The organism is Cupriavidus lacunae (genome assembly GCF_003353055.1).
In the GTDB taxonomy this organism is placed as follows: domain Bacteria; phylum Pseudomonadota; class Gammaproteobacteria; order Burkholderiales; family Burkholderiaceae; genus Cupriavidus; species Cupriavidus lacunae.
Genome location: NZ_QKWJ01000012.1, coordinates 1 through 56,259, shown reverse-complemented (window position 1 = coordinate 56,259; position 56,259 = coordinate 1). Strand labels below are relative to the sequence as shown.

The 56,259-nt window shown below is 68.4% G+C and carries 53 protein-coding genes and 3 pseudogenes (1 of these 56 only partly in view); 28 read left to right on the top strand and 28 right to left on the bottom strand.

The genetic code is table 11. From position 1 onward, the window contains the following. The 6 genes and pseudogenes from aspT to DN412_RS12565 all read right to left on the bottom strand — a co-directional run. On the bottom strand, positions 1-355 hold the start of the coding sequence (gene aspT, locus DN412_RS12585) for an aspartate-alanine antiporter (protein WP_115015792.1). The gene continues 1,343 nt to the left of window position 1, outside the view; 355 of the gene's 1,698 nt are visible here — the first part of the coding sequence; its start codon is at positions 353-355; the stop codon falls past the left edge of the window. A 44-nt stretch (positions 356-399) separates the two neighbouring features. Continuing rightward, positions 400-1,023 carry a BatD family protein gene (locus DN412_RS44515; protein WP_244222644.1) on the bottom strand — a complete coding sequence of 208 codons (624 nt, stop codon included), beginning with the start codon at positions 1,021-1,023 and terminating at the stop codon, positions 400-402. Further along, on the bottom strand, positions 966-1,769 hold the full coding sequence (locus tag DN412_RS44510) for a BatD family protein (protein WP_244222643.1): 804 nt from the start codon (positions 1,767-1,769) through the stop codon (positions 966-968). The genes DN412_RS44515 and DN412_RS44510 overlap by 58 nt, the downstream gene beginning before the upstream one ends. Further along, positions 1,766-3,418 carry a VWA domain-containing protein gene (locus tag DN412_RS12575; protein WP_115015789.1) on the bottom strand — a complete coding sequence of 551 codons (1,653 nt, stop codon included), beginning with the start codon at positions 3,416-3,418 and terminating at the stop codon, positions 1,766-1,768. Before DN412_RS12575 ends, DN412_RS44510 begins: the two co-directional genes overlap by 4 nt. Continuing rightward, entirely contained in the window at positions 3,418-4,455 is a 1,038-nt protein-coding gene (locus DN412_RS12570; RefSeq protein ID WP_115015785.1) for a vWA domain-containing protein, read from the bottom strand. Before DN412_RS12570 ends, DN412_RS12575 begins: the two co-directional genes overlap by 1 nt. An 85-nt stretch (positions 4,456-4,540) precedes the next feature. After that, positions 4,541-4,753: pseudogene (locus DN412_RS12565) on the bottom strand (haloacid dehalogenase-like hydrolase); the annotation flags it as partial. A 127-nt stretch (positions 4,754-4,880) separates the two neighbouring features. On the opposite strand from DN412_RS12565, the pseudogene DN412_RS12560 reads away from it, so the two are divergent. Together DN412_RS12560 and DN412_RS12555 are read left to right on the top strand one after the other, a co-directional pair. Next, a pseudogene (locus tag DN412_RS12560) lies at positions 4,881-5,836 on the top strand (SphA family protein). 258 nt (positions 5,837-6,094) lie between these two features. Next, positions 6,095-6,997 carry an acyltransferase gene (locus DN412_RS12555; protein ID WP_115015782.1) on the top strand — a complete coding sequence of 301 codons (903 nt, stop codon included), beginning with the start codon at positions 6,095-6,097 and terminating at the stop codon, positions 6,995-6,997. Between the two features lie 861 nt (positions 6,998-7,858). Here the strand turns inward: DN412_RS12555 and DN412_RS12550 are convergent. The 3 genes from DN412_RS12550 to DN412_RS12540 are packed head-to-tail and all read right to left on the bottom strand — an operon-like array spanning position 7,859 to position 11,233. Then, positions 7,859-9,703, bottom strand: a complete 1,845-nt coding sequence (locus tag DN412_RS12550) for an NAD(P)-binding protein (RefSeq protein ID WP_115015779.1) — start codon at positions 9,701-9,703, stop codon at positions 7,859-7,861. Positions 9,704-9,710: 7 nt separating this feature from the next. Continuing rightward, the gene (locus DN412_RS12545) at positions 9,711-11,042 is read right to left on the bottom strand and encodes a cytochrome c (protein WP_115015775.1); all 1,332 of its coding nucleotides are present in this window, start codon (positions 11,040-11,042) and stop codon (positions 9,711-9,713) included. Positions 11,043-11,047: 5 nt separating this feature from the next. Beyond that, positions 11,048-11,233 carry a DUF2970 domain-containing protein gene (locus DN412_RS12540; RefSeq protein ID WP_010811552.1) on the bottom strand — a complete coding sequence of 62 codons (186 nt, stop codon included), beginning with the start codon at positions 11,231-11,233 and terminating at the stop codon, positions 11,048-11,050. 154 nt (positions 11,234-11,387) lie between these two features. Here DN412_RS12540 and DN412_RS12535 point away from each other — a divergent pair, with 154 nt between their 5' ends. Beyond that, positions 11,388-12,806 carry an aminotransferase-like domain-containing protein gene (locus DN412_RS12535; protein ID WP_115015771.1) on the top strand — a complete coding sequence of 473 codons (1,419 nt, stop codon included), beginning with the start codon at positions 11,388-11,390 and terminating at the stop codon, positions 12,804-12,806. Here DN412_RS12535 and DN412_RS12530 read toward each other — a convergent pair. Beyond that, complete coding sequence (locus tag DN412_RS12530) at positions 12,803-14,284, bottom strand: glycine betaine ABC transporter substrate-binding protein (protein WP_115015767.1); 1,482 nt, start codon at positions 14,282-14,284, stop codon at positions 12,803-12,805. The two genes, DN412_RS12535 and DN412_RS12530, sit on opposite strands and share 4 nt — an antisense overlap. Positions 14,285-14,498: 214 nt before the next feature. Between DN412_RS12530 and DN412_RS12525 the strand changes: the two genes are divergently transcribed. From DN412_RS12525 to DN412_RS12485, 9 genes are read left to right on the top strand one after another with little or no spacing between them, the layout of a single operon-like run. Beyond that, on the top strand, positions 14,499-15,509 hold the full coding sequence (locus DN412_RS12525) for a LysR family transcriptional regulator (protein WP_115015763.1): 1,011 nt from the start codon (positions 14,499-14,501) through the stop codon (positions 15,507-15,509). After that, positions 15,502-16,950, top strand: coding sequence for an NAD(P)-binding domain-containing protein (locus tag DN412_RS12520; RefSeq protein WP_115016001.1), 1,449 nt, complete (start codon positions 15,502-15,504; stop codon positions 16,948-16,950). Before DN412_RS12525 ends, DN412_RS12520 begins: the two co-directional genes overlap by 8 nt. Beyond that, positions 16,947-17,954, top strand: coding sequence for an ABC transporter permease (locus DN412_RS12515; protein WP_115016005.1), 1,008 nt, complete (start codon positions 16,947-16,949; stop codon positions 17,952-17,954). The genes DN412_RS12520 and DN412_RS12515 overlap by 4 nt, the downstream gene beginning before the upstream one ends. After that, complete coding sequence (locus DN412_RS12510; RefSeq protein ID WP_115015759.1) at positions 17,951-18,898, top strand: ABC transporter permease; 948 nt, start codon at positions 17,951-17,953, stop codon at positions 18,896-18,898. The genes DN412_RS12515 and DN412_RS12510 overlap by 4 nt, the downstream gene beginning before the upstream one ends. Then, positions 18,895-19,905, top strand: coding sequence for an ABC transporter ATP-binding protein (locus tag DN412_RS12505; RefSeq protein WP_115015756.1), 1,011 nt, complete (start codon positions 18,895-18,897; stop codon positions 19,903-19,905). The genes DN412_RS12510 and DN412_RS12505 overlap by 4 nt, the downstream gene beginning before the upstream one ends. Then, positions 19,902-20,966 (top strand): ABC transporter ATP-binding protein, encoded by a 1,065-nt coding sequence (locus DN412_RS12500; RefSeq protein WP_208647603.1) that lies wholly within the window; start codon positions 19,902-19,904, stop codon positions 20,964-20,966. The genes DN412_RS12505 and DN412_RS12500 overlap by 4 nt, the downstream gene beginning before the upstream one ends. A 52-nt stretch (positions 20,967-21,018) precedes the next feature. Continuing rightward, entirely contained in the window at positions 21,019-22,599 is a 1,581-nt protein-coding gene (locus tag DN412_RS12495; RefSeq protein ID WP_115015752.1) for an ABC transporter substrate-binding protein, read from the top strand. A gap of 11 nt (positions 22,600-22,610) precedes the next feature. Then, a complete protein-coding gene (locus DN412_RS12490) occupies positions 22,611-23,921 on the top strand; it encodes an acyl-CoA thioesterase/bile acid-CoA:amino acid N-acyltransferase family protein (protein WP_115015994.1) in 1,311 nt (436 codons plus the stop codon). Between the two features lie 57 nt (positions 23,922-23,978). Then, on the top strand, positions 23,979-25,133 hold the full coding sequence (locus tag DN412_RS12485) for a CMD domain-containing protein (protein WP_115015749.1): 1,155 nt from the start codon (positions 23,979-23,981) through the stop codon (positions 25,131-25,133). 4 nt (positions 25,134-25,137) lie between these two features. Here DN412_RS12485 and tssJ read toward each other — a convergent pair whose 3' ends face one another. Beyond that, positions 25,138-25,668: a type VI secretion system lipoprotein TssJ gene (gene tssJ / locus DN412_RS12480; protein ID WP_115015991.1), complete on the bottom strand. Its 531-nt coding sequence runs from the start codon at positions 25,666-25,668 to the stop codon at positions 25,138-25,140. 138 nt (positions 25,669-25,806) lie between these two features. Here tssJ and DN412_RS12475 point away from each other — a divergent pair, with 138 nt between their 5' ends. From DN412_RS12475 to tssE, 3 genes and pseudogenes are all read left to right on the top strand, one after another. Continuing rightward, positions 25,807-26,244, top strand: coding sequence for an Hcp family type VI secretion system effector (locus tag DN412_RS12475; protein ID WP_115015987.1), 438 nt, complete (start codon positions 25,807-25,809; stop codon positions 26,242-26,244). Positions 26,245-26,346: 102 nt separating this feature from the next. Then, positions 26,347-29,055 (top strand): annotated as a pseudogene (gene tssH, locus DN412_RS12470) (type VI secretion system ATPase TssH). Continuing rightward, positions 29,055-29,486 (top strand): type VI secretion system baseplate subunit TssE, encoded by a 432-nt coding sequence (gene tssE, locus DN412_RS12465; protein WP_208647602.1) that lies wholly within the window; start codon positions 29,055-29,057, stop codon positions 29,484-29,486. Before tssH ends, tssE begins: the two are co-directional and overlap by 1 nt. A 15-nt stretch (positions 29,487-29,501) precedes the next feature. On the opposite strand, the gene DN412_RS12460 is transcribed toward tssE, so the two are convergent. Genes DN412_RS12460 through DN412_RS44500 form a run of 3 tightly spaced genes read right to left on the bottom strand, consistent with a single transcriptional unit; the run spans position 29,502 to position 33,289 of the window. Continuing rightward, complete coding sequence (locus tag DN412_RS12460) at positions 29,502-29,837, bottom strand: cupin domain-containing protein (protein WP_115015741.1); 336 nt, start codon at positions 29,835-29,837, stop codon at positions 29,502-29,504. Positions 29,838-29,870: 33 nt separating this feature from the next. Next, a complete protein-coding gene (locus DN412_RS44505; protein WP_279635179.1) occupies positions 29,871-31,772 on the bottom strand; it encodes a DNA translocase FtsK in 1,902 nt (633 codons plus the stop codon). After that, complete coding sequence (locus DN412_RS44500; RefSeq protein ID WP_425267413.1) at positions 31,688-33,289, bottom strand: DNA translocase FtsK 4TM domain-containing protein; 1,602 nt, start codon at positions 33,287-33,289, stop codon at positions 31,688-31,690. Before DN412_RS44500 ends, DN412_RS44505 begins: the two co-directional genes overlap by 85 nt. A gap of 249 nt (positions 33,290-33,538) precedes the next feature. On the opposite strand from DN412_RS44500, the gene DN412_RS12450 reads away from it, so the two are divergent. Further along, positions 33,539-34,762, top strand: coding sequence for an EAL domain-containing response regulator (locus DN412_RS12450; RefSeq protein ID WP_115015738.1), 1,224 nt, complete (start codon positions 33,539-33,541; stop codon positions 34,760-34,762). Positions 34,763-34,780: 18 nt separating this feature from the next. On the opposite strand, the gene DN412_RS12445 is transcribed toward DN412_RS12450, so the two are convergent. Continuing rightward, a complete protein-coding gene (locus tag DN412_RS12445) occupies positions 34,781-35,200 on the bottom strand; it encodes a DoxX family protein (RefSeq protein WP_115015735.1) in 420 nt (139 codons plus the stop codon). Positions 35,201-35,401: 201 nt separating this feature from the next. Continuing rightward, positions 35,402-36,349: a LysR family transcriptional regulator gene (locus DN412_RS12440; RefSeq protein ID WP_078196133.1), complete on the bottom strand. Its 948-nt coding sequence runs from the start codon at positions 36,347-36,349 to the stop codon at positions 35,402-35,404. A gap of 163 nt (positions 36,350-36,512) precedes the next feature. Here DN412_RS12440 and DN412_RS12435 point away from each other — a divergent pair, with 163 nt between their 5' ends. Further along, entirely contained in the window at positions 36,513-37,133 is a 621-nt protein-coding gene (locus tag DN412_RS12435; protein WP_115015730.1) for an FMN-dependent NADH-azoreductase, read from the top strand. 179 nt (positions 37,134-37,312) lie between these two features. Beyond that, positions 37,313-38,602 carry an ergothioneine biosynthesis protein EgtB gene (gene egtB, locus DN412_RS12430; RefSeq protein WP_115015726.1) on the top strand — a complete coding sequence of 430 codons (1,290 nt, stop codon included), beginning with the start codon at positions 37,313-37,315 and terminating at the stop codon, positions 38,600-38,602. Here egtB and DN412_RS12425 read toward each other — a convergent pair. From DN412_RS12425 to mltG, 8 genes are all read right to left on the bottom strand, one after another. Then, positions 38,599-38,988 (bottom strand): YkvA family protein, encoded by a 390-nt coding sequence (locus DN412_RS12425; RefSeq protein WP_115015723.1) that lies wholly within the window; start codon positions 38,986-38,988, stop codon positions 38,599-38,601. The two genes, egtB and DN412_RS12425, sit on opposite strands and share 4 nt — an antisense overlap. Positions 38,989-39,003: 15 nt before the next feature. Continuing rightward, positions 39,004-39,741: an ankyrin repeat domain-containing protein gene (locus DN412_RS12420; RefSeq protein ID WP_425267410.1), complete on the bottom strand. Its 738-nt coding sequence runs from the start codon at positions 39,739-39,741 to the stop codon at positions 39,004-39,006. Position 39,742: 1 nt separating this feature from the next. Further along, positions 39,743-40,537, bottom strand: a complete 795-nt coding sequence (locus DN412_RS12415) for a TatD family hydrolase (protein ID WP_078196128.1) — start codon at positions 40,535-40,537, stop codon at positions 39,743-39,745. 18 nt (positions 40,538-40,555) lie between these two features. Next, the gene (locus DN412_RS12410; RefSeq protein ID WP_115015718.1) at positions 40,556-41,062 is read right to left on the bottom strand and encodes a GNAT family N-acetyltransferase; all 507 of its coding nucleotides are present in this window, start codon (positions 41,060-41,062) and stop codon (positions 40,556-40,558) included. A 37-nt stretch (positions 41,063-41,099) separates the two neighbouring features. Next, entirely contained in the window at positions 41,100-41,492 is a 393-nt protein-coding gene (locus DN412_RS12405) for a PilZ domain-containing protein (protein WP_010810001.1), read from the bottom strand. Positions 41,493-41,553: 61 nt separating this feature from the next. After that, complete coding sequence (locus DN412_RS12400) at positions 41,554-42,561, bottom strand: DNA polymerase III subunit delta' (protein ID WP_115015714.1); 1,008 nt, start codon at positions 42,559-42,561, stop codon at positions 41,554-41,556. Positions 42,562-42,580: 19 nt separating this feature from the next. Next, the gene (gene tmk, locus DN412_RS12395; protein ID WP_115015711.1) at positions 42,581-43,192 is read right to left on the bottom strand and encodes a dTMP kinase; all 612 of its coding nucleotides are present in this window, start codon (positions 43,190-43,192) and stop codon (positions 42,581-42,583) included. A gap of 7 nt (positions 43,193-43,199) precedes the next feature. After that, entirely contained in the window at positions 43,200-44,195 is a 996-nt protein-coding gene (gene mltG, locus DN412_RS12390) for an endolytic transglycosylase MltG (RefSeq protein ID WP_115015707.1), read from the bottom strand. Positions 44,196-44,407: 212 nt separating this feature from the next. On the opposite strand from mltG, the gene ygfZ reads away from it, so the two are divergent. The 3 genes from ygfZ (at position 44,408) to DN412_RS12375 (ending at position 46,634) form a co-directional block, all read left to right on the top strand. Then, on the top strand, positions 44,408-45,424 hold the full coding sequence (ygfZ, locus tag DN412_RS12385; RefSeq protein WP_115015705.1) for a CAF17-like 4Fe-4S cluster assembly/insertion protein YgfZ: 1,017 nt from the start codon (positions 44,408-44,410) through the stop codon (positions 45,422-45,424). An 18-nt stretch (positions 45,425-45,442) separates the two neighbouring features. After that, the gene (locus DN412_RS12380; RefSeq protein ID WP_013956564.1) at positions 45,443-45,733 is read left to right on the top strand and encodes a DUF4936 family protein; all 291 of its coding nucleotides are present in this window, start codon (positions 45,443-45,445) and stop codon (positions 45,731-45,733) included. A gap of 73 nt (positions 45,734-45,806) precedes the next feature. Beyond that, on the top strand, positions 45,807-46,634 hold the full coding sequence (locus tag DN412_RS12375) for an NRDE family protein (protein WP_078196121.1): 828 nt from the start codon (positions 45,807-45,809) through the stop codon (positions 46,632-46,634). Positions 46,635-46,644: 10 nt separating this feature from the next. On the opposite strand, the gene DN412_RS12370 is transcribed toward DN412_RS12375, so the two are convergent. Then, positions 46,645-47,073 (bottom strand): GNAT family N-acetyltransferase, encoded by a 429-nt coding sequence (locus DN412_RS12370; RefSeq protein WP_115015703.1) that lies wholly within the window; start codon positions 47,071-47,073, stop codon positions 46,645-46,647. 213 nt (positions 47,074-47,286) lie between these two features. Between DN412_RS12370 and DN412_RS12365 the strand changes: the two genes are divergently transcribed. The 7 genes from DN412_RS12365 to denD all read left to right on the top strand — a co-directional run bounded on the left by DN412_RS12365 (position 47,287) and on the right by denD (position 54,295). Beyond that, entirely contained in the window at positions 47,287-48,021 is a 735-nt protein-coding gene (locus tag DN412_RS12365) for a FadR/GntR family transcriptional regulator (RefSeq protein WP_115015700.1), read from the top strand. Positions 48,022-48,072: 51 nt separating this feature from the next. Continuing rightward, positions 48,073-48,966 carry an L-threonate dehydrogenase gene (gene ltnD / locus DN412_RS12360; RefSeq protein WP_115015698.1) on the top strand — a complete coding sequence of 298 codons (894 nt, stop codon included), beginning with the start codon at positions 48,073-48,075 and terminating at the stop codon, positions 48,964-48,966. A gap of 16 nt (positions 48,967-48,982) precedes the next feature. After that, positions 48,983-50,284, top strand: coding sequence for a 3-oxo-tetronate kinase (gene otnK / locus DN412_RS12355; RefSeq protein WP_115015696.1), 1,302 nt, complete (start codon positions 48,983-48,985; stop codon positions 50,282-50,284). After that, positions 50,281-50,934, top strand: coding sequence for a 3-oxo-tetronate 4-phosphate decarboxylase (gene otnC / locus DN412_RS12350; protein ID WP_115015694.1), 654 nt, complete (start codon positions 50,281-50,283; stop codon positions 50,932-50,934). The genes otnK and otnC overlap by 4 nt, the downstream gene beginning before the upstream one ends. Before the next feature lie 136 nt (positions 50,935-51,070). Then, complete coding sequence (locus DN412_RS12345) at positions 51,071-52,444, top strand: MFS transporter (protein ID WP_208647601.1); 1,374 nt, start codon at positions 51,071-51,073, stop codon at positions 52,442-52,444. A gap of 55 nt (positions 52,445-52,499) precedes the next feature. Beyond that, the gene (otnI, locus tag DN412_RS12340) at positions 52,500-53,282 is read left to right on the top strand and encodes a 2-oxo-tetronate isomerase (RefSeq protein ID WP_115015692.1); all 783 of its coding nucleotides are present in this window, start codon (positions 52,500-52,502) and stop codon (positions 53,280-53,282) included. A 38-nt stretch (positions 53,283-53,320) separates the two neighbouring features. After that, a complete protein-coding gene (denD, locus tag DN412_RS12335) occupies positions 53,321-54,295 on the top strand; it encodes a D-erythronate dehydrogenase (RefSeq protein ID WP_115015690.1) in 975 nt (324 codons plus the stop codon). Positions 54,296-54,506: 211 nt separating this feature from the next. Here the strand turns inward: denD and DN412_RS12330 are convergent, their stop codons facing one another. The 3 genes from DN412_RS12330 to DN412_RS44035 all read right to left on the bottom strand — a co-directional run. Continuing rightward, positions 54,507-54,944, bottom strand: a complete 438-nt coding sequence (locus tag DN412_RS12330; protein WP_115015688.1) for a YbgC/FadM family acyl-CoA thioesterase — start codon at positions 54,942-54,944, stop codon at positions 54,507-54,509. Between the two features lie 108 nt (positions 54,945-55,052). Further along, positions 55,053-56,036 (bottom strand): tripartite tricarboxylate transporter substrate binding protein, encoded by a 984-nt coding sequence (locus tag DN412_RS12325; RefSeq protein WP_078196112.1) that lies wholly within the window; start codon positions 56,034-56,036, stop codon positions 55,053-55,055. 26 nt (positions 56,037-56,062) lie between these two features. After that, positions 56,063-56,259: hypothetical protein (locus DN412_RS44035; RefSeq protein WP_208647600.1), on the bottom strand; the 197-nt coding region annotated here is incomplete at its 5' end.

Below are 56,259 nucleotides of genomic sequence, written 5' to 3'. Positions count from 1 at the left end.
TGCCGGGATCGAAGCCAAGATACGCGGCCGCGCCGATCGCGATGGCCAGCACGACGAAGGCCTCCACGACAGGCAAGGCCATAAAGCGCAGGCTTGAGCGATTCAGGTTGGCAAAGAACTGCGGCCCGCCGGAATAGCCCATGGCGAAGATAAACAAGGCAAAGGCCATGTCCTTGAGTTCGCCATGCATCTGGCAACCGGTCTGCCCCATGAACAGCGCGACGATCAGCGTGCCGCACACGCCCCCCAGCTGGATCGGACCGACGCGCGCCTTGCCGACGAAGTAGCCAAGGCCCACGGTGATGAACAGCACCATCAGCGGGTTGGCGGCAAACAGGTCAACGGAACATTTCATGGGGCGAATAATTTGTTTGCGGGGAGCGGATTGTCAGTGGCCGATCAGGGATTGAGCGCAGGCAGCGCCGGCACGGCCTGCCGGTGCGGGTGCGCTGGTGCCGTTCGGGCGTACCGCTGCAGGGCCTGCGCCAGCGCTTTGCCATCCCAGGCGGTCTGGGCGGGCATCGCACCATAGAGGTGGCGTTGCAGGCCAGTCACGGCATCGGCCAGCCCGGCATCGCCAACGGCCTGAGCCCACGCCGCAGGCGTGGTGCCGTGGGCGACGCGGGTCCAGGCGCCCAGCGCCTGGCAGGCCTGCAGCGTTGCCGCCAGCCGCGCGTCGGCACCCTCGGCCCGGGCGCGCCGGCGTTCGGCCCGCCGTTGCCGCAGCCGCGCCAGCAGCGGCCTCAGCCGCCAACACAACAGCCCGGCTGCCAGCACGGCCAGCAGCGCCCCCGCCCCCCACAGCAAAGACCGCCATGGCAGGCCGCCCTCGCCCGGCAGCGCGCCGGCCGATCGTCCGCCCGGCGCCAGCGCACCGGCCGTGCGCGCGGCAGCCACCACGACCTTGACCGCGGGTGCTTCGGACCTGGCCGGCTTGCGCGTGGCCGGGTCGACCCAGTCCACTGTCACCGCGGGCAGCGTGTAGGTGCCGGTCCGTTCGAAGACATAGGTGATGGTGTCCACGCGCGTGCCGCCCGGTCCCGGAGCGGCCTGGGCATGATCAGACAGACGCGGATCGGCGTTGAACACGCGCACGCCGCGCGGCCCCGCGGCCCCGCGGCGTGCGGAGGATGGATCATCATCGCCTGGGTCTGCGGCGCAAAGGTGGTGACGGTGCGCACCAGCGCATCGCCCACGTGCAGCCGTACCGCGCCATCGTCGGCGGCATGGTCCAGCGCCTGCGTCACGGTGAGCCGTGCCACCGGCAGCAATGGCCGCCCCACGGTGCCGCCCGGTGTCACCGTGCCGCCGGCGCCGGCCCGGATCGGTGTGGCGGGCAAGGTGACGCGGCCTTCGCGTGGCGCGCCGTCATCGCCTGCATAGGTAAAGCGGATGGTCGCTTGCGGCAGCCGGAAATCGCCATCCTGCTCGGCGGTGAAGGCGTAAGTCTTGCGAATACCCGCGTAGGCAACGCCGTCGATGGTTTCGGTTGAATTCAGCGCGCGCTCGTCGGGCATGGTGACGATGGCGCCCGGCACCTGCAGCACCGGGAACGCTGGCGCCGAAAGGAAGAAGTTGGGCGCCAGGATGGTGACTTCGATGCTGACCTGCTGGCCCACCAGCACCGGCTGCTTAGCGCCCACTTCCACGCGCACGATGGGCCCGGCGGCGGCACGCGCCAGCAAGGGCAGCAGTAACGCCGCCATCAGCACAACCAGCGGCGCAAGGTGCCGCCGCCACGCGCGACACCACACGGCGCGGCCGCTCATCGCTGCCCCTGCTGCGGCGAGGCCTGCCCGCGCTGCAGCGCGAACTTGCGCTGCAGCAGGTCGGTCGGCGTGGTCTGGATCGCGCGCATCCACATCTCGGCGTCCTGCGTCAGGCCGGTATGCATGGACTGGCCGCCCTGCTCCGGCGGCTTCGCGGCGTCGTACTTGATCTCGTCCGGGGGCACGTCGGGAGGCTCTTCCTGGTCGTCGGGATTCTGCTTGTCCTTTGGCTTCTGCTGCGCCAGCAGCTTTTCCATCAGCGCCAGGTTGGCCGTGGCGGCCGGCCATTGCGGCTGACGCCTGAGCGCCTGGTGGTAGCCCGCGGCAGCCTTCTGGTACTGGCCCTGGCGTGCCAGCGCATTGCCCTGGTTGTAGTCAGCCTGCGGCGAATCGACCAGGGCAAAGCTCTGCACCGCCTGCGCATACTGGCCAGCGCGATACTGGGCGATGCCGCGCCACATCGCATCGTCGAACAGCGTTGCGGCGCGCGCAAAGTCGCCCTGCCCAAAGGCGCGGCGGCCTTGCTGGTCATGGGTCAGCCAGAGGTCCGCAAAACGCCACGGCCGCGCTGCATCGGCCTGCTGCGCGCGCAAGCCCGGCTGCGGCGCGGCGAGCGCAAGCGCCAGCAGCAGGCCGGCGGTCCAGCGCACGGTCCAGCCCTTGCGGAACCACAGCATGGCCAGCAGCGTGATCGGCAGCACCAGCCACCAGCCTTCATCCTTCCAGCGCGTGCGGTCGCCGGCCTGCATCTGTTCCAGATGCGACTGCACATGGCGCTGTACCCACGCCACGTCGTCGCTGCCGGGCGTGAAGGTGGCGACCGGTACGCCGCTGTCGTCGCCGAAGCGCCTGAACGCCGCCACATCCAGCCGCGCGAATACGCGTGCCCCGTCCTGCTCGACAAAGCCGCCCTCGGCACCCTCGACATGACGCAGCGGCCCGCCCTGCTCCGTGCCGATGGCCAGCACCACCGGCTGGCTGCGGCCGCTGTCCGCCTGCGCGCGGAAAGCCCTGGCGGCGGCGGGGTCGACGCCGTCGGCCAGGAACAGGATAGTGCCGGGCACCGGCTCATGCGCCAGGTCGGCGTCGATGGTGCGCAATGCCTGCGCCATGTCGCGCCCGGGCACCGGCATGATGCGAGTCTGCAGCGCATCGACAAAGGTCTGCAGCAGGTTGGTGTCGTCCGTCAGCGGCAGCACCAGGTGGGTCGAGCCGGCATAGGCATAGATGGCCGTGCGGCCGCCGTCGCGGCGCGCCAGCAGCGCCTTGATCTTGAGCTTGGCGCGCTCCAGCCGCGTCGGCGTGACGTCCACCGCGTCCATGGTGCGCGACAGGTCCACGGCAATCGCCAGCGGCGCCTTGTCATCGAGGAACGGCGGGCGCTCCTGCCGCCAGCTTGGCCCCGCCAGCGCAATGGCGCCAAGCGCCAGCAGCAACGCGGTCAGGTGCACCGGGCGCAATGCGACGCGGCGGCGTTCGCCGATCATGAGCGCATCGAGCAGGTGCGGCGCAATGGTCTGCCGCCAGCGCCGCCGCACGTCGCCGCGGCGCTGCACCGCCCATACCAGCAGCGCGGCCGGCACCAGCACCAGCAGCCACCACGGGCGCAGGAAATGGAAGTGAATCAGCGCATCGAGCAGCGTCTGCATCAACGCCCCTCCCCGCTGGCATGCGCCATATCGTCGGCCCCTTCAGCCGAATGGCGCGGGCGCGACAACCACGCCGAGTAGCCGAACATCAGCAACTGGTACACCAGCACCAGCGCCAGCGCTGCGCCCAGCGGCCACATGAACAACTCGCGCCGCGGCCGCCATGACAGCGTCTTCTCGTTATGCGGCGTGATCTTGTCCAGCGTCGCGTAGATGGTCTTCAGCCCGGCCTGGTCGGCGCCGAAGAAGTAGCGCCCGCCGGTCTGCGTGGCCAGCCGCTGCAGCACGCCGAGATCGACCTTCTCCTCGCCCGACGCATTGGGATCGCCGATGCCGATGGTATGCACCACTACCTTGCGCTCCTTGGCGATACCCCCGGCGCGCTCAGGCGGCATCCGGCTCGCGGTGTCATTGCCGTCGGTCAGCACGATCAGCACCTTCTCCGACGCTTCGCTGTGTTCGAACATCTTGATGCCGAGCCCGATGGCGTCGCCCAGCGCCGTGCTCGGCCCGGCCATGCCCGGCAGCAGGCCGGTGATCAGCGTCTGCACCAGCTGGTGGTCCAGCGTGAACGGCGCCAGCGGATACGGCGCATCGCCGAATACGATCAGGCCGATGCGGTCGCCGGGACGCTTGGCCACGAAGCCGCTCACCACCTGCCGCACCGCCTGCACGCGCGCGATCAGCACGCCGGACGGATCACGGAAATCGCGCGTGTCCATTGACTGCGACAAATCCAGCACGATCAGCAGGTCGCGCGCCGGCTGCACCTTCTGGATCGGCGCTTCCAGGAACTGCGGCCGCGCCAGCGCCGTCACCACCAGCACCCACGCCAGCGGCGCCAGCACCCATTGCAGCCGGTTGCGTCGCGGCACCACGGCACCCGTGGCCGGGATCAGGCCGGCGGCACTGGCCACCTCGCCAAAGAACGGCAAGCGCACCGACGGGCTTTCCTCGCGGTACGGCGGCAGCCACCACCACAGCAGCAACGGCAGCGGCAGCAGGACGAAGAGCCAGGGGTATTCAAACTGGTACATGGTGCTCCGCAATCCAGCGCCGGCATGCGCCGGCCACGGCCTGTACCTGGCTCTCGGGCCATTGCGCCAGCACCGCGTCGTCGCGGCCGTCATCCATGAAGTCCAGCTTGGGATCGCGCACCAGCACCGGCTTGCCGCCGCGCACTTGGTAGCGCACGGCCTGCGAGGAGCCGATCACCTGCTCGGGCGGAACGCCGTAGATGGCCTGGCTCCATGGCCGCATGAACTCGATGGTGCTGCCGGAGACGATGTAGGTCTTGAAGCCGTTGGCGCGCAGGTAGGACAGCAATTCCAGCCGCGTAAATATGAGGGTGAGGTAGTACTTCACCGTTTGATTTCCCCGTAGCAGGCACGGGCAGGCATGCGCCTCCGGTCGGCATTCCGGCAAAGCGCCAGGCCGGCCTTGCATTTCACGTTCCATGACTATGTCAAAGACCATCGCAAACCGGCTGGCCATTGCTGCGCCCCTCCTCGTTGCCTGCTCGGGCGCTCACGCGACCGAAGGCGCCCTGGGGCGCCCCGTGACCGGCACCAGTGTGCTTCCCAATGTGGGGATTGTGTCGCCTGAACCGACGCTTATCGTGAACGTCGGCGAGGTCTACCTCGATGGCTCGATCGGCGGCAGCCGCAGTGTGCCCATCGCGGGCAAGGCATCCGCCGGGGTGGACGGCAAGGTGGCGTTCACGCTGGCAACCGTGATGAAGGTCTGGGACACCGGCCCCGGCGCCTGGAACTTTGCCTCCAGCTTCACGCTGCCCTATGTCTGGACCAAGGTCACGGCCAACGTCAGCGCCGGCGGTCGCGTCAGCAGCACGCAGGACACCGCGTCGAACCTGTTCGACATTACCTTCGCGCCGATTATCGCGGGCTACCATTTCTCAAAGACCGAGCACGTGGCCCTGAGCCTGAACGTGTGGGCGCCGACCGGCAAGTACGATCCCAACGCCCTGGCCAACCCCAGCCTGAACAACTGGACCTTTATTCCGCAGGTGGCCTACACCAAGCTGTTTCCCGAGCACGGGCTTGAGTTCGATGCCGTGGCCGGGATCCAGTTCTACACCGGCAACAACGCCACCGATTACCAGAACGCGCCGCTGTTCACGCTCGACACCATGCCCTCAAGCGCTTTTCCAACGGCGCCGGCCTCGGGCTGATCGCGGGCACGACGCAGCAGCTCGGCGATGACAGCGGCCCGCTGGCCGACCGCCTGAACGGCTTCCGTGGCCATGACTGGGCGGTGGGCCCGATCGTCACCTATGACACCAAGATCGGCGCCAAGAGCCTGCTGTCGCTTGGCCTGCGTTGGGTGCCTACCGTATCCAGCAAGAACCGCCTGAAGAGCACGAACACGTTCATGGGGACGGCGACCGTCGTGTTCTGAGTCCTGCAAGTTCCCAGGCGGCAAGGCAGAATGCGTCCCACGCTCCCCATCGGGCGAGTTAAAGTACGCACCCAATAGTGCCTGCGTTGATCACGCGCAAGCCCACAACCCTTGCAAGCCTGCAGACTGGCATCCATGACCTCAGCCCCCTCCTCGTCAACACGTGCCACCGGCACGAGTGCCTCAACGCCCTCAACGCCCTCAACGGCCTCAACACCCGGGGAACCCACCCCCTTGTCTCGCCGCCGCCGGGCTCCGGTGCCGCGTGGCCGCTTTGCCTGGGTGACCGGGATTCTCAGCTGGACGCTGCTGATCGCCAGCACGCTGTTCTGGTGCGCGCTGCTGTTTCCGCTGGCGCTGCTGAAGCTGGCGCTGCCGTTTGCCGCCGTCAGGCGGCGCATCGATCCGCTGCTCAACGGCATCGCCACCGCCTGGATTGCTAACAACACCGGCTGGTTCGCGTGGATCCAGCGCGAGCCGTGGGATGTCCAGGGCCATGAGGGGCTGCGCTATGCCGACTGGTACCTGGTGAACTGCAACCACCAGTCGTGGGCGGATATCTTCGTGCTGCAGCGCTCGCTGAACCGGCGCATCCCGCTGCTGAAGTTTTTCCTGAAGCAACAGCTGATCTATGTGCCGGTGATCGGGCTGGCGTGGTGGGCGCTGGACTTTCCGTTCATGAAGCGCCATGGCAAGGCGCAACTGCGGCGCAATCCGGCATTGCGGCGCCAGGACCAGGAAACGGCGAAGCGCGCCTGCGCGAAGTTTTCGCTGGTGCCGACCAGCGTGATGGTGTTTGCCGAAGGCACCCGTTTTACCGAGGCCAAGCGCGCGGCCCAGGACTCACCGTACCGTCACCTGCTCAAGCCCAAGGCCGGCGGACTGGCGGTGGCGCTGAATGCGATGGGCAACAAATTCCGCTCGCTGATCGATGTCACCATCGTGTACCCGGAAGGCGCGCCGGGCTTCTGGGATCTGGCCTGCGGGCGCGCGGGTCCGGTGCTGGTACGCATGCGGCAACTGCCGGTGCCGCCGGCCTTCTGCGAGGCTGATTACGGCAGCGACAAGGCCTTCCGCAGGGAATTCCACAACTGGCTGGCGCGCCAGTGGGAGGACAAGGATGCGGAGATCGATGCGTTGGTGTCGGGGCGGTTGGGGTGAAGGTTTGGGGGCTTGTTTGGCTTTCCGCCATGCGGGAGGTTGTGGTGCTTGGCGGGCGTGGGCTGTTTCGCCGGCTTTAGCCGGCGGGGCTGCTTGCTCGTTGGCTTGGTTATGTAGGTCGGGTTCCATGTTGTCGTAGGATTAACCGCCTGGTTCCGCCCTGCTGGGCGGGTCACTTTTTGTCCGAGCGACAAAAAGTAACCAAAAAACGCGTCGCTTCAGGCGGCTGGCCATCAATTTGGTGGTGTTGGTGGTTCGGGCGGCGGTGCTTGCCGTTTGGCGTGGTTGGCCGTTCGGGCCTGCTACGCACCCTGTCTGTGCCCACATCAACGGACTATTGGACGAACCCGACTTTAGGCCGTTGGCAGCCTGCTAAGCACCGCGGCGGAGGGACGCCTTCGGCTGCGCTTCGCGCCGGCCCTAACGTGGCAGAACGAACGACCACGTCCTGATTTGCGCCTTTGGCCCGGCATCCCGACCGCGCCGTGTGAGCGCAGCGACGCACTCCGTGCCCGAGCACCCGACCTACGATACTGAGTGCGCGCAGCGCAGCCGTAGGCGTCCTACCGATGACCTCGTTAGCAGGCTGCCAATAGCCTAAAGTCGGGTTCGTCCAATAGTCCGTGGACGCAGGCACCGGACAGGGAGCGTAGCTGGGTCGAACGGCCACAAGCACCGCCGTTTGAACCACCGACGCCGTGAAATGGATGGCCAGCCGCCGGAGGCGGCGCGTTTTTTGGTTACTTTTTGTCGCTCGGACAAAAAGTGACCCGCCCAGCAGGGCGGAACCAAGCGTTTAAACCTACGACAACATCAAACCCGACCTACATAACCAAGCCAACAAGCAAGCAACCCCACCCCCTACGCCAACAACCGTTCAACCGCCCCCTTCCCCTGCCCCACCGCCGCGGCCAGCGACGGGCTGCCCGCATTGTCGCTGTTGGCGATGCTGATATTCCCCACACCGGGCAGCCCCGGCCACGCCACATCGGGCGCCACGTTTTCACCCGCCAGGCTGTCAGGCATATAGCTGTAGCCGTGCGCCCAGCGGTTAACGGTGATCCCGCGGATCACGTCCTTCGAAGCAAACCCCTTGTGCCCGAGCATGCGGTCGAGCTGCGCGCGGATGTCGCGCTCCAGCGTATCGAAGGGCGTCCCCAGCAGCAAGGCACGGCCCGCGCGAAAGCGGTCGCGCGCCGGCATGCCGCTATCCGGCACGGTCGGCACATAGAGCATATGCAGCACGGCGGGATCGGAGGGCTGCCTGCCCGCCGGCGGTTCCAGCCACAGGTCGGTATAGGCCATGGCCGGCGCGTGGATGCGGCGCGTGCGCAGCGCGGCGAAGGCCTGCCAGTGGTCCAGCGCCACCTTGGTGTAGACCAGCGGCGCCTTGGCCTCGTTGTGCAGCACCTCCTTCTGCTGCGCCGGCAGCGAAGGCAGCAGGTACGGGATCATCATGTTGTAGCCAGCCAGCACCACGTGGCGCGCCTCGACACGATGCAGGTTGCCGCTGAAGCCATAGGTCACGCGCGTGATATTGCCGTCGGGCTCGACCGCGATCGCGGTGCTGTTCAGGCGCAGGCGCACCGGCTGCCCGTCGCGGTCCAGGCGGCTGTAGTCGAACGTGGCCGACACCACATCGGCCGGCCGGGCGATCGACGCCACGCCCGGGATCAGGCTCTGCACCAGCAGCCGTGCCAGCGAGGCATTGCCATCCGGAAACCACAGGCGCGAAGCCGGCGACTTGCCAAGCCGCGGGTTTCCCGCCGGTGCAGGCATGTTGGCCCCGGCAGGCAGGCCGATGGCAATGGCGTCGGCAACGGAGATCCCATCGGCATCCAGCGCATAGGCATCGTTGCTGCGGCTGCGCAGGAAGCGTTGCCCGGCCAGGCCGATGCCGGCCTTGTCACGCAGGAAGCTGGCGTAACGCATGGCGCGCAGCGCCGCCGCACGCTCGGCACCGGACAGCGCCGGCAGGTAGTCGGTGGTGCCGGCGGCCAGCCGCGCCAGCGCGGCGCGGTCCGCCGCAGGCAAAGGCGTGCTGTCCAGGAAGCGCGACAGGGCCGCCGCATCCGGGCCACCGGCCTGCTGCCCGCTGCGGGCATCGATCAACTCGCCGAACGGATCGCCCGCGACCCATTGGTCGCGCCCGAAATGCTCGGCATCGAAGAACACGGCGCGGCCCATGCCGAGCGCGGCATAAGGATCCGCCGGCGCCGTGCCAGGCGGGCGCGTGGCGTCGAGCCCGATCCCTGCCAGCAGCTCGCGCACCGCAGCGTCGCTGGCAGCGCTTGCCGGCATCTCGGCGCTGCCGCCATAGGTCACCAGCCGCTGGCCGCGCACCGTGAACTCATTGCGCTTGGCATGGCCGCCGAAGTCGTCGTGGTTGTCCAGGATCAGGATGCGGCGGTTGGCACCGAAGCGGCGCCGGTAGAACCACGCCGCCGCCAGCCCGCTGAGGCCACCGCCGACTACGACCAGGTCGAAGGCCTCGTGTGCCAGCACCACGGGATATTTCGCGCCCTCGCGCGCCAGGCTGTGCGCCAGCGTGTAGGTGCCGGGATGGTTGCCGCGCAGCCCGGTCAGGGCCGGCGGGTACGTTGCACCAGTCCTGGCCTGCTGCGCGTGCAGCAGTTGTACCGGCGCAAGCCCTGCGGCGATGGTCAGGGCGGTGCCATTGAGGAAGTCTCTGCGCGTGATCGTCATCGGGGGCTCATCGTTCGGCATCGGTGCGGCGCTGGGCGGCCAGCGCCTTGCGCCGCGCGGCCACGTCGGCCTCTTGCACCGGCGCGGCGCGGTTGCCCCAGCTGCCGCGGATAAAGGTCAGCACGTTGGCCAGCTCCTGGTCGTCCAGCGTCCAGCCGTAGCCGGGCATGTGGTAATCCGCCGGCGCGGTGCCGACGCGCGCCGTCACGGCACCGTCGAGCAGCAGGTTGACCAGCGAGGCGGGGTCGGGATCGGCCACCGTCGGGTTGCCGGCCAGCGGCGGGAACACGCGGGCAAAGCCCTTGCCGTCGGCGCCATGGCAAGGCATGCAGAAGACCGCGTACTGCCGTGCGCCGGGCAGGTCGAAGCGGCCTTGCCGCAGTTGCTGCGCGGTGGCGGGATCGTGCCGGAAGGGCTTGTCCTCGCCGCGCGCGCCCGGCAGGGATTTCAGGTAGGCGGCCACCGCATCCAGGTCAGCGGCGTTCATGTACTGGGTGGCAGTGGAGATTACCGTGGACATCGGCCCGAACGAAGTCGCGTGCCCGTTGCGCCCGGTGCGCAGGAACTCGGCGATATCCGCGCGCGACCACGCGCCCAGGCCGGTGAGCTGGTCGCCGGTCAGGTTGGTGGCGGACCAGCCCTCCACGCTCGCCCCGGCCAGGAAATGGCGGCTGCGCTCGTCCAGCCCCTTCTCTGCGTACAGGCTGCCGCGCGGCGTATGGCAGGCGCCGCAGTGCGCCACGGCCTGCACCAGGTAAGCGCCGCGGTTCCAGGCCGCGCCGCGGGCTGCGTCGGTGCGGACGGGGTCGTCGTCGAGAAACAGGACATTCCACACGGCCAGCAGGCTGCGCATGCTGAACGGCCAACGCATCTGCGGCGCGGGATTGCGCTGCGTAACCGGCGCCACCTCGGCGCGCAGGTAGGCATACAGCGCCGCCACGTCCTCGGTGCGCATACGCGCATACGACGGATACGGCATCGCCGGATAGATCCGCTTGCCGTCGCGCGCCACGCCGTGCCGCACTGCGCGGTCGAACTCTGACAGCGAATAGGCACCGATGCCGCTACTTGCATCGGGCGTGATATTGGTCGAATGGATCGTGCCGACCGCCGTGCGGATCGGCAGCCCGCCGGCAAACGGCTTGCCGCCTTCGCTGGTATGGCAGGCGGCGCAATTGGCGATGCGCGCCAGGTAGCGGCCGCGTTCGATCTGTTGCGTGTCGGATGCGGTGGCGGCCAGCGCCACGCCTGCCGGCAGCAGCACGGCCAGCGTCAGGCTGGCCAGCTTGCGCAGCGCGCGGGATGTGGCGACACCAAGACCGTTGGGCAAAAGAAGCATGGGAGTCAGGCGGCGGAAACGGCCCAGTTCGCCGCCAGCACCAGGCAGACCACCAGCCCGGCGGCCACCGCTACGCCGGTCAGGATCAGCGGCACCGGGCGCAGGGTATCCAGGTCGCGCTGGTGCTCCTGCCCCTGGCGCAGGCCAAAGAAGCCCCACAGCACGGTCCGCAACAGCCTCAATGGGTTCATGGCATCTCCTTGCACAACGCCTTTGTATACGAATACCAATTATGAACCGTCCGCGCCAGCCATAACAGCATCAGATAACAGGAAAATTTACGTATCAGTTTGACGCCAACGGGCGATAATCTTTTCATCCCTGCCGCCCCCCCACCGCCCTCCGATGAAACGGTACGAAGCCCTCGCCGAGACCCTGGCCGCCGATATCCGCAACGGCAGCCTGCCGCCGGGCACGCGCCTGCCGTCCATCCGCAAGACCGTGGCCCAGTATGGCGTCAGCCCTTCCACCGCCTTCCAGGCCTATTACCGGCTGGAAGAGCGCGGGCTGGTGCGGGCACGCGAGCGCTCCGGCTACTATGTGGCGGGACCCGCGCGGCGCGAGCTGCCCCAGCCGCAGGCGCGGCCGTCGCGCCAGGTGTCGACGCAGGTCGACATCTCCAAGCTGGTCTTCGCCGTGCTGGAAGGCGCGCGTGACCGCGAACTGGTGCAGTTTGGCTCCGCCTTCCCTTCGCCCGAGCTGTTCCCGTGGGAGCGGCTGGGCAAGTCGCTGGCGCGCGCCGGCCGCGCGCTCGACCCGTGGTACTCGGTCAATGACCTGCCGCCGGGCAATACCGCGCTGCGCCGCCAGATCGCGTTGCGCTACCTGGGCGCGGGCGCGCCGCAGCCGGCTGAGGACCTGATCGTCACCAACGGCGCGCTCGAAGCGCTGAACCTGTGCCTGATGGCGGTGACGCAGCCAGGCGACGTGGTCGCGATCGAATCGCCCGGCTTCTATGCTTCGCTGCAAGCATTGGAGCGGCTGCGGCTCAAGGCCGTGGAGATCCCGGTCGACCCCGCCGAAGGCATCGACCTGGGCGCGCTCGACGCCGCGCTGTCGCGCCACCCGGTCAAGGCGTGCTGGTTCATGACGCAGTTCCAGAATCCGCTCGGCGCCAGCATGTCGGAGGACAAGAAGAAAGCGCTGGTGGCCTTGCTGGCGCGCCACCAGGTGCCGCTGATCGAGGACGATGTCTATGGCGAGCTCTATTTCGGCAACCGCTGCCCGCTGCCGGCCAAGGCCTTCGACACGCAGGGGCTGGTGATGCATTGCAGCTCGTTCTCGAAGACGCTGGCGCCGGGCTTCCGCATCGGCTGGGTGGCGCCGGGCCGCTTTGGCGAGGCCATCCAGCGGCTCAAGCTGATGACCACGCTGTCGGCGGGCGTGCCCACGCAGGTGGCGCTGGCCGAATACCTGCAGCACGGCGGTTACGACAAGCACCTGCGCAAGCTGCGCCATGTGCTGGAGATGCAGCAGGGCCGCATGATCGACGCCATCGGCCAGCACTTCCCGGAAGATGTGCGCGTGTCGCGCCCGGACGGCGGTTATTTCCTGTGGGTCGAGTTTGCACCCGGCTTCGATGCCCTGGCATTGCACCATGTCGCCCTGGAGGCAGGCATCGGCATTGCGCCGGGGCCGATATTCTCGGCGCGGCAGGGATACCGCAACTGCATCCGGCTCAACTACGGGCACTTGTGGAGCGACGAGGCCGAGGCCGCCGTCGCCACCCTCGGCCGGCTCATCGCGCAGCAGCAAGGTGGCTAACGCGCTTCTCGACGGCGGCGCAGCGCCCACTCCAGCGCCTCGAACACAACCTGCACCACCAGTGCCAGCACGGCCGCGGGAATCGCACCAGCCAGCAGCAGCGCGGTGTCGTTGAGCGCCAGCCCGGTGGCAATGCGCTCGCCAAAGCCCCCCGCCCCGACAAAGGCCGCGATGGTCGCCGTGCCGACGCTGATGATGGCCGCGGTCTTGACGCCCGCCAGCAGCACCGGCAGGGCCAGCGGCAGCTCCACGTAGCGCATTACCTGGCCACCACGCAGCCCGAGCGCCCGCGCCGCGTCGCGCATGCCCTGCGGCACCTGCTCCAGCCCGGTGGCGGTGTTGCGCACGATCGGCAGCAAGGCATAGAGAAACAGCGCCACCATCGCCGGCCAGACGCCGATGCGGCCCAGCAGCGGGATCAGCATCGCCAGCAGGGCCAGCGACGGCACCGTCTGCAGCACGCTGACCACGCCCAGCACGGCCTGCCCGGTACGGCGCCGCCGCGCCGCCAGCATCCCGAGCGGCACGCCCACCAGCGTCGCCGCACCGACCGCGCCGGCTACCAGGCCGACATGGCGCCGCGCCAGGCGCGCGGTGTCGGGCCCGAACAGCGCGGCAGCCAGCCGGCCGCGCGGTTTGGCACCATCAGGCGCGGTCTCTTGCCCTGCTGTACCGGCAAGGAAGGCGCGCGCAATCGCGTCGAATGACTGGCCCTCGATCTCCGCCGCCGCATTCATGGCGATCATGTCGTCGGCGTTGACGCGCCCTGCCAACCGCTGCAATGCCTGCCAGGCCTGCGGGAAGCGCTGTGGAACATCAAGGCGGTAAACCACCATCGCGTCATAGCGCGGGAAGTAATGCCGGTCGTCCTCCAGCACGCGCAGCTTGTACTTGCGGATCTTGGCGTCGGTGGAATAGATGTCGATGGCATCGACCTGCCCGGCCGCCAAGGCCTCGTAGGCAACGCCGTGGTCAAGCCCGACCGGGCGTTGCGGCAGCCCGTAGCGGCTGGCCAGCCCCGGCCAGCCGTCCGCGCGCCCCAGGAACTCGTGGGACAGGCCGAGCCTGAACTGCGGCTGCGCGGCAAGATCGCTCAGCCGGCGTAGTTCGCCGGCGCGGGCATCGGACACTGCCAGCGCATAGGTGTTCTCGAAGCCAAGCGGAATCGCCGCGCCCAGCCCCATCGGTGCCAGCGCCCGCTGGATGGCATCGAGGCCGGCTCCTGGGGGCAGCTTGAGGATCTCTGCGGCGAGCGTGCCGGTGTAGTCGGGATAGAGGTCGATGCTGCCGGCCTTCAGCGCCTCGAAGACGATGGCGGTATTGCCAAGGCCTGGCTGGTGTTGCGCGGTACCCGGCGGCCCCGCTGCCTGGGTCAGCAACTCGCCAAGGATGTACGACTCGGTGAAGCGCTTGGAACCCACGCGCAGCGGATCTGCCGCGCGTGCCGGCACGGCACCCGCAAGTGCAGCAGCCAGCACCCAAACCAGGACATGCCACGGCCGGCACCCTGTTCGTCCGATCTCCCGACTGCCACGGATCCAAGCCAAAACGTCTGTCCCGATGGTGGGCCGGTGTGCGCCCGGCATCGCTACATCATAGCTGGCGCATGTTCTTATCCAGAAATAGTATTTGTCATTTGCATGATGAAGGCATCAGAATGCAGATTACACATTCTTTCCAAATGCGCCCCCCATGGAAATCCGGCAGTTGGAAGCCTTCGCCGCGGTGGTCACCACGGGCAGCGTCACCGCTGCCGGGCGGCTGCTCGGCCGCTCGCAGCCAGCCATTACGCGGCTGATCCAGGAGCTGGAGGCCGAACTGGGCTTTGCCCTGTTCACCCGTAGCGGCCCGCGCGTCAGCCCCACCGAGCAAGGCTTCCTGCTCTATGACGAGGTCGAGCAGACCCTGGCCGGCATGCAGCAGATCCGCACGCGTGCCGCGGCCCTGGCGCGCGGCGATGGCCGGCCCCTGCGCATCGCCGCGACCCCGGCGCTGGCAGCAGGCCTGCTGCCGCCGGCGCTGGCGCTGGCCTTCGAACGCGGGCTGTGCGCACCGGAGCGGGTGTCGGTGCAGAACCTGTCGCCGGAACAAGTCGTGCACGCGGTGCTGACCGGCGCTGCCGATATCGGCCTGAACAGCCTGCCGCTGGAACACCGCGGCGTGACCGTGCACTGGATCGGCCAGTCCGCCTGCGTGGCGGCGGTGCGTGCCGACGATCCGCTGGCGGCGCAGCCTGCCATCGCCCTGCAGGACTGCCGCGGGCGCCGCCTCATCACCATGCAGAACCCGTACCGGCTGCGCCGCCGCGTCGACCGGGCACTGGCCGGCGCCGGCGTGCCGGAGGCCGCCGTGATCGACACCAATACCTCGATCAGCGCGCTCACGCTGGTGCGCGCGGGGCTGGGCATCGCCGTGCTGGAACCCGTGACCGCGCGCGGGCTGCCGCTGACCGATATCGCCGTGCGGCCCATCGATGCCGATATTCCCTTTTTCTTCGGCGTGATCACGCCGCAGGCCCGCCCCGCCAGCACGGCTGTGCTGGGGCTGGTGCAGGCCGTGGCCGACGCCGCCGCCGGACTGTTGCCCGACCTGGTGCGGCGCGAGCCCGCCGAACACGGCGCGCTGCTGCAGTCGCTCTATGGCGATGCCAGCGACGATGCTGACACGCTCTCACAAGATGCCGGACTTCCAAGCCATGACTGACCTATCCGCCTCCGCCCCTACCCCTGCCGCCGGCCTCGCCGCGCTGGAAGCGCGCGTGCGCCAGGACCTGTCCTGGCTGGAACTGCCCGCCAAGGCATGGACCGTCTCGCGCACCCAGGACGGCCGGGAAGTCCTGGACGTCGCTGTCATCGGCGGCGGCATGGCCGGGCTGGCAGCCAGCGCCACGCTGACGCACCTGGGCATCCGCGTGCGCGCCTTCGACCGTTCCCCGGCCGGCTTCGAAGGCCCGTGGGCCACCACCGCGCGCATGGAAACGCTGCGTTCGCCCAAGCAGCTGACCGGCCCCGCGCTGGGCCTGCCGGCGCTGACCTTCCGCGCCTGGTTCGAGGCACAGTTCGGCGCGGCCGCCTGGGAGGCACTGGACAAGATCCCGCGCCTGCAATGGATGGACTACTTGCGCTGGTACCGCCAGGTGCTGGCGCTGGACATCCGCAACGAGCATTGTGTCGAGCAGATCGTGCCGCGCGCCGACGGACTGGTGGCGCTGTCGATGAAAACCCCTGACGGCCCGCAGACCGTGCTGGCGCGCCGCGTGGTGCTGGCCACCGGCCGCGACGGCCTGGGCGGCGCCTACCTGCCGGCGGTGGCGAGCAAGCTGCCGCGCCACCTGTGGGCGCACTCTTCCGACGAGATGGACTACACCGCGCTGCGCGGCAAGCGCGTGGGCGTGGTCGGCGCGGGCGCGTCGGCCATGGACAGCGCGGCGACCGCGCTGGAAGCCGGCGCCGCCAGCGTGGAAATGCTGATCCGCCGCGCCGACATCCCGCGCGTCAACAAGGGCAAGGGCGCGGGCAATCCCGGCCTGGTCCACGGCCACCCGATGCTGTCCGATGAATGGAAATGGCGCATCCGCCATTACATCAATGCGCAGCAGGTGCCGCCGCCGCGCGGCAGCACCCTGCGGGTCTCGCGCCATGCCAATGCGCGCTTCCACCTGGGCTGCCCGATCGAAGCGATCGAGCCACATGGCGACGGCCTGCGCGTGCACACGCCCAAGGGCGTGTTCGAGCTGGACTTCCTGATCTTCTCCACCGGCTTCCGCATCGCCCTGGATACCCGGCCCGAGTTCGCCGCCTTCGCTCCGCAAATCCGCTACTGGCGCGACCGCTACACGCCCCGCCCCGGCCAGGAAGACCAGGAGCTGGCCGATTCGCCCGACCTGGGCCCTGCCTTCGAGTTTATCGAGAAGACGCCCGGCGCCTGCCCCGGCCTGTCGCGCATCCACTGCTTCTGCTATCCGGCCGCGCTGTCGCACGGCACGGTGTCGGGTGACATCCCGGCCATCAGCGACGGCGCGCGCCGGCTGGGCCAGGGCATCGCCGGGCTGCTGTACCAGGAGGACGTGGAAATCCACTACGCCAACCTGGAAGCCTACGCCGAGCCCGAAGTGTTCGGCGACGAATGGACGCCGGCGCCATGAGGGCGATAAGAACCGCCCTCACCCGCTGGCCCTGGCGCTGGCTGCTGCGCCGCCTGCTGCAGGCGGCCGTGGTGGTGCTGGTGATGACGGTGATCGTCTTCGCCGGCCTGCATGCCATCGGCAATCCGGTCGACATCCTGATCGGCCAGGACGTTGACCAGGTCGACCGCGCGCGCATCATCGCCGCGCTCGGACTGGACCAGCCGCTGTGGCGCCAGTACCTGGGCTTCCTGAACGGCGCGCTGCACGGCAACCTGGGCAACAGCTTTGTCTACAACGTGCCGGCGATCCAGCTGATCCTGCAACGGCTGCCGGCCACACTGGAGCTGGCGGTGGCGGCCCTGCTGCTGGCCGTGCTGGTGGGCGTGCCGCTCGGGCTGTTCGCCGGGCTGTATCCCGAGCACCCGCTGTCGCGCGTGCTGATGACCGGCAGCATCGTCGGCTTCTCGCTGCCCACCTTCTGGGTCGGCCTGATGCTGATCATGGCGTTCAGCGTGCGGCTGGGCTGGCTGCCTTCGGGCGGGCGCGGCGCCACCGCGGAATGGCTGGGCGTGCCGTGGTCCTGGCTCACCGCCGACGGGCTGCGCCATATGATCCTGCCGGCCATCAACCTGTCCTTGTTCAAGGTCTCGCTGGTGCTGCGCCTGACGCGCGCCGGCGTCCGCGAGGTCCTGCCGCAGGACTGGGTCAGGTTTGCGCGCGCCAAGGGCCTGTCGCCGCTGCGCGTGGTGCTCGGCCATGTGCTGCGCAACACCATGATCCCGCTGGTGACGGTGCTGGGCCTGGAGTTCGGCTCCACCATCGCGTTCGCGGTAGTGACTGAGAACATCTTCGCCTGGCCCGGCGCCGGCAAGCTGATCCTGGACAGCATCAACGCGCTCGACCGGCCGGTGATCGTGTCCTACCTGGTGGTCGTGGTATGCCTGTTCGTCACGCTGAACCTGATCGTCGACGTGCTCTACAAAGTGCTCGATCCGCGCGTGCGGCTGGAGGGGGCGGCATGAACGCCAGCGACAAGACAAGCGCGGTGCCGGCCGAAGATTTCGCGACGCCCCCGGCGCCAGCGTTGCGGCGCGAAGCGCCGTGGCGCCGCGTGGCGGCCGACTTCCTCGCCTCGCGCACCGCCGTGTTCGGGCTGGTGGTGCTGGCGCTGCTGGTGCTCACCGCGCTGCTGGCGCCATGGATCACGCCGCAGAACCCCTACGACTTGCTGCAGCTGGACGTGCTGGACGCGCGCCTGGCGCCCGCCACCGCCAACGGTGCCGGCACCTACAGCTACTGGCTGGGCACCGACGGCCAGGGCCGCGACATCCTGTCCGGCATCATCTATGGCCTGCGCATCAGCCTGCTGGTGGGCGTCGGCTCGGCGGCGATCGCCGGCGTGCTCGGCACGCTGCTGGGACTGATTGCGGCGTATGCCGGTGGGCGCGTGGACAGCCTGATCATGCGCACCGTGGACCTGCTCCTGTCCTTCCCGTCCATCCTGGTGGCGATGATGATCCTGGCCTTCCTCGGCAAGGGCGTCGGCAACGTGGTGCTGACGCTGGTGATCCTGGAGTGGGCCTACTACGCCCGCACGGCACGCGCCCAGGCCCTGGTGGAGAGCCGGCGCGAATACGTCGAGGCCGCGCGCGGCCAGGGCATCGCGCACTGGCGCATCGTGGTCGGGCACATCCTGCCCAACTGCATGCCGCCGCTGATCGTGATCGGCTCGCTGCAGGTGGCGCGCGCGATCACGCTGGAGGCCACGCTGTCCTTTCTCGGCCTGGGCGTGCCGGTGACCGAGCCCTCGCTCGGCCTGCTGATCGCCAATGGCTACCAGTTCATGCTGTCCGACGAATACTGGATCAGCTTTTTCCCGGGCATCGCGCTGCTGCTGACCGTGGTGGCCATCAACCTGGTGGGCGACCGCCTGCGCGACGTCCTCAACCCGAGGCTGCAGAAATGAGCGCGCCCGCCACGCTAACCGATATCCCGACGCTGGAAGTGCGCCAGCTGCGCACCCACTTCGACACCCGCAACGGCGTGCTGCGGGCGGTGGACGATGTCTCGTTTGCCGTGCCGCGCGGCCGCATCCTGGGGCTGGTGGGCGAATCCGGCTCGGGCAAGTCGGTCACCGGCTTCTCGATCATGGGGCTGGTGGACGCGCCCGGCCATATCGCCGGCGGCGAGATCCTGTTCCAGGGCCGCGAGCTGACCCGCATGCACCCGGCCGAGCTGCGCCAGCTGCAGGGCAACCGCATCGCCATGATCTTCCAGGATCCGATGATGACGCTGAATCCGGTGATGCGGATCGACGCGCAGATGATCGAGGCGGTGCGCGCGCACAGCAAGGCCACTCACAAGCAAGCGCGCGAACTGGCCCGCGACACGCTGGGCATGATGGGCATCCCGAGTCCGGACGAACGGCTGCTGGCCTACCCGCACCAGCTTTCCGGCGGCATGCGCCAGCGCGTGGCGATTGCCACCGCCATGCTGCACCGGCCCGACCTGATCATCGCCGACGAGCCCACCACGGCGCTGGATGTCACCATCCAGGCCCAGATCCTCTCGGAAGTGCAGACGCTGGCACGCCAGCACGGCACTGCGCTGATCTGGATCACGCACGACCTGTCCGTGGTGGCGGGCCTGGCCGACGAGGTCGCGGTGATGTACGCCGGCCGCATCGTCGAGCAAGGCCCGGTGGACGACGTGCTCGACCGCCCGCTGCACCCTTACACCGCCGGACTGATCGCGAGCCTGCCGAGCCTGAACCAGCGCGGCCAGCGGCTGCGGCAGATTCCCGGCATGACACCCGACCTGGCCGCGCTGCCGCCCGGCTGCGCCTTTGCCGCGCGCTGCCCGTGCGCCAGCGCCGTGTGCGGCGCAGCGCCGGCCATCAGCACGCCCGCGCCGCTGCGCCAGGTGCGCTGCTTCCACCCCGGCCAGCTGGCCGTCAGCATGGAGCCGGCATGACCGTCAGCGAACTGCATCGCACCCACGCGGGCCACGCGCAAACTGTGCCGGCAGCAGCAGACGGCAAGCCGCCGCTGGTGTCGGCCCGCGCGCTGGCCAAGCGCTTCGGCGAGCGCAAGCCGGGACGCATCGGCCAGGCGCTGGAACGCCTGGGCTGGTCCGAGCCCGCGGGCGTCACCCACGCCGTGGACGGCGTCGACCTGGACCTGAAGCACGGCGAAGTGCTCGGGCTGGTGGGCGAATCGGGCTGTGGCAAGTCCACCCTGGGGCGCATGATCGCGGGCCTGCTCGACCCGTCCTCCGGCGAGATTCACATCGACGGCCGCAGCCCCGCCAGCCTGGACCGCGCCGGGCGCCAGGCGCTGCGCCTGAAGATCCAGATGGTGTTCCAGGACCCCTACGCCAGCCTGAACCCACGCCTGCGCGTGGACCGCATCGTCGGCGAGGGCGCACGGCTGCAAGGGCTGGTCGATGCGGTCGGCTTCGACGACTACGTCAGCGCGCAACTGCAGCGCGCCGGACTGGACCCGAGGCTGCGCCAGCGCTACCCCCACCAGTTCAGCGGCGGCCAGCGCCAGCGCATCGGCATTGCCCGCGCGCTGGCGGTGCAGCCCGAGTTGCTGGTGTGCGACGAGGCCGTGGCAGCACTGGACGTGTCGATCCAGGCCCAGGTGCTGAACCTGTTCATGGACCTGCGCGAGCAACTGGGCCTGAGCTACCTGTTCATCAGCCACGACCTGGGCGTGGTCGAACATATCTCTGACCGCGTGATGATCATGTACCTGGGCCGCGTGGTGGAAAGCGCGCCGACCACGGAGATCTTCCGTCGCCCCAACCACCCGTACACGCAGGCGCTGCTGGCCGAAATCCCGCGCCTGGACGCACGCCATAAGGCTTTCACCGCCATCCGCGGCGAGATCCCCAGCCCGCTGGCACCGCCGGCCGGCTGCCATTTCCACCCGCGCTGCCCGCATGCCATGGCGCGCTGCGCGGTGGAGCCGCCCAGGTTGCGCGGCATCGCCGTCAACCATCTGAGCGCCTGCCATCTCAATGAAGGCTGACGCTCACCGTATCGCCCCGTTCGTTCCAGAAACCGCCCGGAGGAATCGCCCCATGAATCACTCGTCGTCCCTCTCCTTGCGCGCCACCGTGGCCGCCGTGCTTTGCGCCGCCGCGGCGGTGGCTTCCGCGCAGTCGCTGACGATCGGCTTTGCCGACCCGTTGTCGTCGCTGGACCCCCAGCTGAACAACCACGCCGGCGACCGCTCGGTGGACCTGCACTTCTGGGACCTGCTGATCGAAAACAAGGACAACAAGCTGCAGCCGGGGCTGGCGCTGTCGTGGAAGGCGCTGGACGACAAGACCTGGGAGTTCAAGCTGCGCCGCGACGTGAAGTGGCAGGACGGCAAGCCCTTCACCGCCGAGGACGTGGTCTTCTCCTACCAGCGCGCACGTAATGTGCCGGGTAGCGTGGCTTCGTTCTCGGGCTACCTGCGCACCATTGAATCGGCCACCGCCAGGGATCCGTACACGCTGCTGGTCAAGACCAACATCGCCAACCCCGACCTGCCGCTGAACCTGGCCTCCGTGCATATCGTCAGCAAGCACGTGGGCGACCAGGCCAGTACCGACGACTACAACGCGGGCCGCGCGGTGGTGGGCACCGGTCCCTACAAGTTCGTCTCCTACACCCCGGGCGACCGTGTGATCATGGCGCGCAACGACGGCTACTGGGGCGGCAAGCCGACCTGGCAACAGGTCAATTACCGCTACATCAACAACGGGCCAGCGCGCACCGCGGCGCTGATGTCCGGCGACGTGGACGTGATCGACAAGGTCTCGGTGTCCGACCTCGCTAAGCTCAAGCAGTCGGCCAATGTCAGCGTGTTCCCCTACAACGGCCTGCGCGTGATGCTGCTGCAACCGAGCTTCAAGCCTGGCCCCAACCCCTACCTCACCGACAACGCCGGCAAACCGCTGGACAAGAATCCGCTGCTTGACGTGCGCGTGCGCCGGGCGCTGTCGCTGGCCATCAACCGCGAGGCCGTGGTGGGCCGCATCCTGCAGAACACCGCCACCGTAGCCAACCAGTGGATGCCCAAGGGCACTTTTGGATACAACCCCGAAGTCAAGGACATCGCCTATGACCCCGCCCAGGCCAAGAAGCTGCTGGCCGAGGCCGGCTTTCCCGACGGCTTCAAACTGACCATCCATGCCCCCAACGACCGCTACCCGCAGGGCCCGGAAACGGCGCAGGCGGTGGCGCAGTTCTGGACCCGCGTGGGCGTGAAGACCCAGGTCGAAGTGGTGCCCTGGTCGGTCTACTCCGGCCGTGCCAACAAGAACGAGTACGCGGTCAGCATGCTGGCCTGGGGCAATGGCACCGGCGAGGCCAGCTATGCACTGGTCAACGTGCTGGCCACGGTGGACGGCAAGAAGGGCCTGGGTGCCTCCAACTGGGGCCACTACAGCAACCCGGCAGTAGACCGCGCGCTGGAGGAATCCACCGCCGAGTTCGACGTGGCGAAGCGCGAAACCATCCTGCGCCGATCGGTCAAGCTGGTGTCCGACGACGTGGGCGTACTGCCGCTGTACCACTACCAGAACATCTGGGCTGCCAAGAAGGGCCTGAAGGTGACGCCGATGACCAGCGACCGCACCGCAGCCATGATGGTGACGCGGACGGGCAAGTGAGCATGGCCAAGATGACCGCCCCAACCCTTGCCATCACCCCGGCCGATGCGCTGATCGACGAGCCGCGCCGCATCGCCATCACCGGCCTGCGGCCCGGCGAGACCGTCACCGTCAGCACGCGCACCGTGCGCGGCCCCGACGTCGCCTGGGCCAGCCACGCCGATTTCATCGCCGCGGGCGACGGCAGCGTGGACCTGGAGCGCGATGCGCCAGTGCGCGGCAGCTACAGCGGCGTGGCGCCGATGGGCCTGCTGTGGGCGCAGCGGCCCGCGGCATCGGACAGCCGCGAACTGTTCCACGCCGACGCCACCCGGCCGCTGGTGACCGAGGTCACCGTCACCGCCGCTGGCGGCGAGGCACGCGGCGAACTGGTGCAGCGCCTTGCCGCGCCAGGCGTGGTGCGCGAGGAAATCCGCGTGGACGGGCTGGTCGGCACGCTGTACCGCCCGCCCGGCGCCGGCCCGCACCCGGCGGTGATGGTGATTAACGGATCCGGCGGCGGCATCAACGAACCGCGCGCCGCGCTCTATGCCTCGCATGGCTATGCCGCGCTGGCGCTGGGCTATTTCAAGGCGCCGGGCTTGTCGGACTATATCTCCAACACGCCGCTGGAATACTTCGAGCGCGGCCTGCAATGGATGCATCGTGAACTGCGCCCGGCGCACGGCTTTGTCGCCCTGTCCGGCCAGTCGCGTGGCGGGGAGCTGGTGCTGCTGCTGGGTGCGACCTTTCCCGATCTGGTGTCCGCGGTGATCGGCTACGTGCCGGGCGCGGTGGTGCACAGCGCCCAGAATGCCGCCGACCCGGCCATCGGCCGCGAGGGCGCAGCCTGGCTGCACCATGGCAAGCCGCTGCCGCATGTGTGGGAGAACAACCCCGACGCCAGCTGGGCGCCGTTCGACGAAGGCCCGGCACCGCACCGGCACGAGCGCGCCATCCTGACCGCGCTGAAGAATGCCGGGGCCGTGGCGCGCGCCCGCATCCGGGTGGAGCACATCCGCGGGCCGGTGATGCTGCTGTCCGGCACCGACGACGGCTCGTGGCCGTCCAGCCTGTATTCGCGCATGGTCGCCGACAAGCTGGCCGAGGCCGGCCATCCGTATCCGGTCGAGCACCTCGACTTCGAGCACGCCGGCCACGCCATCCTGTTCCCCTACGTGCCCACCACGCAGGCGGTCTACGCGCATCCGGTATCGCGCCGCATCAGCACTACAGGCGGCACGCCCGAGGCCAATGCAGGTGCCGACGAGGCATCCTGGCGCGGGGTCCGCGCATTCCTCGCGCGGGCCGTGGCCGCGCGCAAGCAAGCCGCCGGGGACTGACGCTGACGGCCGCGCCAACACGACAACGAATCCTTCGACACTCCGGGAGTCTTCACAATGACCCAAGCCAACGCTGCCGCCACTGACGTGGTAGATCAGGTCTCCGGCCTGGCCGCCGGCTCCGCCATCCACACGCTGCGTCACGCACGCGACAAGGTGGTGGCCTCCACCCAGGGCAGCTACAACGGGCTGTTCGATCCTGCCCTGCCCGGCCTGACGCTCGCCGAGCGCCTGTTCGTCGCGCTCTACGCCGCCCGCCTGGCCGGCGCCGCCGACCTGGTGGCCCACTACCGCACCCGCCTGCAGGCCATCGAGGCCGACGCCGCGCTGGTCACCCTGGCCGGGCAGGGCAACCCCGACACGCTCGCTGAGGCGCGCCTGCGCGCCATCCTGGCCTTCACCCGCACGCTGAGCGAGCGCCCGGTAGAAGGCGACCAGGCCGCGCTGAAGACCCTGCCCGCCGCCGGCCTTGCCACGCCCGACGTGGTAACACTGGCGCAACTGATCGCCTTCCTGTCCTATCAGGTGCGCCTGGTGGCCGGACTCAAGGCGATGCAGGCACTGGGCGCCGGCACCCCGACCACTACGGCCGTGCCCGCCACGGCCGGCACCCTGCTGCAGAGCCCGATCCGCGCGCACGGCTTCACCAACGAAGTGCTGGACTGGAAGGCCTGGCTGGACGTGGTATCCGTCGACAGCGCCACGCCCGAGCAGGTCGCGGTGCTGGAGGAAAGCCACCCCAAGGCCAAGGTATCGGACTACTACCTGTTCCTCGTGCACCAGCCCGAGATCCTGCGCCAGCGCTCCACCGCCTTCAACGCCATCATGTACGCCCCGGGCGGCATGCCGCGCGCCGAACGCGAACTGGCCAGCACGGTGGTGTCCCGCATCAACGGCTGCGTCTACTGCGCGTCAGTCCATGCCCAACGCTATGAACAGCTCGCCAAACGCAACGCGGTGATTCAGCAGGTGTTCGACGATCCCTACACGGCCGGCACCACCACGCGCGAACAGGCGATCTCGAAGTTCTCGATCGAACTGACCGAGCAGCCCGCCCAGGTCACTGCCGGGCAGCTCAGGCCGCTGCGCGAAGCTGGCGTGACGGATGCGGAGATGCTGGACCTGATTCACTCGGTCGCCATCTTTGCGTGGGCGAACCGGTTGATGCTGAATCTGGGTGAGCCGGTGTTTCCGGAGCAGGCGGGACAGTAAGCCGTCAGGCGCCTGCGGCAGCGCCACCCGCCAGCTGCAACGCGCTGCCCCGCACCTCGATCTTGACGGGATCGGTCTTCTTCCACTGCTTCTTCGGCACGACCAGCTTCCAGACGGCATCCTTGTCCGGGCTGCGGAACAACGCCACCACGCCGACATATTCCGTGTCGGCGTGCATCGGCTCGCTCAGGCTTACGCTCGCATCGGGGCGCAAAACCACGTCGCGGCTGGCGAGCAAGTCGGGCTTGAGCGATTCGAGATCATTCGCCTGCAGTTGCGCATAGCTGAGCTGCGCAAACGTTTTCGGCGCCTTCAGCTGGTAGACGCGCACAACCGTCGACAACGACTGGCCGGCGCCGCTGGTATTGAGCGACGCACGGCTGGTAAGGTCCAGGTTCATGGTCTTGACCTGGGTCGTGAAAGCCCATTTCGCTGCCTCGACCGTGCCATCCCTGACCGCCTGCCCTACGCCACATCCCGCGAGCAAAAGCATGGCGGCAAGCACTGCGGTTCGATTCAAAATCTGCCGTTTCATCGTCTGGTCCCTGTCTTGCTGGTTTGCCTGGATCTTTCCCATCTGTGCCTCAGTGCGGTATGGCCGTTGTCGAGCCGTGTCCGGTCCAGGTGCCGAGCTGCACACGGGTCACCGCGCCCGAGCCAGAGCGGTGCCGATATCAAGGGTTCCGTGACCGTCTCCGGCCGTGAAGGCAGCGTCGAGGTGGTGGCCTTCGATCATGCCGTCAACATTCCCACCGACTCCAACACTGGCAAGCTGACCGGTACGCGCGTGCACAAGCCGATCGTGTTCACCAAGGAGACCGATGCCTCCACGCCTTACCTGTACAAGGCGGTCACCAGCGGCCAGACGCTCAAGTCGGTCGAGATCAAGTGGTACAAGATCGACGACGCCGGCAAGGAGAAGGAGTACTTCAACACCAGGCTCGACAACGTGAAGGTGGTCGGCGTCACGCCCAGGATGCTGGACATCAAGAACCCGGCCTTCGAGAAGCACAACCATCTGGAAGAGATCGAGTTGCGCTACGAGAAGATCACCTGGTCGTACAAGGACGGCAACATCATCCACGCCGACAGCTGGAACGAACGCTCCTGATGTCAGCGGCCGGCACCTGATACCGGCTAGTCATCGCGCGTGGCCGGTGTCCGGGCCACGCGCCCGCGCGATTCTCCCGCTTACCCCCTCTTCCGCCTTCCCATGACCGCCCGCGACCTGTCTCCGTTCCTTCGCCGTCTGAACGACCATTGCGCCCGCGCCCTCGCTGAAGCCGCCAGCCTTTGCGAAACACGCGCGCATCGGGACATAGAGATCGAGCACTGGCTAATCAAGCTGCTGGAAATGGGCGACGGCGACTTGCTGGCAATCCTGCGCCGCTATGCACTCGACGTGGGCGGCATCTGGAACGGGCTGCTGAGCGCGATCGACCGCCTGCCGCACGACCTGCGGGGCAAGCCAGGCCTGTCGCAGCGCGTCGGCCAGTGGCTGGAGGCCGCGTGGCTGCGCGCGTCGCTCGAAGCCGCGGCGCCTGGCGCAGACAAGTCTATCCGCTCGGCACATCTGCTGGCCGCACTGGCCGAGACACCTCACCTGCTGCGTGCGCCGGATGCCTGGCCACTGCTGAGCGTGTCCGCTGCGCAGATCGAACGCCTGATGCATGAACTGGACAAGATCTCGGTCGAGGCAACTGCGCCCGTCACACCGGGTCCCGGCGCAGCCACCTGGCCGGATGACACGCCGGCTCCGGCTCCCCGTCACACACCCGCCATGCCGGGACAGGCGGACACATCGGCCCTGACCCGCTTCACCACCGACATCACGCAGAAGGCGCGCGACGGTAACATCGACCCCGTGTTCGGCCGCGACGTGGAAATCCGCCAGATGGTCGACATCCTGGCCCGGCGCCGCAAGAACAACCCGATCCTGGTAGGCGAGCCGGGGGTGGGCAAGACCGCACTGGTCGAAGGGCTCGCGCTCAGGATGCCGAAGGGGATGTTCCGGCCGTCATCCGCGACGTCAGCGTGCTCACGCTGGACCTGGGCCTGCTGCAGGCTGGCGCCGGCGTCAACGGCGAATTCGAACAGCGCCTGAAGAACGTGATCGCGGCCGTGCAGCAGTCCCCCAACGCCGATCCTGCTCTTCATCGACGAAGCCCATACCCTGATCGGCGCAGGCAACAGCGCGGGTGGCGCCGATGCGGCCAACCTGCTCAAGCCCGCCCTTGCACGCGGCGAACTGCGCACCATCGCGGCAACGACGTGGTCGGAATACAAGCAGTACTTCGAGCGCGACGCCGCGCTGGAGCGCCGCTTCCAGATGGTCAAGGTCGACGAGCCCGACGACGACAGCGCCTGCCTGATGCTGCGCGGGCTGAAGCCACGCTATGCGCAGCACCACGGCGTGCATATCACCGATGCCGCTGTCGCCGCCGCGGTGCGCCTGTCGCGCCGCTACCTGACCGGGCGCCAGTTGCCGGACAAGGCCGTCGATCTGCTCGATACCGCCGCCGCGCGCGTGCGCATGAGCCAGGAGGCTACCCCGCTCGCCATCTCCGCCCGCGAGGCCGAGCTTGCGGCGCTGGAGGTCGAACGCACCGCGCTGCTGGACGACCAGGGCGCCACGGGTGCTGAAGTCAACCAGCGGCTGGCGGCCATCGACGCCCGGCTGGCCGCGCTGGCCATCGAACTGGAACAGTCAAGCCATGCGTTTGCGGAGCAAAAGGAAGCGGTCGAAGCGCTGCACGCATTGCGTGCGCAATGGCAGGCCATACCGGATGCCTCGGCGCGGGGTGACCTGACAGCGTCAATCCAGGCTGCCCATCAGACCCTGGCAAAGCACGGCCAGGCCGCACTGCTCCACGCCGAGGTCGACGAGACCGCCATTGCGCAGGTCATTGCCGACTGGACGGGTGTGCCGGTCGACAGCCTGCTGTCCAACGAGCTGGCGACGCTGCTGGAACTGGAAACCCGCCTGGCCCAGGTCGTGGTCGGGCAGGACGAGGCGCTGGCAGCGCTAGGCAAGAGCCTGCGGGCCGCCAGGGCGGGACTCAAATCCGAAGACGCGCCGCTGGGCGTGTTCCTGCTGGTGGGGCCGTCAGGGGTCGGCAAGACCGAGACCGCGCGTGCGCTGGCCGACCTGATGTTCGGCGGTGAGCGCTCGCTGATCAGCATCAACCTGTCCGAATACCAGGAGGCCCATACCGTTTCGCAGCTGAAAGGCTCGCCACCGGGCTATGTCGGCTACGGTGAGGGCGGCGTGCTGACCGAGGCGGTGCGCCAGCGCCCCTACAGCATCGTGCTGCTCGACGAAGTCGAGAAGGCCCATCGCGACGTGCTCAACCTGTTCTACCAGGTCTTTGACCGAGGCTTTATGCGCGATGGCGAAGGCCGCGTGATCGACTTCCGCAATACCGTGATCCTGATGACCTCGAATCTCGGCAGCGAAGCGTTGCTGGCGGCGACCGACGCAGTGGCCCAAGCGGGCACTGAGCTTGCTACCAGCGCGCTGATGGAAGCGATTCGCCCCCAGTTGGTCGATCACTTCCAGCCGGCGCTGCTGGCGCGCTTCCAGACTGTCGTGTACCGCCCGCTGTCGGCCCGGGCCATGGCCGCGATCGTCCGGATGAAGCTGGCCAAGGTAGCCGACCGGATCGCGCGGCGCTTCGGCGTGCCGCTGCAGTGCGACGAGGCCCTGGTGGACGAGCTGGTGCGGGCATGCCTGCTGCCGGACTCCGGCGCGCGCAATATCGATAGCCTGCTCGACCAGCAGATCCTGCCGGTGCTGTCGCGTGAGCTGCTGGTACGCATGGGCGGGCGCCGGGTGCCGACTTCGATTCACCTGTCCTTCTCCGAGACCGACGGCATCGGCCCGTCGTTCGAAGAGCCGGCCGAAGCCGCGGAGGTTGCGTGATGGGCGGCGGACCCGGCCTGTTCGAAGCCGTCACCGGGCACTTTGCCAACGGGATTGCGGTCGATGAGTTCGATCCGGCGACGCAGACCTTCCTGTCGGTGCAGGACAACATCCAGCGCATCCTCAACAGCCGCCGCGGCTGCCTGGCGCACCTGCCTGACTATGGCCTGGGCGACCTGTCGGCAATCTACCGCCACCTGCCCGCCTCCGCGCATACGCTCAAGCGCGAGATCGAGACCACGCTGCTGCGCTACGAGCCGCGGCTGCGGGCCATCGACCTGACCATCGAAGACACCGAGCCCGGCATGCTGCTCAGCATCACCATGAGCTGCCAACTGCATCGGGCCGGGCTGGTGCGCTTTGGCACCCACTTCACACCCGACGGCCGGACCCGGCTGAAATTATTGCAGGCGGAACGCGATCGGGGCTGAGCAGCCGGGGGGCGCTCAGGCGGCGGAGTGATGCACCGCCAGCCAGACACTGGGCTGGGCGGCATCGGTCCAGGCCACACGGTGGTGGCAGTGGGCGGGCAGGTGAAGCCAGTCACCCGGCTTCATGACATGCTGGCCGGGCTGTCCTTCGATCTCGATGGCCGCGCTGCCGCTGACCAGCAGCACCCATTCGGCCTCGGGACTGTCATACCAGAAGCCCTCGGGGCTGGCCTGCCCGTTGGAGACGATGCGTTCGATGTGCAGACCGGGGCGTTCCAGCAGCGGCTCGAAAATTTCCTGCGCCGCGCCGGCCGGGACGTCTGCCAGCAGGTTTCCGTATTCAGGCTGCATGCTGCCCCCTCGCGGTCGTGGTTGCGGAACGCGTCAGTCGCCCGGTCCCGGCGCCAGCACATCGCGCGCGCCGTTGCGGCCCATCGGCGTTACCAGCCCGGCAACTTCCATCTGCTCGATCAGGCGCGCCGCGCGGTTGTAGCCGATGCGCAGCTGGCGCTGCACGGCGGAGATCGAGGCGCGGCGGCTGGTCAGCACAAAACTGGCGGCTTCGTCGTAGAGCGGGTCGGCCTCGCCATCGCCGCCGCCGTCGCCGAACAGGTCGGCACTGCCGGCCTCGGCCGGATCGCCGGCGAGGATGGCTTCATCGTAGTCCGGCTCGCCGAACTGCTTCCAGTGCTCCACCACGCGGTGCACTTCGTCGTCGGCGACAAAGGCGCCGTGCACCCGCTGCGGATAGCCGGTGCCCGGCGGCAGGAACAGCATGTCGCCCTGGCCGAGCAGGCTCTCGGCGCCCATCTGGTCGAGGATGGTGCGCGAATCGATCTTGGACGACACCTGGAACGCCACGCGCGTCGGGATATTGGCCTTGATCAGGCCGGTGATCACGTCGACCGAGGGGCGCTGCGTGGCCAGGATCAGGTGGATGCCTGCAGCACGCGCCTTCTGCGCCAGCCGGGCGATCAGTTCTTCGATCTTCTTGCCGGCGACCATCATCAGGTCGGCCAGCTCGTCGATCACCACCACGATCATCGGCAGGCGCGACAGCGGCTCAGGCGCATCCGGCGTCAGCGAGAACGGGTTCGGCACCTTCCGTTCGGCGGCCTCGGCGGCGCGGATCTTCTGGTTGTAGCCGGCCAGGTTGCGCACGCCCAGCGCGGACATCAGCTTGTAGCGCTTTTCCATTTCGCCGACGCACCAGTTGAGCGCGTGCGCGGCCTGTTTCATGTCGGTGACCACCGGTGCCAGCAGGTGGGGGATGCCCTCGTAGACCGACAGCTCCAGCATCTTCGGGTCGATCATGATCATGCGCACGTCTTCGGGCGTGGCCTTGTACAGCATCGACAGGATCATGGCATTGACCGCCACCGACTTGCCCGAGCCGGTGGTGCCAGCCACCAGCAAATGCGGCGCGCGGGCCAGGTCGGTCACCACCGGATTGCCGGTGATGTCCTTGCCCATGGCCAGCACCAGCCGCGAATGGTGCGCCTGGAACGAGGCGGCATTGACGATCTCCGACAGCCGGATCATCTGCCGGCGCGCATTGGGCAGCTCCAGCCCCATGCAGGTCTTGCCAGGAATCGTCTCGACCACGCGGATCGAGGTCACGCCCAGCGCGCGGGCCAGGTCCTTCATCAGCCCGACCACCTGCGCGCCGCGCACGCCCATGGCGGGCTCGACCTCGAAGCGGGTGATCACCGGGCCGGCACCGGCGCCGACCACGGCGACGGGCACCTTGAACTCGGCCAGCCGTTGCGCGATCAACTCGCCGGTTTCGCGCAGGCGTTCTTCGGACACCTGTTCGGCGCTGGCGACTTCGCTCTCAAGCAGTTCGGCCGGCGGCAGGCGATAGTCGACGACCGGGCGCGGCGCAGGCGGGGCAACCGGTACCGGCGCGGGTGCCGGCTGGACAGCAGCGGCCAGCGGCACGGTGCGGCCGACGACAGCAGGCAGCACGATGCGGGGCTTGGCGGCAGGAACCGGCGGCTGGGTTGCTTCGGGCGACTCGACCGTTTCGGGGAGTTCGGAGACTACCGGGACCTCCGGGACTTCCGGGACTTCCGGGACTTCCGGGACTTCCGGGACTTCCGGGACTTCCGCGACTTCCGCGACTTCCGGCGCTTCAGCTTCTTCGGCAATCCGGGACTCGTCCGGCTCCGCCGCTGCGCTGACCAGGCCGTTGCCGTCCATCAGCGCTTCCGTACCGATGTCTTCCGCCGGAGCCTGGGCAATGGCATCGGGCTCGCTGTCCTCTTCCATCGCGGAACTTGCCACGGCATGGGCCACAGCCTCGGACTCGGACTCGGACTCGGACTCGGTGACTTCGGCTTCTGACTCCTTGGCGACCGTGCCTTCTGGCACGTCTGCCGACAGCGCTTCAGGTTGAGCCTCGGCGTGATANCTTCGGCTTCGGCTTCGGCTTCGGCTTCGGCTTCGGCTTCGGCTTCGGCTTCGGCTTCGGCTTCGGCTTCGGCTTCGGCTTCGGCTTCGGCTTCGGCTTCGGCTTCGGCTTCGGCTTCGGCTTCCGGCTCGGATTGCAGGCTGACGGCAGCCGGCGCGGACAGTTCCGCTTCAACGACAATCCCGGCGGCCGAATCTGCCGCGGGCACATCCAGCGGCTGCGGTTCAGGCGCAGGCGCTTGCAGTACCGGCGACTTGCCCGCCAGCGCCTGCAATTCGGCCAGCAGGTCGAGCGCTTCCTGCCGGATCGCGGCCAGTGTGGTTGCGTCGGCCTCGCTCGTCGCAATTGCCTGTGGCGGGTCGTCGGCAATCGGGGTATCGGCGGATACCGGCTCATCGGCCGGCGCATCGGTGTCGATCGCGGGCTCGGGCTCCGGCACAGCAACTGGCTGCACCGGGGCAGCTACGTCTTGCGCGGCACTGGCGGGCGCCGGCGCCGTGACTGCGGCTTCGGCCGGAGCCGTCACAGCAGCCGCCACGGTGGCTGCTGCCGCGGCCTTGGCGGAATGCTCCGGCAGCGTCGTGATCGCCGAACGCACCAGCGGCTGCGGCTGGCGGAACGGGCTGCTGACGACCGTGCCGCGCAGTGGCTGCGCTGGCCGCGGGGCCGGAGCAGGCGCGGGTACAGGCGCTGCAGTTGTGACCGGCTTGCGTGCAGGCGGCTGGGCAGGACGCGGTGCCGGCGCCGCGGCCGCGGGCGCTGGCTGGGCGCTGCGAACCGGTTTGACCGCCCCCGGGGATTCAGCAGGGTGCAGCCAGATCTCGCCCGGCTGCGGCGGCGATTCACGCGTGCGGCGCGGCGGTTGCCAGGCGGGCTGGCGGCGTGCGGAGACCGCTTCAAAGCTGCGATGGCGCGTGGCGGGCGCGGTCCAGCCGGCGTTGCCTGCCGATGGCGCATCCCAGCGCTCTACCTCGCGCATCGGCTGGGTGGCAGCAAAGGGAACCGGCGGCTCTTCCGGCGCCGCGTCGGGCGCGGCCGCGCGGCGCGGCTTGCGCGAGAACAGGCTGCGCCAGGTTTCGCCGAACACCATCGGCGCGGCCAGTGCCAGCACGCCCAGCATCAGCAGCAAGGCGCCGGTCCAGCCGAACAGGTTGCCGATCATGCCGGCCAGCGCGCGACCGGCGGAGCCGCCGGCGGTCGATGCCGGATCGGATCCGCTGGTGAGCGCTTCCAGGCAGGCGCTCGCGCACAGCACGGCCAGCGTGCCCAGCCATACGCGCAGCGAGCCCGGCCCGGCCAGCCGGCGCTCGCCGGCAAGCCAACGCGTCACCAGGCGCCAGACCAGGGGTACTATCCAGAGAGTCGAGAATCCGAACCAGCCAAAACCCATTATCGACATGCCATGTTCAAAACTACGGGCAGCGATTGTAGCGGTTATGACAGGCGGCCATTGAAATGGAAAGCGCAAATATTCGTAACGCTGCGCGCTTCTGGCGCATTGCCGGAGCTATTCCGCAGCGATGCCGGTGCGCTCCCGGGTACCAGCATCGCCAGACCGTAGGCCCGGACGCGTTTGGCGCAGCGGCACCGCGCTACCATGCGCCAAACCCCATCGCACTACAGACAGGTCCCCTCCCCCATGCCGATCCGCTACGCCAGGCTGCGCATTCTCGTCGTTGAAGACCACCCGTTCCAGCGGGCCGCCGCCGAGGGGCTGCTGCGCCATGTCGGCGTGCAGACCGTGGTCTGCGCGGAAAACGGCATGCAGGCGGCCGAGATCCTGGCGCGCGAGCCGTTCGACGTCGTGCTCTGCGACATCGAGATGCCCGGCGGCAATGGCCCCGAGCTGATCGCCGAACTGCACCAGCGCGGCCAGCGCGCCTTCGCGGGGGCGCCGCCGGTCTGGGTCTGGGTCACGGCGCTGGCCGAGGACATCCTGGATTCCAACCGCGGCCTGGCGCACGCCGCCGGCATCCCGCGCGTGCACGCGCTGCGCAAGCCGCTGTCGCGCGATGCGATGGAAGAGATCCTGGCCGATGCGCTGTTGCGCCAGGCTTCCGAGGCAGCCGAGCCCGCCTGGTCGCCCGACGACACGGAACTGATCGCTGCCACGCAGGCCGGCACGGACCTGCTGGTCATGCTGCAGCCCCAGCACGACATTGCCAGTGGACGCCTGGCCGGCGCCGAGGCCCTGGTGCGCTGGCGCCACCCCGAACACGGCCTGGTGCAGCCCGACATCTTCATCCCGCGGCTCGAAGCGCTGGACGCGGCCGCCCCGGTGTTCTTCTTTGTCACCCGCCAGTGCCTGGCAGCGCAGCAGCGGCTGCGCGCGGCGGGCATCGACATTGCGCTGGGGATCAATGCATCGGCGCAAACCCTGTGCCGGCCCGGTGTACTGGAAGCGTTCGATGCGCTGGTGGCCGCCAGCGGCGTGCCGCGGCAGGTGTTGACGGTGGAGCTGACCGAGGGCTACCCGGTGCCCGATACGCTGGCCCTGTCGGTCGTCATGAACCGCTTGCGGCTGCTGGGCTACGGCGTGGCGATCGATGATTTCGGCGTTGGCATCGCCACGCTCAAGCTGCTGGCGGACCTGCCTTTCACGCAACTGAAGGTGGACCGGTCGTTCGTGGTGGATGTCGACGGGCATGGCCAGCGCGCCACGATCTGCCGCAACATGATCGGCCTGGCCAGGGAACTGGGGCTGGAATGCGTGGCCGAGGGCGTCGAGACCGACGCCCAGCGGGCCGCGCTGCTGGCCTTGCGCTGCCCGCTGGGCCAGGGCTACCTGTGGTCTGCGCCCAAGCCGGCGGCAGTCTTCGTCGCCGATGCCATCGACCGGGCGGCGGCCACGCCGCCGGCCTGACCTGGCCCGGAGGCGGCGCTAGTTGAACTTGCCATTGATGCCGCCCACACTGAACCGGCCCGCCCCCAGCAGGACCACCGCCAGCGCAGCGCCCAGGTACATGCCTTGCAACTCCAGCGACCAGCCGCCGGTATCGGCCAGCATGCCGAACTGCTTGGCGTGCACCAGCGACAGCGCAAACACCATGTTGATGGCGACGAGCAGCGCCGCCAGCCGGCTCCACAGCCCGATGATCAGCAGGATCGGGGCCACGACTTCCCCAATGTAGACGCCGTAGACCAGCCATGCCGGCAGCCCGGCATCGGCGACCACCTTCGCCACAAAGCCCATGCCGGCCGCACCGGTCAGCTTGGCGATGCCGTGCATCAGGATCAGCACGCCAAGCATGATGCGCAGCAGCGCCTTGCCCAAGTCCTGGGAACCCTGAGAGCCGCCCATGGCCATTCTCCTTGCCGTTGTCTGTCGCGTTGTCTGTCGAACTGGTTGTCGATCCAAGCGCCTTTACCCTCACGCGCGAGGTTCGCCCATGTACCTTAGTGCGAGCCGGCGTGAAGGTAAAGCCGCAAATGTGCATCAGCCGCCGGTCCCGATGGGGCCGGCACAACACCTCGCGATCCCGCCCCGGCGCCGGCCGTGGGGCTACACCACCCGATGCATCGACGGTGGCCTTGACTCATGCATGCCGGCCTTGTGCGCGCCCTCCGGCAGGACCTCGCCAAGGAAGTCGAGGAAGCGCCGGGTGGCCGGCGTCACGCCCTTGCGCGACGGAAACACCGCATGCAGCGTGCCGACCGGCATGTCGTACTGCGGCAGCACCAGTTCCAGGTCGCCGTTGTCCAGCGCTTCGCGGCAGTACATCCGCGGCAGCATGGCCACGCCCACGCCGGCGATCGCCGCCTCGCGCAGCAACGCGAATTCATCGGTGACCAGGCGCGGATCGTAGCCAATCTGGATCGAGTCGCCGGTCTTGCAGCGCAGAATCCAGACATGCTTGCCGTCGTGCGGCTGCTGGCCCACGCCCGGCATGCCGTCGAGCGCCTGCGGCGTGCGCGGGCGGCCGATGCTGTCCAGCAGCGACGGGCTGGCCACCAGCATCAGCTGGCTTTCGCCGAAGGTGCGCACGGCCAGGCTGGAGTCTTCCATCGCCTCGCGCACGCGCAGGGCCAGGTCGAAGCCTTCGCCGATCACGTCCACGCGCCGGTTGGTGGTTTCCAGCTCGATGCGCACGGCCGGGTTGGCGCGCATGAAGTGCCCGATGGCCGGCGCCAGCAGGATCTGGGCAATGGCGACCGGGCAGCTTACGCGCAGCGTGCCGCCGGGCTGCTCGCGGGCCTGCTCGATGACCTCGCGCGCCGCCTCGGCCTCGTTGAGCATGGCGCGGCAGCGTTCGTAGAAGGACTCGCCTAGTGGCGTGACGCGCACCTGGCGCGTGGTACGGCGCAGCAGCTGCACGCTCAGGTCGCGCTCCAGCTGGGCGATGCGCCGGCTCAGGCGCGACTTGGGCACGCCGGTGGCGCGGCTGGCCGCGGAGAAACTGCCGTGTTCGACCACCTGGGCGAACAGGGACAGGTCGTTGAGGTCTTGCATGGATGGCTCCAGGATCACGCGGGCAACCCCCGTCCCGGCAGGGAACGTCGCCCGGACTGGCGTTGCATCGGTAGAACAATCATTTGCATTTTGCCTCACTACCGATACCAATGGCCAGCCGCTATCTTTCATCCATCGCAACCGCACCCTTGTGGAGATAGACATGAACATCCTGCAGATCGATTCCAGCGTCCTCGGTGACAACTCCGTTTCGCGCAGCCTGACCGCCAGCGTGGTGGCCGACCTGGTCGCCGCCAACCCGGGCGCCAAGCTGACCGTGCGCGACCTGGACCAGGACGCCCCGGCGCACCTGTCCGGCAACCTGCTGCCCGTGCTGGGCGGCCCGAAGGAAGGCCTGAACGCCGTGCAGGAAGCCGAGCTGCAGCGCACCGAGCAATGGCTGGCCGAATTCCTGGCCGCCGACGTGCTGGTGGTGGGCGTGCCGCAGTACAACTTCAGCATCCCGAGCCAGCTCAAGGCCTGGATCGACCGCATCTCGCAGGCTGGCCGCACCTTCAAGTACACCGAGAACGGCCCGGTGGGCCTGGCCGGCGGCAAGCGTGTGATCGTGGTGTCGTCGCGCGGCGGCGTGCGCCAGGATGCCAATGAGCTGGACCTGCACGAAAAGACCGTCGATATCGTGTTCCGCTTCCTGGGCATCACCGACATCACCTACGTGCGCGCCCACGGCCTGGCCATGGGTCCGGAGTTCCGCGACGCCGGCCTGGCCAGCGCCCGCACTGAGATCGCGGCGCTGAACGACGCCAGCCGCCTGGCCGCCTGAGGTCACGGGCCTGGCCGGCGCCGCAGGACGGCGCCGGCTCGCCCCGGGGACGGATCGGGTCTATGATGGATCGGGGCGCTACGGCGCCCCGCGTGCCATGGGCGGCGCGCCGTAGCGGCTCTTTGGTCGCGGCGGCCAGCCGCCTGCAGTCATCGACCGATCCAACCCCGGGAGCCCGCATGACTTCAGCCCTGTTGCCCGCAGCCGCCCTCCATCCGCCGCACGAACCCGCCCTGCTTTCGCAGTATCGCCACGTACGGGCCGCCACCGAGACCCTGGTGGCCGACCTGTCCGACGCCGATGCCACCGTGCAGTCCATGGACGACGCCAGCCCGGCAAAATGGCACCTGGCGCACACCACGTGGTTCTTCGAGGAATTCGTGCTGGCTGCGCGCCTCCCTGACTACGAACTGGTGGACCCGGACTACCGCTACCTCTTCAACTCCTACTATGAGGCAGTCGGCCCGCGGCACCCGCGGCCGCAGCGCGGGTTGCTGTCCCGCCCGTCACTGGACGAGGTGCTGGCCTACCGCGAGGCCGTGGACGAATCGATGCTGACGTTGCTGGGCAGCGCCCAGACCGACGACGAGGCCGCGCTGATCATGCTTGGCCTGCAGCATGAACAGCAGCACCAGGAACTGCTGCTGACCGACATCCTGCACCTGTTCGCGCAGAACCCGCTGCGCCCCGCGTTCGCCCCGGAACTGCCCGCGCCGGTAATCGCCGACCCGCGGCCCGCGCCGGACTGGATCGGTTTTGACGGCGGCCTGGTGGAGATCGGCCACCGCGGCGAGGCCTTTGCCTTTGACTGCGAAGGGCCGCGCCACAAGGTCTGCCTGGCGCCGTTCACGCTGTGTTCGCACCCGGTCAGCAACCGGCAGTGGTTCGAGTTCATCGAGGATGGTGGCTACCAGAGCGCCGGGCTGTGGCTGTCCGACGGCTGGCGCTGGGTAAGCGAGCAAGGCATCCAGGCCCCGCTCTACTGGGAAGAACGCGAAGGCACGTGGTGGCAGATGACGCTGCGCGGCATGCATCCGGTCGACCCGGACAGCCCTGTCACCCACGTCAGCTTCTATGAGGCCGACGCCTTCGCCCGCTGGGCCGAGCGCCGGCTGCCGACCGAGGCCGAATGGGAGCATGCGGCCAGCCGACTGCCGGCCACCGGGAATTTTGTCGAGGGCCGCGCGCTGCGGCCGCTACCAGACCGGCAGAACACCTCGGGCGCGCTGCGCCAGATGTTCGGCGATGTGTGGGAATGGACCGGCAGCGCCTTCCTGCCGTATCCGGGCTTCCAGCCCAGCGCGGGCGCGGTGGGCGAGTACAACGGCAAGTTCATGAGCGGCCAGATGGTGCTGCGCGGCGGGTCGTGCGTCACGCCCGAATCGCATATCCGGGCCAGCTACCGCAACTTCTTCTACCCGCACCAGCGCTGGCAGTTCACCGGAGTGCGGCTGGCGGACGATGCCTAGGACGGCGCCAGCCAGCGCCACGCCAGCCAGGCCAGTAGCACCCACACCAGCACGATAACCACGGCGGCCGCGCGATTGCGCGGCCGTTGCGCATGCGTGGACTGCCAGGCTTCGGCCCGGCCGCGGCATTCGTCCTTCACCGCCGCCGGGATCATCCGCAGTGTGAGCCAGATGCCCAGCGGCACCAGCAGCACGTCATCGACATAGCCCAGCACCGGAATGAAATCCGGGATCAGGTCGATCGGGCTGAAGGCATAGGCCACCACCAGCGCGCCGAGCAGCCGCGCCGTCAATGGGGTGCCAGGGTGGCGGCTGCAGAACCACAGCGTCAGCAGGCTGCTTTTGAGCCCGCGCGCCCACTGGCGCAGGCGCGACCTGGTTGCCATCTCCGCCTGGCCCGCTTACCAGCCCTTGCTCTGCGGCGCCGCCGGCCGCTGGCCGCCGGGCTCGCCTGTGGCGGCCTTCGGCGGCGGTGCAGGCACGATCGGCGTCTGCGGGTACAGCTTCTGCCAGCGCGCCTTCAGCCCGTTGGCGATCTCCGCCTGGTTGTAGCGCTCGGCAAAGTCGATCACGGTCATGCCCTGCTGGTTCTTCAGGCGCATGTCGGCGCCCTCATCCAGCAGCAGCTTGACGGTCTCGATATGGCCGCCGCGCGCGGCCATCATCAGCGGCGTGGTGCCGTTGGGGCTTTCGGCGTCGATATAGGCGGCATGGTCGACCAGGTACTTGACCACGTTGTTGTGGCCGTTGGTGGCCGCATAGTGCAATGGCGTCCAGCCGGTCTTGTTGATCTCGGCCTCCATGTCGTCGACCATCAGCTTGACCATGTCCAGTTCGCCCTGCAGCGCGGCCATCATCAGCGGGGTCTCGCCGGCCGGGTTGGCCTTGTCGAAGTCGATGTCCTTGGCGCGGATCAGCGCCGTGGCCGCCTTCAGCGACTTCTCGCGCAGCGCCACCACCAGGGCCGGGTTGCCACGGCTGTCGACCACGTTGGGATCGACGCCCTTGGCCAGCAGCTTCTTGATGGTGTTGGCGTCGTCGAATTCCACGGCCTTGCGCATGTCGTCGGCAGGCGCGGCGTGCGCCAGCGTGGCCACGGCCAGCGCGAGGGCGCCGGCGGCGCGTCGGACAAACTTCATGTCAACCATGAGATTTCCTGTCAATATGCTTGAATAGATTGAAGAAATTTTCCGTCGTCTGTTCCGCAACCTGCTCCACCGGCACCCCGCGCAGTTGCGCGATGAACTCGCCCACATGGCGCACCCAGGCGGGCTCGTTGGTCTTGCCACGGTACGGGACCGGCGCCAGGTAGGGCGAATCGGTCTCGATCAGCATGCGGTCCAGCGGCACCTTGCGCGCGGTTTCCTGCAGGTCGGCGGCGCTCTTGAAGGTGACAATGCCGGAAAACGAGATATGGAAGCCCTCGTCCAGCGCCTGGCGGGCAACGTCCCAGGTCTCGGTAAAGCAGTGCATCACGCCGCCGGCCTCGCGCGCGTTCTCTTCGCGCATCAGGCGCAGCGTGTCGTCGGCGGATGAACGGGTATGGATGATCAGCGGCTTGCCGGTCTGGCGCGCGGCGCGGATATGGGTGCGGAAGCGCTCGCGCTGCCATTCCATCTCGGCGATGCTGCGGCCGTTCAGGCGGTAGTAGTCCAGCCCGGTCTCGCCGGTGCCGACCACGCGCGGGTGGGCGGACAGTTCAACCAGCCGCTCCAGCGTCGGGTCTTCGCCCTCTTCGTAGTCCGGATGCACGCCGACCGACGCGTACAGGTTGGGATGCTGCTCGGCCAGCGCCAGCACGCGCGGGAAGTCTTCCAGCGTGACCGAGATGCACAGCGCATGCGTGACCTGGTTGGCGCGCATGTTCTCCAGCAGTTCCGGCAGGCGCGCGGCCAGCTCGGGGAAATCGATATGGCAGTGAGAATCGACAAACATGGGGGAATCTCTATTGGCTCAGGCCACGTCCACGCGGCGGCCGAGGATGATCAGGTCGCGCTCGATACCGTCGAGTACGGCAACGCGCGGCAGGTCGCCCCAGCGCGTAAAGCCCAGCGAGGCAAACAGGCCCAGGCTGGGCGCATTGTGGCCGAAGATAAAGCCGAGCAGCGTATTCACCCCGACCCTGGGCGCATGGTCGATCGCCTGCTGCAGCAGGTAGCGCCCCAGCCCCTGGCCGCGGCGCTGCGCGTCCAGGTAGATCGACACCTCGGCGGTGGCGCCGTAGGCCGGGCGGCCATAGAAGTCTGAAAAGCTCATCCAGCCGGCCATGCGGCCGTCGGCGTCCTCGCACACCCAGAGCGGGCGGCGCCCGGGCTGGTGGGCATCGAACCAGGCCTGGCGCGAGGCCACGGTGACCGGCTCGGTGTCGGCGGTGACCATGCGCGAGGGCACCGTGCTGTTATAGATGGCGACGATGCCCGGCAGGTCGCGGGGCTCAGCGATACGTAGCGAGAAATTCATTGAAAATCAATAAGCTGCGAGAACAATCTCACAACGTTCATAAAGTTTGCGTGGGGCGCCCGGACTCCAGCATCTTGCCCAGGATCTCCTCCACCGCGCGGCGCAGGTTGCGCCCGTTGTCGTCGTCGGGGAAATGCACGCCGACGCCGGGGGTCTTCATCGGTGTGCCCGCCGGGGTGATCCAGGCCACGTGGCCCGCGATCTGGTATTTCTGCGGCCGGTCCAGCAGCGACAGCACCAGGAACACCTGCTCGCCCAGCCGGAACGGCCGGTTCGACGGCACAAAGATGCCGCCGCGCGCCAGGAACGGCATATAGGCCGCATACAGCCCGGCCTGGTCCTTGATCGACAAGGACAGCACATTGGGGCGCGACGCCGCCCCGCTGCCTGTTGGCGCAGCGGGCGGTGCGCCGGCGACTGCTGTGTTCATGGTTGACCCCCAGAATGACGATGCTGCTTGTTGTTATGGCTTTGTTTTGACTGCCTGCCTGCTACCGGAACAGCTGCCGGTATTCCAGAAATACCGCTTCCATCACCAGCCGGGCCGCCAGCGGATGGTTCTCGCTGCGGCGGTGCGCGGCCAGCCGGGAGGCAAAGGCCTGCAGCCGGTGCGCATCGGTGGCCTCTGCACTGCGCGCCAGCACGGCCCGCTCCTTGGGGAAGTACCGTGGGGCGGCGCTGCCGTCCAGGCGCAGTGTCAGCAGATCGTACGTCCAGCGCTGCAGGATGCCAAGCACGGCGGGCACCGACAGCTTTTGCAGTTGCTCGGCCGCCGCAGAGGCGTCGAAGGCGGCGGACGCGCCCAGCTGGCCCACCAGCCAGCGCTGCAGCGGCTGCTCCTCGGCCTCGGCCGCATGCAGCGCGGTCAGCGGTGAGCCGCCGGCCAGCGCCAGCTGGGCCTCGGCATCGGCCACGCCCTGCCCGCGCAGCCAGGCCAGTGCGGCGTCCGGCGTCGGGCGCTGGGCCGAGAACTGGCGGCAGCGCGACAGGATGGTCGGCAGGATGCGGTCCAGGCGGTCGGTCACCAGCAGGAACACGGTGGACGACGGCGGCTCTTCCAGTGTCTTCAGCAAGGCATTGGCGCCCTCGGTCTGCAACGCATCCAGCGGATACACCACCACCACGCGCAGCCCGGCCCGGTGCGTGCCCACGCCCACGGCCTCGATCAGGGCGCGCACCTGCTCCATGCGGATGATCTTGCTGGGCGCCTTCTTCTTGCCGCCCTCGTCGGTCTCGGCCTCGGCCGCGGCGTCCAGCGCCTCGGGCCGAACCACGGTGAAGTCCGGGTGATTGCCCTGGCTGAACCAGTGGCAGGCGGCGCACTGGCCGCAGGGCTGGCCGTCCGGCAGCGGCGCCTCGCACAACAGCCCCTGCGCGAAATGCAGGGCCAGGTCGCGCTTGCCGATGCCTTGCTGGCCATGGATCAGCAAGGCATGCGGCAGCCGCTCGCGCAGTGCGCCAAGCCGTTGCCAGTCTTCCTTCTGCCAGGGATATAGCATGTTTGTTAGCGCTTAAAAATCAGATGGTTGCGATGATCTTCTCAAGTTCATCGCGAATATCGGCAATGCTGCGCGTGGCGTCGATCACCCGGAAGCGCTGCGGCGACTGGGCCGCGCGGCGCAGGTATTCGTCGCGGGTGCGCTGGAAGAAGGCGCGCGATTCGGCCTCGAACTTGTCGGGCGTGCGGGCCCCGGCCAGGCGCGCGCTGGCGGTTTCCAGCGGCACGTCGAACAGCAGCGTCAGGTCCGGCTGCAGGCCGCCCTGCACCCAGTCCTCCAGCGCTTCCAGCCGCTCGGTGGCCAGACCCCTGCCGCCGCCCTGGTAGGCAAAGGTGGCGTCGGTGAAGCGGTCGGAGATCACCCACTTGCCGCGTTCCAGCGCGGGGGCGATGACTTCGGCGATATGCTCGCGGCGGGCCGCGAACATCAGCAGCGCCTCGGTTTCCAGGTGCATCTTGCGATGCAACAGGATCTGGCGCAGGTCCTCGCCCAGAGACGTGCCGCCGGGCTCGCGGGTGGTGACGACGCCGGCGATATCGCTGCGTGCACGCAGGCGGTCGGCGAACCAGTCGATATGGGTGCTCTTGCCGGCGCCGTCGATGCCTTCAAACGTGATGAATTTTCCGCGCATGGAATGCCTATTTGCCGCGCTGGTACTTGTCGACCGCGCGGTTGTGTTCGGGAAGCGAGTTGGAGAAATGGCTGCTGCCGTCGCCGCGGGCGACGAAGTACAGCGCGTCGGACGGCGCCGGCGTGGTAGCCGCCGCCAGCGAGGCCAGCCCCGGCAGCGCGATGGGCGTGGGCGGCAGGCCGGTGCGGGTGTAGGTATTGTACGGGGTGTCGGCCTGCAGGTCGCGCTTGCGCAGGTCGCCGTCGAAGCGCTCGCCCAGGCCGTAGATCACGGTCGGGTCGGTCTGCAGCATCATGTTCTTCCTGAGCCGGTTGACGAACACCGCTGCGATCATCGGGCGCTCCGTGGCCTGGCCGGTTTCCTTCTCGACGATCGAGGCCATCACCAGTGCCTCGTACGGGGTCTTGTATGGCAGGTCGGGCGCGCGCGCGTTCCAGGCCTCGTTCAGGCGCCGCTGCATGGCGCGGTAGGCGTGCTTGTACAGCTCGACATCGCTGCTGCCGCGTGCGAACAGGTAGGTATCGGGGAAGAACAGCCCTTCGGGCGCGGCCTCGGCCGCGCCGATGGCCTTCATCAGCTCCGCGTCGGACATGTCCCGGGTGTCGTGGCGCAGCGCCGGGCTGGCGTCCACCGCGGCGCGCATCTTGCGGAATTCCCAGCCCTCGATCACCGTGACCACATAGTGCGTGACCTCGCCGCGCGCCAGCTTGCCGATGACCGACAGCGGCGTGGCGCCGGTCTCGAACTCATAGCCGCCGGCCTTCAGGTCCGGGCCGTGCCCGGTCAGGCGCACCAGCAGCATGAACAGCCGCGGGTCCATGCCGACGCCGCCCCGCTGGATCTGACGCCCGACGCTCGCGACGCCGGAATTGGGCTTGATCACCACCTCCAGCGGCGAGTTGTTGAGGCGCAGCGGGTGATTGGCCCACCACGCGAACGCGCCCACGGCCGCCAGCGCAAGCACCGGCACGGCCAGCCCAAGACTAAGGAAAAAACGTTTCATGTATCAGGAATAAGGGCGGCTGTCGGGGACCGTCGGAGGGCTTACGCACCACCACGCGCCGCCGGCGCCGGCCGAAAATCTCATAGCCCCATATAATAACCGGCAGCCTCGCACCGACCATGAGCCGTGGCGCAGGCGCCGCCCGGCGCCGCGCAAAACGGGTTGGCCAGTGCCTTTTTTCCTCTCCGATTTGCCTCGACGATTGCCACGCAATGCCAGAACTGAATGCCCAAGCCCAGGAACTCGCCGCAAACCTTGACGCGCTGAACAGCCGCGGCATCGTTTGCACCCCGGCCGGGCTCGGCCTCATTCGTGTGGCCGGCGACGATGCCGCCAGCTTCCTGCACACCCAGCTGACCAATGCGGTCGACGACCTGAAGCCTGGCGCGGCGCGCCTGGCCGGCTACTGTTCGCCCAAGGGGCGGCTGCTCGCCACGTTCCTGATGTGGCGCGACGCCGAAGGCATCGTGCTGCAGCTGTCGGCCGATATCCAGGCGCCGGTGCAGAAGCGGCTGTCGATGTTCGTGCTGCGCGCCAAGGCCAGGCTGTCCGATATCAGCCCCACCCATGCCATCCTCGGCGTCGCCGGGGCGGGTGCCGCCGAGGCGCTTGCCGCTGCTGGCCTGCCCACGCCTGAGGCGGCCTTTGCCGTGGCCGAGGCCGAGGGCGTCACCGTGATCCGCCTGCCGGAAGGCGCCGGCCAGCCACGCTGGCAACTGGTGCTGCCGGCTGAGCGCGCCGACGCGGTACGCGCGGCGCTTTCCGTCACGCTGCAAGATGCCTCGCCCACGCTGTGGGACTGGCTGGAAGTGCAGTCGGGCCTGCCCCGCATTGTCGCGGCCACGCAAGAGCAATTCGTGCCGCAGATGATCAATTTCGAGCTGGTCGGCGGCGTCAATTTCCGCAAGGGCTGCTATCCCGGCCAGGAAATCGTGGCGCGCAGCCAGTACCGCGGCACGCTCAAGCGCCGCATGTGGCTGGTGCAGGGCGAAGGCGAGGTGCCGGCACCCGCTGCCGAAATCTATCGCCCGGAAGATCCGGGCCAGCCGTGCGGCATGATCGTCAACGCCGCGCCCGCGCCCCAGGGTGGCTGGGCCGGCCTGGCCGAGCTCAAGATCGACGCCGCCGCCAGCGCGCTGCGCCTGGGCAGCGCCGAGGGCGCGGCCGTGGCCACCGCCTCCCTGCCCTACGAGGTGCCGCTGGGCGAGGCCGCCCAGGCTGCTGGCTGAACCCCCACAGGACCTGCCATGAGCGATCACCTCTACGTTTATTTCCGCGTCCCGGAAGCCGTCGCCGCCGAGGCGTTGCCGCACTGGCACCGCTGGATGGAGACGGTCGCCGAAGCAACCGGAATTGGTGGTACGCTGATGCGCAGGCCGGAAACCCGCGCCGGCGTGCAGACCTGGATGGAGTGCTACGCCGACGTGCCGCCCGCTTTCGATGCCACGCTGGAAGGCCTGTGGCGGCAGAGCGGACTGGACCAATGGGTGGATGGCGAGCGGCGGGCCGAGCACTTTGTCGACCTGGACGTGCTGTAGGCGTCCCGGCTGCCGTTGGATTGAAGTACGTCGGGCGCTACTGCAGCAACCCCGGCGGCAAAGGAAGCAAGCGATGTGTCTGATCCTGGTTGCCTGGCAATCCCACCCAGACTATGCCCTGGTCGTCGCCGGCAACCGCGATGAATTCTATGTCCGCCCCGCGGCGGCCGCGCACTGGTGGCAGGATGCGCCGCAGGTGCTGGCCGGGCGCGACCTGGCGGAAGTCATCGGCGAGCCCGGCACCTGGATGGGTGTCAACGCCGACGGCCGCTTTGCCGCGCTGACCAACTACCGCGCCCCCTCCGAAAAACGCACCGATGCGCGCTCGCGCGGCGAACTGGTGGCCGGCTTCCTGCGCGGCCACGAGGCTCCATTTGACTACCTGGACGGCCTCGCCGGCCAGGACGGCTGCTACAACGGTTTCAACCTGCTGGCGAGCGACCTGCGTGAGCTCTGGTGGTACAGCAACCGCTCCGCCTCGCGCCAGCCGCAACGGCTGCGCCCGGGGCTGTACGGCCTGTCCAACGCACTGCTCGACACCCCCTGGCCCAAGGTGCGCAGCCGCGTCGGCGCGCTGGCGGAAGTGCTGGCCGCCGACAGCGGCCAGGCCAGCGCCAGCGCCGAGCCGTACCTGCAGATGCTGGCCGACAAGCGCCAGGCGGCGGATTTCGAATTGCCCTCCACAGGCGTGGCGCCGGACTGGGAAAAGCTGCTGTCGTCCGCGTTTATCCGCTCACCGCTGTACGGCACACGTGCCAGCACGGTACTGCGCGTGCGCCACGATGGCCGTTTCGACCTGAGCGAGCGCAGCTTCGACGCCGACGGGCGTATCGGCGATGTGTCGTATCACGGCATGCTGAACCTGTCGCGCGACACCGGCATCGTACAGGCGCCGCGCTGACCGTTGCGGCTCAGCGCGCCAGGCGCTTGCGCATCTCCACGTGCGGGATGCCCGCCTCTTCGAATTCCGGCCCCACCTGCGCAAAGCCCACGCGCGCATAGAACGGCGCCGCGTGCGTCTGCGCGTTGAGCACCAGTTCCGGATAGCCCAGCTGTTCAGCCTGGCGCATCAGCGCATCCAGCACCAGCGCACCGACGCCGGTGCCGCGCGCGGACTTCAGCACCGCCATGCGCCCGATATGGCCATCGGGCAGCAGCCGGCCGGTGGCCACCGGCGTGCCGTCCCCGGCCAGCGCCAGCGCGTGCCAGCTCGGCTCGTCCCATTCATCCCATTCCAGCTCCACCGGCACGCCCTGCTCTTCGACAAAGACGGCGTAGCGGATGGCGCGCGCGCGTTCGCGGGCTTCGGACCAGGGGCAGATCAGGACGGTAACGGACATGACAGTGCAATCAGGCAGACGTGGATGACAGCGGCTTGGATGCCGCCGGGCGCTCATGATACGCCAGTGTGCAGTGACCGCGGATGCACCAAAGCGGATCACTCATCGCATTGTCGCCCCTCAATCTGCACCATATCAGGGTTAGCCCGGGGTCGGCAGCCGCTTAGCAAATTTGTATGATGACCTGATTACCGAATAACCCGGAAAGCTGCCGTGTTCCAGAAAGTCCCTGCCCGCGCCCTCACCGACAACGTCGCCGAACAACTGCTGGACAAGATCCAGGGCGGCGCCTTTGCCCGCGGCGACAAGCTGCCCACCGAGGCGGTGCTGTCCGAGGAGTTCGGCGTCAGCCGCACCGTGGTGCGCGAAGCCATTTCCCGCTTGAAGTACGAAGGCGTGGTCGAGTCGCGCCAGGGCAGCGGCGTGTTCGTGACGCTGCAGGCCGGCATCCGGCCGCTGCGCATCGACTACACCGACACCGGCACGCTGGAATCGGTGCTGCAGATCGTCGAACTGCGCCGCGCGATCGAGGCCGAGGTGGCCGCGCAGGCCGCCCGGCGCCGCACCGATGCGTCGATGGCGGCGATCGACGCCGCGCTGGCCCGCCTCGACGAAGAGGTCGCGCAAGGCGGCGACGGCGTGGCCGAGGACGTGGCCTTCCACCGCGCCATCGCCGAGGCCACCGGCAACCCGTATTTCCTGAAGACGCTGGCCTTCCTCAGCCAGTACCTGGAAGCCGCCACGCGCGTGACGCGGACCAACGAGGCGCGCCGCGCGGACTTTTCGCGCCAGGTGCGCGAGGAACACCAGGCCATCGTCGCCGCCATCCGCGCCGGTGACCCGCTGGCCGCGCGCAATGCCGCGCAGAACCATATGTACAACGCCGCGCACCGGCTGGCCCAGCTTGGCGCCGACGAAAGCGGCGAAGCGCACGGCGCCAGCAACTGACGCGCCCCCCCGATCCATCGAACTATCCGTATCTGCTTCAGGAGTCCCTTCATGTCCAGGAATATCGGCGTCATCGGCCTTGGTGCCATGGGCTTTGGTGTCGCGCAGTCGCTGCTGCGTGCCGGCTTCCATGTGCACGCGTGCGACCTGCGCCCCGAGGTGCTGCAGCGCTTTGCCGATGCCGGCGGCGTGCCGTGCGCCTCGCCCGCCGAGCTGGGCAGCCGCTGCGACGTGGTGCTGACGCTGGTGGTCAACGCGCAGCAGACCGAGGCCGTGCTGTTCGGCGCCAACGGTGCCGCTGCCGCGATGCAGCCGGGCAAGCTGGTGATCGCCAGCGCCACCGTGCCGCCGGGCTTTGCCGAGGCGCTGGGCCGCCGGCTGGCCGAACAGGGCCTGCTGATGCTGGACGCACCGGTCTCGGGCGGCGCCGCCCGCGCCGCCAGCGGCGAGATGACGATGATGACCTCAGGCCCCGCCGAAGCCTATGCGCTGGCCGAGGACGTGCTGGCCGCCATCGCCGGCAAGGTGTATCGCCTGGGCGCCGAGCATGGCGCGGGTTCCAAGGTCAAGATCATCAACCAGCTGCTGGCCGGCGTGCATATCGCCGCGGCGGCCGAGGCCATGGCGCTGGGCCTGCGCGAAGGCGTGGACCCGGACGCGCTCTATGACGTGATCACGCACAGCGCGGGCAACTCGTGGATGTTCGAGAACCGCGTGCCGCATATCCTGAAGGGCGACTACACGCCGCTGTCGGCGGTCGATATCTTCGTCAAGGACCTGGGCATGGTGCTCGACACCGCGCGCCACAGCAAATTCCCGCTGCCGCTGTCCGCCGCCGCGCACCAGATGTTCATGATGGCGTCCACCGCCGGCCATGGCGGCGAGGACGACTCGGCCGTGATCAAGATCTTCCCGGGCATCGAGCTGCCGGGCAAGGCCGAGTAACCGGGGGGAAGCGAAGATGACCGCAGGCACCCTCGCCCACCGCCCGCTGTTGGGCTGCATCGCCGACGATTTCACCGGCGCCACCGATCTCGCCAACACGCTGGTGCGCAACGGCATGCGCACCGTGCAGACCATCGGGCTCCCCGATGCGGGTGCCGCACAGGACATCGGCCAGGCCGATGCGCTGGTGGTCGCGCTCAAGTCCCGCACCATCCCTGCCGCCGAGGCCGTGGCCCAGTCGCTGGCCGCGCTGCAGTGGCTGCGCGCGCAGGGCTGCCAACAGTTCGTGTTCAAGTACTGCTCGACCTTCGACTCGACCGACGCCGGCAATATCGGCCCGGTCGCCGAGGCACTGCTGGCGGCGCTGGACAGCGACTTCACCATCGCCTGCCCTGCCTTCCCGGAGAACGGCCGCACCATTTTCCGCGGCCACCTGTTCGTGGGCGACGTGCTGCTCAATGAGTCGGGCATGGAACACCATCCGCTGACGCCGATGACCGATGCCAACCTGGTGCGCGTGCTGCAGCGCCAGAGCCAGGACAAGGTGGGCCTGCTGCGCTACGACGCGGTGGCGCGCGGCGCGCAGGCTACCACCGAGCGCATTGCCGCGCTGCGCAGCGACGGCGTGCGGCTGGCGATTGCCGATGCGGTGTCCGACGCGGACCTGCTCACGCTGGGCGAAGCCTGCGCCGGCCTGCCGCTGATCACTGGCGGCTCCGGCATCGCGCTGGGCCTGCCCGAAAATTTCCGCCGCGCCGGCCTGCTGCCGCAGCGCGCCGACGCCGACGCGGTGCCGGCCATCGACGGCGCGGGCGTGGTGCTGGCCGGCAGCGCCTCGCGCGCGACCAACGTCCAGGTGGCGCGCTGGCTGGAACAAGGCCGCCCGGCGCTGCGCATCGACCCACTGGCACTGGCGCGCGGCGAGGCCGTGGCCGACGCGGCGCTGGCCTTTGCCGCCGGCCATGACGAACCGGTGCTGATCTACGCAACCTCAAGCCCCGACCAAGTCAAGGCCGTGCAGGCCGAGCTGGGCGTGGAGCGCGCCGGCCATCTGGTCGAACAATGCCTGGCCACGGTTGCCACCGGGCTGCTGGCACGCGGCACACGCCGCTTCGTGGTGGCGGGCGGCGAAACCTCAGGCGCGGTGGTGCAGGCGCTGGGCGTGCGCGCGCTGCGCATCGGCGCGCAGATTGCACCGGGGGTGCCGGCCACCGTCACGCTGGATGCGAAGCCGCTGGCGCTGGCGCTCAAGTCGGGCAACTTCGGCGGCCCGGACTTCTTTGACGAGGCGCTGCGCCAGCTCGGAGGCCAGGCATGAGTACTGAAAGCAAACTGCGCGAAGAGATCTGCCGCATCGGCGCCAGCCTGTACCAGCGCGGCTATACCGTGGGCTCGGCCGGCAATATCAGCGCACGGCTGGACGACGGCTGGCTGATCACGCCGACCGATGCCTGCCTGGGCATGATGGATCCGGCCGCCGTGGCCAAGGTGGCCACCGATGGCAGCTGGGTGTCGGGCGACAAGCCATCCAAGACACTGACGCTGCATCGCGCGATCTACGACAACAACCCCGGGGCGCACGCCGTGGTGCATACGCACTCGACGCACCTCGTGGCCCTGACGCTGGCCGGTGTCTGGCAACCGGACGACGTACTGCCGCCGCTCACGCCTTACTACGTGATGAAGGTCGGCCATATCCCGCTGATTCCCTACCATCGCCCCGGCGATCCGGCCGTGGCCGCGCGCGTGGCCACGCTGGCTGCGCAGGTGCGCGGCGTGCTGCTGGAGCGTCTTGGTCCGGTGGTGTGGGAAGCCAGCGTCTCGCGCGCCGCGTTCGCGCTGGAAGAACTGGAGGAGACCGCCAAGCTATGGATGACGATGAAAGACGTGCCGGGCTTTGCCGCCCGCGCGGCGCTGCCCGACAGCGCCCTGGCTGAGCTGCGCGACGCCTTCCAGGCGCGCTGGTAACAACCGCTTTCCCCGATAAACGACGGCTTCACCCGGCGCGGTTGCCTTGCGGCCACCGTGCGGGGGACGCGCATGCCTGCATTCCGCGCGCCGTCGCATTACTAGACCAGACCCACCACCATACCCGGAGACCACCGTGAACCCAAACCAACCGGCGGCCAGCGTGCCTGCCTTTGACAGCCTGGGCGGCAACGCCCGGCTGGACAGCGACGCAGTGATTGAGAAGCGCGCCTACCACAAGGTGTTCTGGCGCATCATGCCGTTCCTGATGCTGTGCTACGTGGTCGCCTACCTCGACCGCGTCAACGTCGGCTTTGCCAAGCTGCAGATGGCCCAGGACCTGGCCTTCTCCGAAACCGTGTTCGGCCTCGGCGCCGGCCTGTTCTTTATCGGCTACTTCCTGTTCGAGGTGCCCAGCAACCTGCTGATGCATCGCATCGGCGCGCGCATCTGGATTGCGCGCATCATGATCACGTGGGGCATCATCTCGGCGCTGTTCCTGTTCGTGAAGACGCCGACCCAGTTCTACGCGATGCGCTTCCTGCTCGGCCTGGCCGAAGCGGGCTTCTACCCCGGCGTGATCCTGTACCTGACCTACTGGTTCCCGGCCAACCGCCGCGCCAGGATGATCGCGCTGTTCATGTCGGGCATCCCCATCGCGGGCATGTTCGGCAATCCGCTGTCGGGCTGGATCATGGACGCCTTCAACGGCACGCACGACCTGCGCGGCTGGCAATGGATGTTTCTGCTCGAGGCACTGCCCGCGTTCGTGATCGGCGTGGTGACAGTGTTCGTGCTGCGCGACGGCATCGACAAGGCGCCGTGGCTCGACGCCGATGAAAAGCGCGTGCTCAAGCGCAATATCGAGGAAGACCAGCGCAGCGCACAGAGCGCCGCCACCGCCGCCGGCAAGGCCCACGGCCACTCGCTGGGCGCGGTGTTCGCCGACCGCCGCGTGTGGTGGATGTGCCTGATCTACTTCTGCTTCGTCACCGGCCAGTACGCGCTGACCTTCTGGATGCCCACGCTGGTGAAGACCAGCGGCGTCACCGGCAACCTGAACATCGGCTTGCTGTCGGCCATCCCGTTCCTCTGCGCCGTGGTGGTGATGAACATCCTCGGCCACAGCGCCGATGCGCGCCGCGAACGCCGCTGGCACCTGATCGTGCCGGCGCTGATGGGCGCGGTGGGCTTTGCCATTGCCGCCTCGTTCACCAAGAATACGGAGGTGGCCATCGCCGCGCTGTCGCTGGCCGCGGCCGGGGTGCTGACCTGTGCGCCGCTGTTCTGGTCGCTGCCGACCTCGTTCCTGACCGGCATCGCCGCCGCTTCGGGCATCGCCGTGGTCAACTCGGTGGGCAACCTGGCCGGCTTTGTCGCGCCGTACATGGTGGGCTACCTGACCGACCTGACGCACAGCACGCAGTCGAGCATGTATGTGCTGTCGGCGATCCTGGTGGTCGGCGCCGCGCTGGTGTGGCTGACGCCGGCTAAACTGGTCAATCGTTGAACCCGGCAGGCCCGGCCGCGGCCGTGCCTGCCCCTGCTATCGCTCTGGAGTTCCCATGCCGCGCTTCGCCGCAAACCTGTCGATGATGTACAACGAGCACGCTTTCCTGGACCGCTTCGCCGCTGCCGCGGCGGACGGCTTCCAGGCGGTGGAGTACCTGTTCCCGTACGAGCACGCCGCCGCCGAACTGCGCGCGCGCCTGGACGCGAACGGTCTCACGCAGGCGCTGTTCAACGCCCCGCCGGGCGACTGGGCAGTGGGCGAACGCGGCCTGGCCGCCCTGCCCGGGCGCGAGGCGGAATTCCGCGGCACCATCGAGCGCGCGCTGGAATACGCCGGCGTGATCGGCAATGACCGCATCCACGTGATGGCGGGCCTGATCCCTGCCGATGCCAACCGAGCGCACTGCCGTTCCACCTACCTCGAAAACCTCGCCTTTGCAGCCAGCGCTGCCGCCGCTCAGGGCGTGACCGTACTGATCGAGCCGATCAACACGCGCGACATGCCGGGCTATTTCCTGAACCGCCAGGACGACGGCCAGGCCGTCTGCAAGGAAGTCGGCGCGGCCAACCTGAAGGTGCAGTTCGACTGCTACCACTGCCAGATCGTCGAAGGCGATATCGCGATGAAGCTCAGGCGCGACATCGCGGGCATCGGCCATATCCAGATCGCCGGCGTGCCCGAGCGCCATGAGCCGAATGTGGGCGAGCTGAACTATCCCTACCTGTTCGAGGTCATGGACACGCTCGGCTACGACGGCTGGATCGGCTGCGAATACCGCCCGCGCGCCGGCACCTCGGCAGGCCTCGGCTGGCTCAAGCCCTACCTGGGCCGCTGATCGCGGCAAACCCCAAGAACAACCGCTCCCATCCTGCCATGAACGTACTGATTACCGGCGGCGCCGGCTTCCTCGGCCTGCAACTCGCCCGCCTGCTGCTGCAGCGCGGCACCCTGAACCTGGACGGCCAGCCCGTGGCCATCGGGCGCCTGACGCTGCTGGACGTGGTGGCGCCGCAAGGCCTGGACGATGCGCGCGTGCGCGTGGTGACCGGCGACCTGTCCGACCCCGCCGTGCTGCGCCAGGCCATCGACACCGATACCGGCGCGGTGTTCCACCTGGCCGCCGTGGTCAGCGGCCAGGCCGAGGCCGATTTCGACCTGGGCATGCGCGTCAACCTGGACGCCTCGCGCGCGCTGCTGGAAACCTGCCGCGAGCTGGGCCACCGGCCGCGCGTGCTGTTCACCAGCTCGGTCGCGGTCTACGGCGGCCAGCTGCCGCCGGTGGTGCAGGACGACACCGCGCTGAACCCGCAATCGTCGTACGGCGTGCAGAAGGCCATCGGCGAACTGCTGCTGTCGGACTACAGCCGCCGCGGCTTTGTCGACGGCCGCGTGCTGCGCCTGCCCACCATCAGCGTGCGGCCGGGCAAGCCCAATGCGGCGGCCTCGTCGTTCGCCAGCGGCATCATCCGCGAGCCGCTGTCGGGCGTCACCGCCAATTGCCCGGTGGCACCGGAAACGCCGCTGTGGCTGCTGTCGCCGCGCGCGGCCGTGGCGGCGCTGGTCAACGGTATCGAACTGGCCGGCGAGCGGCTGGGCAACCGCCGCGTGGTGAACCTGCCGGGCCTGTCGGTCACGGCCGCCGGCATGGTCGACGCGCTGCGCCGCGTGGCGGGCGATGCCGTGGCGGACCGCGTGACGTGGGAGCGCGAAGCGCGCGTGGAGAACATCGTCGGCACCTGGCCCGCGGCGTGGAATGCGGAGCGTGCGCAGTCGCTGGGGTTCCAGAGCGATGCGAGCTTCGATGAGGTGATTCGGGCGTATATGGAGGATGCGGGGCTAGGCAAGTAAGCGGCTCTGCTCCACTATTGCGACGGTCCTCTGATTTTGCTGAGAGCCGGTCCCCTCTCCCGCTTGCGGGAGAGGGTTAGGGAGAGGGCCAGAGCGTCGCGGCCTTACACCGCTTGTCGCGAGGCACGCGCCTGCCCTCTTCCCCAGCCCCTCTCCCGCAAGCGGGAGAGGGGAGCAAACAAGCGGGCTTCAAAGTCCTGTGGTTCGCCAACTACGCAGCCGGCTTCACCATCTCATACCCCTCGATAATCTCCCGCACCAGCCCCGGAATCGCCGCCGATTTCTGCGTGGCCGGATCCGCGCACACATAGACGATCTCGCCCGTGATCAGGTGTTCGTCGCCGCGGAACATCTCCACCCGGAACAGCATGCTGGAGCGCCCCAGCCGCGACATGCGGCCGCGGATCTCCAGCTCATCGTCATAGCGCGCCGAGGCGTGGTACTCCAGCGTGGACTTGACCACGAAGATGTCAACGCCGTGCGCGTGCAGCACGTCTTCCGGGTAGCGGATGCCCAGTGCGCGCCAGTACTCTGTCACGCAGATATCGCAGTACGTCAGGTAGTGCGCGTTGAAGACGATCGATTGCGGATCGACTTCGGCCCAGCGCACGCGCAGCGGAATACTGTGGCGGAAATCCTCTTTGGCCATCGGCGTGGTCCTTGTCTGTGGTCGTCGCTTGTCAAAGCGCCAGGCCGCCGGCCCGCCGGACGGGGCCGGCAGGCGCGGCGGCCTGGATGGGCTGTGATGTCTGCAGGCTTATTGCGGCTTGGCCAGCCCCAGCTTGTCGATGATCGCCTTTTCCTTCTTGACAGTGTCGGCCGCGAACTGCGCGTACTGCTGGCTGTTCATGTAGTACGGCTCCATGTCGAACTTGGCCAGCGATTCGCGGTAGTTGGGCATGTCCATGGCCTTCTTGAAGGCATCATGCAGCTTCTGCACGATCTTCGGGTCGGTGCCCTTGGGCGCGACCAGGCCGAACGGCGAGGTCTGCACGATGCCGATGCCCAGTTCCTTCAGCGTCGGCACGTTGGGGAAGCGCGCCGAGCGCTTCTCGCCCCAGGTCGACAGCAGGCGCAGCTTGCCCTGCTCCACGTACGGTGCCCATGCCGGCGTGTCGGCCACCGACATCACGTGGCCGCCCAGCAGCGCCTGCATCGACTCGGAATTGCCCTTGTAGGGGATGTGCGAGAACTGCACGCCCTGCTTCATCGCCAGCTCTTCCATGGTCAGGTGCAGCGTGGTCATGGAGCCCGGCGAGCCGTAGGTCAGCTTGCCCGGATTGGCCTTGGCGTAGGCGATGTACTCCTGCATCGTCTTGATCGGCGAATCGGCCGGCACGACCAGGCCGAACGAGTAGCCAGCGAGGTTGATGATGTAGCTCAGGTCCTTGACCGGGTCCCAGTTGATCTTGGTGGTGTACGGCAGGCGGTAGACCGGCATGGCGACCTGGGCCAGCGTGTAGCCGTCCGGCGCGGTGGTCTGCATCATCTGCGCGGGCAGCACGCCGCCGGCACCGGGCTTGTTCTCGACGATCACGGGCTGGCCCAGGATCTTCGAGGCGTTGTCGGCAAGCACGCGGAACGGGATATCCGTGGAGCCGCCGGCGGTATAACCGATCACCAGGCGGATCGGGCGCTGCGGGAACTTGTCGGCCTGTGCCTGGGCAGGCATGGCGGCAAGACCCATGGCCGCGGTGGCGGCGGCGATGCCCGCGCGGGCGATAAAGTGGCGGCGTTGCATTTGACTAGGTCTCCTTGTGCTGCAAGTCACTGCTGAAAAATCATGATCGATGCCGGCATGGCCCGGCCGCGAGGCTTGGTTAGGGTCTGTTCCCATATGGGAACAGACCCTTCTATGAGGGCGAGGGTGTCAACCCCCCTTACAGTATTGGATTTCAGCATAGGAATGTCTGGCGCGATACTCTCTCCTTGCAAGCCATTACTTTTCGTTCGCGGACTGACGC

Excerpts from the sequence above, each read along its gene's own strand:
- DN412_RS44510 (WP_244222643.1), bottom strand. The coding sequence starts at position 1,769 with ATGAGCGGCCGCGCCGTGTGGTGTCGCGCGTGGCGGCGGCACCTTGCG.
- DN412_RS12575 (WP_115015789.1), bottom strand. The coding sequence starts at position 3,418 with ATGCAGACGCTGCTCGATGCGCTGATTCACTTCCATTTCCTGCGCCCG.
- DN412_RS12570 (WP_115015785.1), bottom strand. The coding sequence starts at position 4,455 with ATGTACCAGTTTGAATACCCCTGGCTCTTCGTCCTGCTGCCGCTGCCG.
- DN412_RS12550 (WP_115015779.1), bottom strand. The coding sequence starts at position 9,703 with ATGACGATCACGCGCAGAGACTTCCTCAATGGCACCGCCCTGACCATC.
- DN412_RS12545 (WP_115015775.1), bottom strand. The coding sequence starts at position 11,042 with ATGCTTCTTTTGCCCAACGGTCTTGGTGTCGCCACATCCCGCGCGCTG.
- DN412_RS12540 (WP_010811552.1), bottom strand. The coding sequence starts at position 11,233 with ATGAACCCATTGAGGCTGTTGCGGACCGTGCTGTGGGGCTTCTTTGGC.
- DN412_RS12535 (WP_115015771.1), top strand. The coding sequence starts at position 11,388 with ATGAAACGGTACGAAGCCCTCGCCGAGACCCTGGCCGCCGATATCCGC.
- DN412_RS12525 (WP_115015763.1), top strand. The coding sequence starts at position 14,499 with ATGGAAATCCGGCAGTTGGAAGCCTTCGCCGCGGTGGTCACCACGGGC.
- DN412_RS12520 (WP_115016001.1), top strand. The coding sequence starts at position 15,502 with ATGACTGACCTATCCGCCTCCGCCCCTACCCCTGCCGCCGGCCTCGCC.
- DN412_RS12515 (WP_115016005.1), top strand. The coding sequence starts at position 16,947 with ATGAGGGCGATAAGAACCGCCCTCACCCGCTGGCCCTGGCGCTGGCTG.
- DN412_RS12510 (WP_115015759.1), top strand. The coding sequence starts at position 17,951 with ATGAACGCCAGCGACAAGACAAGCGCGGTGCCGGCCGAAGATTTCGCG.
- DN412_RS12505 (WP_115015756.1), top strand. The coding sequence starts at position 18,895 with ATGAGCGCGCCCGCCACGCTAACCGATATCCCGACGCTGGAAGTGCGC.
- DN412_RS12500 (WP_208647603.1), top strand. The coding sequence starts at position 19,902 with ATGACCGTCAGCGAACTGCATCGCACCCACGCGGGCCACGCGCAAACT.
- DN412_RS12495 (WP_115015752.1), top strand. The coding sequence starts at position 21,019 with ATGAATCACTCGTCGTCCCTCTCCTTGCGCGCCACCGTGGCCGCCGTG.
- DN412_RS12490 (WP_115015994.1), top strand. The coding sequence starts at position 22,611 with ATGACCGCCCCAACCCTTGCCATCACCCCGGCCGATGCGCTGATCGAC.
- DN412_RS12485 (WP_115015749.1), top strand. The coding sequence starts at position 23,979 with ATGACCCAAGCCAACGCTGCCGCCACTGACGTGGTAGATCAGGTCTCC.
- tssJ (WP_115015991.1), bottom strand. The coding sequence starts at position 25,668 with ATGAAACGGCAGATTTTGAATCGAACCGCAGTGCTTGCCGCCATGCTT.
- tssE (WP_208647602.1), top strand. The coding sequence starts at position 29,055 with ATGGGCGGCGGACCCGGCCTGTTCGAAGCCGTCACCGGGCACTTTGCC.
- DN412_RS12460 (WP_115015741.1), bottom strand. The coding sequence starts at position 29,837 with ATGCAGCCTGAATACGGAAACCTGCTGGCAGACGTCCCGGCCGGCGCG.
- DN412_RS12450 (WP_115015738.1), top strand. The coding sequence starts at position 33,539 with ATGCCGATCCGCTACGCCAGGCTGCGCATTCTCGTCGTTGAAGACCAC.
- DN412_RS12445 (WP_115015735.1), bottom strand. The coding sequence starts at position 35,200 with ATGGGCGGCTCTCAGGGTTCCCAGGACTTGGGCAAGGCGCTGCTGCGC.
- DN412_RS12440 (WP_078196133.1), bottom strand. The coding sequence starts at position 36,349 with ATGCAAGACCTCAACGACCTGTCCCTGTTCGCCCAGGTGGTCGAACAC.
- DN412_RS12435 (WP_115015730.1), top strand. The coding sequence starts at position 36,513 with ATGAACATCCTGCAGATCGATTCCAGCGTCCTCGGTGACAACTCCGTT.
- egtB (WP_115015726.1), top strand. The coding sequence starts at position 37,313 with ATGACTTCAGCCCTGTTGCCCGCAGCCGCCCTCCATCCGCCGCACGAA.
- DN412_RS12425 (WP_115015723.1), bottom strand. The coding sequence starts at position 38,988 with ATGGCAACCAGGTCGCGCCTGCGCCAGTGGGCGCGCGGGCTCAAAAGC.
- DN412_RS12420 (WP_425267410.1), bottom strand. The coding sequence starts at position 39,741 with ATGAAGTTTGTCCGACGCGCCGCCGGCGCCCTCGCGCTGGCCGTGGCC.
- DN412_RS12415 (WP_078196128.1), bottom strand. The coding sequence starts at position 40,537 with ATGTTTGTCGATTCTCACTGCCATATCGATTTCCCCGAGCTGGCCGCG.
- DN412_RS12410 (WP_115015718.1), bottom strand. The coding sequence starts at position 41,062 with ATGAATTTCTCGCTACGTATCGCTGAGCCCCGCGACCTGCCGGGCATC.
- DN412_RS12405 (WP_010810001.1), bottom strand. The coding sequence starts at position 41,492 with ATGAACACAGCAGTCGCCGGCGCACCGCCCGCTGCGCCAACAGGCAGC.
- DN412_RS12400 (WP_115015714.1), bottom strand. The coding sequence starts at position 42,561 with ATGCTATATCCCTGGCAGAAGGAAGACTGGCAACGGCTTGGCGCACTG.
- tmk (WP_115015711.1), bottom strand. The coding sequence starts at position 43,192 with ATGCGCGGAAAATTCATCACGTTTGAAGGCATCGACGGCGCCGGCAAG.
- mltG (WP_115015707.1), bottom strand. The coding sequence starts at position 44,195 with ATGAAACGTTTTTTCCTTAGTCTTGGGCTGGCCGTGCCGGTGCTTGCG.
- ygfZ (WP_115015705.1), top strand. The coding sequence starts at position 44,408 with ATGCCAGAACTGAATGCCCAAGCCCAGGAACTCGCCGCAAACCTTGAC.
- DN412_RS12380 (WP_013956564.1), top strand. The coding sequence starts at position 45,443 with ATGAGCGATCACCTCTACGTTTATTTCCGCGTCCCGGAAGCCGTCGCC.
- DN412_RS12375 (WP_078196121.1), top strand. The coding sequence starts at position 45,807 with ATGTGTCTGATCCTGGTTGCCTGGCAATCCCACCCAGACTATGCCCTG.
- DN412_RS12370 (WP_115015703.1), bottom strand. The coding sequence starts at position 47,073 with ATGTCCGTTACCGTCCTGATCTGCCCCTGGTCCGAAGCCCGCGAACGC.
- ltnD (WP_115015698.1), top strand. The coding sequence starts at position 48,073 with ATGTCCAGGAATATCGGCGTCATCGGCCTTGGTGCCATGGGCTTTGGT.
- otnK (WP_115015696.1), top strand. The coding sequence starts at position 48,983 with ATGACCGCAGGCACCCTCGCCCACCGCCCGCTGTTGGGCTGCATCGCC.
- otnC (WP_115015694.1), top strand. The coding sequence starts at position 50,281 with ATGAGTACTGAAAGCAAACTGCGCGAAGAGATCTGCCGCATCGGCGCC.
- otnI (WP_115015692.1), top strand. The coding sequence starts at position 52,500 with ATGCCGCGCTTCGCCGCAAACCTGTCGATGATGTACAACGAGCACGCT.
- denD (WP_115015690.1), top strand. The coding sequence starts at position 53,321 with ATGAACGTACTGATTACCGGCGGCGCCGGCTTCCTCGGCCTGCAACTC.
- DN412_RS12330 (WP_115015688.1), bottom strand. The coding sequence starts at position 54,944 with ATGGCCAAAGAGGATTTCCGCCACAGTATTCCGCTGCGCGTGCGCTGG.
- DN412_RS12325 (WP_078196112.1), bottom strand. The coding sequence starts at position 56,036 with ATGCAACGCCGCCACTTTATCGCCCGCGCGGGCATCGCCGCCGCCACC.